Annotated in this window: 56 protein-coding genes and 1 tRNA gene; 27 read left to right on the top strand and 30 right to left on the bottom strand. The window is 68.7% G+C overall.

The window, feature by feature from the left end; all coding sequences use genetic code 11:
- Window positions 1-161: 161 nt before the first annotated feature.
- Window positions 162-641 (bottom strand): hypothetical protein, encoded by a 480-nt coding sequence (locus HOV91_RS15605; protein WP_174186101.1) that lies wholly within the window; start codon window positions 639-641, stop codon window positions 162-164.
- 288 nt (window positions 642-929) lie between these two features.
- Here HOV91_RS15605 and HOV91_RS15600 point away from each other — a divergent pair, with 288 nt between their 5' ends.
- On the top strand, window positions 930-4,397 hold the full coding sequence (locus HOV91_RS15600; protein WP_174186100.1) for an indolepyruvate ferredoxin oxidoreductase family protein: 3,468 nt from the start codon (window positions 930-932) through the stop codon (window positions 4,395-4,397).
- Between the two features lie 54 nt (window positions 4,398-4,451).
- On the opposite strand, the gene HOV91_RS15595 is transcribed toward HOV91_RS15600, so the two are convergent.
- The 3 genes from HOV91_RS15595 to amaB form a co-directional block, all read right to left on the bottom strand.
- The gene (locus tag HOV91_RS15595) at window positions 4,452-5,906 is read right to left on the bottom strand and encodes a subtype B tannase (RefSeq protein WP_312884628.1); all 1,455 of its coding nucleotides are present in this window, start codon (window positions 5,904-5,906) and stop codon (window positions 4,452-4,454) included.
- Window positions 5,907-6,259: 353 nt separating this feature from the next.
- Window positions 6,260-6,333, bottom strand: a tRNA-Met gene (locus tag HOV91_RS15590).
- A gap of 62 nt (window positions 6,334-6,395) precedes the next feature.
- A complete protein-coding gene (gene amaB, locus HOV91_RS15585) occupies window positions 6,396-7,925 on the bottom strand; it encodes an L-piperidine-6-carboxylate dehydrogenase (protein WP_174186099.1) in 1,530 nt (509 codons plus the stop codon).
- A gap of 112 nt (window positions 7,926-8,037) precedes the next feature.
- Here amaB and HOV91_RS15580 point away from each other — a divergent pair, with 112 nt between their 5' ends.
- The 3 genes from HOV91_RS15580 (at window position 8,038) to HOV91_RS15570 (ending at window position 11,239) form a co-directional block, all read left to right on the top strand.
- Entirely contained in the window at window positions 8,038-8,490 is a 453-nt protein-coding gene (locus HOV91_RS15580; RefSeq protein WP_043688065.1) for an Lrp/AsnC family transcriptional regulator, read from the top strand.
- Window positions 8,491-8,554: 64 nt separating this feature from the next.
- Complete coding sequence (lat, locus tag HOV91_RS15575; RefSeq protein ID WP_174186098.1) at window positions 8,555-9,889, top strand: L-lysine 6-transaminase; 1,335 nt, start codon at window positions 8,555-8,557, stop codon at window positions 9,887-9,889.
- A gap of 126 nt (window positions 9,890-10,015) precedes the next feature.
- Window positions 10,016-11,239 (top strand): YVTN family beta-propeller repeat protein, encoded by a 1,224-nt coding sequence (locus HOV91_RS15570; protein WP_312884627.1) that lies wholly within the window; start codon window positions 10,016-10,018, stop codon window positions 11,237-11,239.
- A gap of 58 nt (window positions 11,240-11,297) precedes the next feature.
- Here HOV91_RS15570 and HOV91_RS15565 read toward each other — a convergent pair whose 3' ends face one another.
- Window positions 11,298-11,642 carry a hypothetical protein gene (locus tag HOV91_RS15565; RefSeq protein ID WP_174186096.1) on the bottom strand — a complete coding sequence of 115 codons (345 nt, stop codon included), beginning with the start codon at window positions 11,640-11,642 and terminating at the stop codon, window positions 11,298-11,300.
- Window positions 11,643-11,846: 204 nt separating this feature from the next.
- Here HOV91_RS15565 and HOV91_RS15560 point away from each other — a divergent pair, with 204 nt between their 5' ends.
- On the top strand, window positions 11,847-13,262 hold the full coding sequence (locus HOV91_RS15560; RefSeq protein WP_174186095.1) for a serine/threonine-protein kinase: 1,416 nt from the start codon (window positions 11,847-11,849) through the stop codon (window positions 13,260-13,262).
- 174 nt (window positions 13,263-13,436) lie between these two features.
- A complete protein-coding gene (locus tag HOV91_RS15555; protein ID WP_174186094.1) occupies window positions 13,437-15,527 on the top strand; it encodes a serine/threonine-protein kinase in 2,091 nt (696 codons plus the stop codon).
- A 53-nt stretch (window positions 15,528-15,580) separates the two neighbouring features.
- On the opposite strand, the gene HOV91_RS15550 is transcribed toward HOV91_RS15555, so the two are convergent.
- The 3 genes from HOV91_RS15550 to HOV91_RS15540 form a co-directional block, all read right to left on the bottom strand.
- On the bottom strand, window positions 15,581-16,519 hold the full coding sequence (locus HOV91_RS15550) for a patatin-like phospholipase family protein (protein WP_174186093.1): 939 nt from the start codon (window positions 16,517-16,519) through the stop codon (window positions 15,581-15,583).
- 136 nt (window positions 16,520-16,655) lie between these two features.
- Window positions 16,656-18,461, bottom strand: coding sequence for an acetyl/propionyl/methylcrotonyl-CoA carboxylase subunit alpha (locus HOV91_RS15545; RefSeq protein WP_174186092.1), 1,806 nt, complete (start codon window positions 18,459-18,461; stop codon window positions 16,656-16,658).
- A gap of 199 nt (window positions 18,462-18,660) precedes the next feature.
- Window positions 18,661-19,578, bottom strand: a complete 918-nt coding sequence (locus tag HOV91_RS15540; protein ID WP_174186117.1) for a sulfurtransferase — start codon at window positions 19,576-19,578, stop codon at window positions 18,661-18,663.
- A 169-nt stretch (window positions 19,579-19,747) separates the two neighbouring features.
- On the opposite strand from HOV91_RS15540, the gene HOV91_RS15535 reads away from it, so the two are divergent.
- Window positions 19,748-20,524, top strand: coding sequence for a helix-turn-helix transcriptional regulator (locus tag HOV91_RS15535; protein ID WP_174186091.1), 777 nt, complete (start codon window positions 19,748-19,750; stop codon window positions 20,522-20,524).
- Here HOV91_RS15535 and HOV91_RS15530 read toward each other — a convergent pair.
- The 3 genes from HOV91_RS15530 to HOV91_RS15520 form a co-directional block, all read right to left on the bottom strand.
- Window positions 20,453-21,085, bottom strand: a complete 633-nt coding sequence (locus tag HOV91_RS15530; protein ID WP_174186090.1) for a nucleoside triphosphate pyrophosphatase — start codon at window positions 21,083-21,085, stop codon at window positions 20,453-20,455. The genes HOV91_RS15535 and HOV91_RS15530 overlap by 72 nt on opposite strands.
- Complete coding sequence (locus HOV91_RS15525; RefSeq protein ID WP_438822666.1) at window positions 21,082-21,405, bottom strand: acyl-CoA carboxylase subunit epsilon; 324 nt, start codon at window positions 21,403-21,405, stop codon at window positions 21,082-21,084. Before HOV91_RS15525 ends, HOV91_RS15530 begins: the two co-directional genes overlap by 4 nt.
- A gap of 201 nt (window positions 21,406-21,606) precedes the next feature.
- Window positions 21,607-23,247, bottom strand: a complete 1,641-nt coding sequence (locus tag HOV91_RS15520) for an acyl-CoA carboxylase subunit beta (protein WP_174186088.1) — start codon at window positions 23,245-23,247, stop codon at window positions 21,607-21,609.
- A 203-nt stretch (window positions 23,248-23,450) separates the two neighbouring features.
- On the opposite strand from HOV91_RS15520, the gene HOV91_RS15515 reads away from it, so the two are divergent.
- The gene (locus HOV91_RS15515) at window positions 23,451-23,642 is read left to right on the top strand and encodes a hypothetical protein (protein ID WP_174186087.1); all 192 of its coding nucleotides are present in this window, start codon (window positions 23,451-23,453) and stop codon (window positions 23,640-23,642) included.
- Between the two features lie 28 nt (window positions 23,643-23,670).
- A complete protein-coding gene (locus HOV91_RS15510) occupies window positions 23,671-24,477 on the top strand; it encodes a biotin--[acetyl-CoA-carboxylase] ligase (RefSeq protein ID WP_312884626.1) in 807 nt (268 codons plus the stop codon).
- A gap of 225 nt (window positions 24,478-24,702) precedes the next feature.
- Here HOV91_RS15510 and HOV91_RS15505 read toward each other — a convergent pair whose 3' ends face one another.
- Window positions 24,703-25,656 carry an acyl-ACP desaturase gene (locus HOV91_RS15505; protein ID WP_174186086.1) on the bottom strand — a complete coding sequence of 318 codons (954 nt, stop codon included), beginning with the start codon at window positions 25,654-25,656 and terminating at the stop codon, window positions 24,703-24,705.
- A gap of 158 nt (window positions 25,657-25,814) precedes the next feature.
- Between HOV91_RS15505 and HOV91_RS15500 the strand changes: the two genes are divergently transcribed.
- From HOV91_RS15500 to HOV91_RS15490, 3 genes are read left to right on the top strand one after another with little or no spacing between them, the layout of a single operon-like run.
- Window positions 25,815-26,360: a PH domain-containing protein gene (locus HOV91_RS15500; protein ID WP_174186085.1), complete on the top strand. Its 546-nt coding sequence runs from the start codon at window positions 25,815-25,817 to the stop codon at window positions 26,358-26,360.
- Window positions 26,361-26,377: 17 nt separating this feature from the next.
- Window positions 26,378-27,055: a response regulator transcription factor gene (locus HOV91_RS15495; protein ID WP_043688083.1), complete on the top strand. Its 678-nt coding sequence runs from the start codon at window positions 26,378-26,380 to the stop codon at window positions 27,053-27,055.
- Between the two features lies 1 nt (window position 27,056).
- On the top strand, window positions 27,057-28,361 hold the full coding sequence (locus HOV91_RS15490) for a sensor histidine kinase (RefSeq protein WP_174186084.1): 1,305 nt from the start codon (window positions 27,057-27,059) through the stop codon (window positions 28,359-28,361).
- A gap of 1 nt (window position 28,362) precedes the next feature.
- Here the strand turns inward: HOV91_RS15490 and HOV91_RS15485 are convergent, their stop codons facing one another.
- Complete coding sequence (locus HOV91_RS15485; protein WP_043720582.1) at window positions 28,363-28,902, bottom strand: GtrA family protein; 540 nt, start codon at window positions 28,900-28,902, stop codon at window positions 28,363-28,365.
- 39 nt (window positions 28,903-28,941) lie between these two features.
- Between HOV91_RS15485 and HOV91_RS15480 the strand changes: the two genes are divergently transcribed.
- Together HOV91_RS15480 and purE are read left to right on the top strand one after the other, a co-directional pair.
- A complete protein-coding gene (locus HOV91_RS15480; protein ID WP_438822665.1) occupies window positions 28,942-30,162 on the top strand; it encodes a 5-(carboxyamino)imidazole ribonucleotide synthase in 1,221 nt (406 codons plus the stop codon).
- Window positions 30,155-30,670, top strand: coding sequence for a 5-(carboxyamino)imidazole ribonucleotide mutase (gene purE / locus HOV91_RS15475; protein WP_174186083.1), 516 nt, complete (start codon window positions 30,155-30,157; stop codon window positions 30,668-30,670). The genes HOV91_RS15480 and purE overlap by 8 nt, the downstream gene beginning before the upstream one ends.
- Window positions 30,671-30,682: 12 nt before the next feature.
- Here the strand turns inward: purE and HOV91_RS15470 are convergent, their stop codons facing one another.
- The gene (locus HOV91_RS15470) at window positions 30,683-31,150 is read right to left on the bottom strand and encodes a PIN domain-containing protein (protein WP_312884625.1); all 468 of its coding nucleotides are present in this window, start codon (window positions 31,148-31,150) and stop codon (window positions 30,683-30,685) included.
- Between the two features lie 100 nt (window positions 31,151-31,250).
- Complete coding sequence (locus tag HOV91_RS15465) at window positions 31,251-31,709, bottom strand: helix-turn-helix domain-containing protein (RefSeq protein ID WP_174186082.1); 459 nt, start codon at window positions 31,707-31,709, stop codon at window positions 31,251-31,253.
- Between the two features lie 102 nt (window positions 31,710-31,811).
- On the opposite strand from HOV91_RS15465, the gene HOV91_RS15460 reads away from it, so the two are divergent.
- Together HOV91_RS15460 and HOV91_RS15455 are read left to right on the top strand one after the other, a co-directional pair.
- On the top strand, window positions 31,812-32,498 hold the full coding sequence (locus tag HOV91_RS15460) for a TetR family transcriptional regulator (protein WP_051046260.1): 687 nt from the start codon (window positions 31,812-31,814) through the stop codon (window positions 32,496-32,498).
- Window positions 32,499-32,662: 164 nt separating this feature from the next.
- Complete coding sequence (locus HOV91_RS15455; RefSeq protein ID WP_174186081.1) at window positions 32,663-33,820, top strand: acyl-CoA dehydrogenase; 1,158 nt, start codon at window positions 32,663-32,665, stop codon at window positions 33,818-33,820.
- Window positions 33,821-33,931: 111 nt separating this feature from the next.
- On the opposite strand, the gene HOV91_RS15450 is transcribed toward HOV91_RS15455, so the two are convergent.
- From HOV91_RS15450 to HOV91_RS15430, 5 genes are all read right to left on the bottom strand, one after another.
- Complete coding sequence (locus HOV91_RS15450) at window positions 33,932-34,294, bottom strand: hypothetical protein (protein ID WP_217440455.1); 363 nt, start codon at window positions 34,292-34,294, stop codon at window positions 33,932-33,934.
- 231 nt (window positions 34,295-34,525) lie between these two features.
- Window positions 34,526-35,665: a hypothetical protein gene (locus HOV91_RS15445; RefSeq protein ID WP_174186080.1), complete on the bottom strand. Its 1,140-nt coding sequence runs from the start codon at window positions 35,663-35,665 to the stop codon at window positions 34,526-34,528.
- Between the two features lie 55 nt (window positions 35,666-35,720).
- The gene (locus HOV91_RS15440) at window positions 35,721-36,251 is read right to left on the bottom strand and encodes a hypothetical protein (protein ID WP_174186079.1); all 531 of its coding nucleotides are present in this window, start codon (window positions 36,249-36,251) and stop codon (window positions 35,721-35,723) included.
- Between the two features lie 163 nt (window positions 36,252-36,414).
- On the bottom strand, window positions 36,415-36,636 hold the full coding sequence (locus HOV91_RS15435) for a hypothetical protein (protein ID WP_174186078.1): 222 nt from the start codon (window positions 36,634-36,636) through the stop codon (window positions 36,415-36,417).
- A complete protein-coding gene (locus HOV91_RS15430; protein ID WP_312884624.1) occupies window positions 36,629-37,060 on the bottom strand; it encodes a DNA-directed RNA polymerase subunit beta in 432 nt (143 codons plus the stop codon). The genes HOV91_RS15435 and HOV91_RS15430 overlap by 8 nt, the downstream gene beginning before the upstream one ends.
- A gap of 267 nt (window positions 37,061-37,327) precedes the next feature.
- Here HOV91_RS15430 and HOV91_RS15425 point away from each other — a divergent pair, with 267 nt between their 5' ends.
- Both HOV91_RS15425 and HOV91_RS15420 read left to right on the top strand, forming a co-directional pair.
- Entirely contained in the window at window positions 37,328-38,269 is a 942-nt protein-coding gene (locus HOV91_RS15425; RefSeq protein WP_312884630.1) for a helix-turn-helix domain-containing protein, read from the top strand.
- On the top strand, window positions 38,266-38,463 hold the full coding sequence (locus HOV91_RS15420) for a DUF397 domain-containing protein (protein ID WP_174186076.1): 198 nt from the start codon (window positions 38,266-38,268) through the stop codon (window positions 38,461-38,463). Before HOV91_RS15425 ends, HOV91_RS15420 begins: the two co-directional genes overlap by 4 nt.
- A gap of 103 nt (window positions 38,464-38,566) precedes the next feature.
- On the opposite strand, the gene HOV91_RS15415 is transcribed toward HOV91_RS15420, so the two are convergent.
- Both HOV91_RS15415 and HOV91_RS15410 read right to left on the bottom strand, forming a co-directional pair.
- Window positions 38,567-38,851: a GNAT family N-acetyltransferase gene (locus HOV91_RS15415; RefSeq protein WP_174186075.1), complete on the bottom strand. Its 285-nt coding sequence runs from the start codon at window positions 38,849-38,851 to the stop codon at window positions 38,567-38,569.
- 37 nt (window positions 38,852-38,888) lie between these two features.
- Window positions 38,889-40,247 carry an FAD-binding oxidoreductase gene (locus HOV91_RS15410; protein WP_174186074.1) on the bottom strand — a complete coding sequence of 453 codons (1,359 nt, stop codon included), beginning with the start codon at window positions 40,245-40,247 and terminating at the stop codon, window positions 38,889-38,891.
- A gap of 228 nt (window positions 40,248-40,475) precedes the next feature.
- Here HOV91_RS15410 and HOV91_RS15405 point away from each other — a divergent pair, with 228 nt between their 5' ends.
- A complete protein-coding gene (locus HOV91_RS15405) occupies window positions 40,476-41,000 on the top strand; it encodes a GtrA family protein (protein WP_174186073.1) in 525 nt (174 codons plus the stop codon).
- 117 nt (window positions 41,001-41,117) lie between these two features.
- On the opposite strand, the gene HOV91_RS15400 is transcribed toward HOV91_RS15405, so the two are convergent.
- Genes HOV91_RS15400 through HOV91_RS15390 form a run of 3 tightly spaced genes read right to left on the bottom strand, consistent with a single transcriptional unit; the run spans window position 41,118 to window position 43,069 of the window.
- Window positions 41,118-41,768: a Type 1 glutamine amidotransferase-like domain-containing protein gene (locus tag HOV91_RS15400; RefSeq protein WP_174186072.1), complete on the bottom strand. Its 651-nt coding sequence runs from the start codon at window positions 41,766-41,768 to the stop codon at window positions 41,118-41,120.
- A gap of 6 nt (window positions 41,769-41,774) precedes the next feature.
- Window positions 41,775-42,611: a maleylpyruvate isomerase family mycothiol-dependent enzyme gene (locus tag HOV91_RS15395; protein ID WP_174186071.1), complete on the bottom strand. Its 837-nt coding sequence runs from the start codon at window positions 42,609-42,611 to the stop codon at window positions 41,775-41,777.
- A complete protein-coding gene (locus tag HOV91_RS15390) occupies window positions 42,608-43,069 on the bottom strand; it encodes an HIT family protein (RefSeq protein WP_174186070.1) in 462 nt (153 codons plus the stop codon). Before HOV91_RS15390 ends, HOV91_RS15395 begins: the two co-directional genes overlap by 4 nt.
- A gap of 418 nt (window positions 43,070-43,487) precedes the next feature.
- On the opposite strand from HOV91_RS15390, the gene HOV91_RS15385 reads away from it, so the two are divergent.
- From HOV91_RS15385 to HOV91_RS15365, 5 genes are all read left to right on the top strand, one after another.
- Complete coding sequence (locus HOV91_RS15385; protein ID WP_174186069.1) at window positions 43,488-44,738, top strand: Re/Si-specific NAD(P)(+) transhydrogenase subunit alpha; 1,251 nt, start codon at window positions 43,488-43,490, stop codon at window positions 44,736-44,738.
- Window positions 44,738-45,055 carry an NAD(P) transhydrogenase subunit alpha part 2 gene (locus HOV91_RS15380; protein WP_043720669.1) on the top strand — a complete coding sequence of 106 codons (318 nt, stop codon included), beginning with the start codon at window positions 44,738-44,740 and terminating at the stop codon, window positions 45,053-45,055. Before HOV91_RS15385 ends, HOV91_RS15380 begins: the two co-directional genes overlap by 1 nt.
- A gap of 4 nt (window positions 45,056-45,059) precedes the next feature.
- On the top strand, window positions 45,060-46,478 hold the full coding sequence (locus tag HOV91_RS15375; RefSeq protein WP_174186068.1) for an NAD(P)(+) transhydrogenase (Re/Si-specific) subunit beta: 1,419 nt from the start codon (window positions 45,060-45,062) through the stop codon (window positions 46,476-46,478).
- Between the two features lie 131 nt (window positions 46,479-46,609).
- Complete coding sequence (locus HOV91_RS15370) at window positions 46,610-47,728, top strand: DUF5925 domain-containing protein (protein WP_174186067.1); 1,119 nt, start codon at window positions 46,610-46,612, stop codon at window positions 47,726-47,728.
- Window positions 47,729-47,963: 235 nt separating this feature from the next.
- Entirely contained in the window at window positions 47,964-48,770 is an 807-nt protein-coding gene (locus HOV91_RS15365; protein ID WP_174186066.1) for an LppU/SCO3897 family protein, read from the top strand.
- Window positions 48,771-48,819: 49 nt separating this feature from the next.
- Here the strand turns inward: HOV91_RS15365 and HOV91_RS15360 are convergent, their stop codons facing one another.
- Together HOV91_RS15360 and HOV91_RS15355 are read right to left on the bottom strand one after the other, a co-directional pair.
- Window positions 48,820-50,190, bottom strand: coding sequence for an MFS transporter (locus HOV91_RS15360; protein WP_174186065.1), 1,371 nt, complete (start codon window positions 50,188-50,190; stop codon window positions 48,820-48,822).
- 133 nt (window positions 50,191-50,323) lie between these two features.
- On the bottom strand, window positions 50,324-50,593 hold the full coding sequence (locus HOV91_RS15355; protein WP_174186064.1) for an SDR family oxidoreductase: 270 nt from the start codon (window positions 50,591-50,593) through the stop codon (window positions 50,324-50,326).
- A gap of 67 nt (window positions 50,594-50,660) precedes the next feature.
- Here HOV91_RS15355 and HOV91_RS15350 point away from each other — a divergent pair, with 67 nt between their 5' ends.
- Window positions 50,661-51,614 (top strand): AraC family transcriptional regulator, encoded by a 954-nt coding sequence (locus tag HOV91_RS15350; protein ID WP_174186063.1) that lies wholly within the window; start codon window positions 50,661-50,663, stop codon window positions 51,612-51,614.
- The gene (locus HOV91_RS15345; RefSeq protein ID WP_312884623.1) at window positions 51,611-52,033 is read left to right on the top strand and encodes an acyl-CoA thioesterase; all 423 of its coding nucleotides are present in this window, start codon (window positions 51,611-51,613) and stop codon (window positions 52,031-52,033) included. The genes HOV91_RS15350 and HOV91_RS15345 overlap by 4 nt, the downstream gene beginning before the upstream one ends.
- A gap of 16 nt (window positions 52,034-52,049) precedes the next feature.
- Here HOV91_RS15345 and HOV91_RS15340 read toward each other — a convergent pair whose 3' ends face one another.
- The 3 genes from HOV91_RS15340 to pdhA are packed head-to-tail and all read right to left on the bottom strand — an operon-like array spanning window position 52,050 to window position 55,531.
- Complete coding sequence (locus tag HOV91_RS15340; RefSeq protein WP_174186062.1) at window positions 52,050-53,408, bottom strand: dihydrolipoamide acetyltransferase family protein; 1,359 nt, start codon at window positions 53,406-53,408, stop codon at window positions 52,050-52,052.
- Between the two features lie 30 nt (window positions 53,409-53,438).
- The gene (locus HOV91_RS15335; RefSeq protein WP_174186061.1) at window positions 53,439-54,422 is read right to left on the bottom strand and encodes an alpha-ketoacid dehydrogenase subunit beta; all 984 of its coding nucleotides are present in this window, start codon (window positions 54,420-54,422) and stop codon (window positions 53,439-53,441) included.
- Window positions 54,419-55,531, bottom strand: coding sequence for a pyruvate dehydrogenase (acetyl-transferring) E1 component subunit alpha (pdhA, locus tag HOV91_RS15330; protein WP_174186060.1), 1,113 nt, complete (start codon window positions 55,529-55,531; stop codon window positions 54,419-54,421). Before pdhA ends, HOV91_RS15335 begins: the two co-directional genes overlap by 4 nt.
- 150 nt (window positions 55,532-55,681) lie before the next feature.
- On the opposite strand from pdhA, the gene HOV91_RS15325 reads away from it, so the two are divergent.
- Complete coding sequence (locus HOV91_RS15325; protein WP_174186059.1) at window positions 55,682-56,182, top strand: Lrp/AsnC family transcriptional regulator; 501 nt, start codon at window positions 55,682-55,684, stop codon at window positions 56,180-56,182.
- Window positions 56,183-56,362: the final 180 nt, after the last annotated feature.

Below are 56,362 nucleotides of genomic sequence, written 5' to 3'. Positions count from 1 at the left end.
GCGGCACCATCCGCTGCGAAGATAGCGCCCGACCGGGCTCGACGCCGCATCGGCGCGAGCGAACGGGACAAATCACAAAGCCCTCGGCCCGCCATTCGACAAGATCACTAAAGGTGGCGGCCTGCCCGCCCGCCCACCGGCTCGACCCCGTGTCGAGTAGCTCATGCGAAGCTGAGCACCGTCCGATCCCCCAGCGGGCGTTCCAGGTCGACGACCACCACACCGTACTCGCGTTTCTGCTCGGGGTTCGCGCCCTGGCACGGCGGCATGCCGCGATGTAGCCCGCGGATCAGCCGCACATGTACTCGCTCGGCGGATTCCTCCACCCGCACGGCGAATCCGATGCTCGGGCAGCCGACCGGGCCCGGGATATGGATCGCGAGCTTGTCGGTGCCGTCCTCGACGTCGTACTCCGAGAAGGGCATCGCCGAACTCGGTTCCAGATCCGCGGCATGCGGGATGACGATCATCGTCCCGCCCGCGTATCGCCGGGGACCGGGGTCGGCCCGCGTCCCGGCCGCCGCTCCCGCGGCCTGATCCGGCGTGGAGGGGGCGGCCGTGTCCGCCTGCTGGCCGCACGCGGTCAGTGCCCCGCATGCGATGGCGGCGAGGATCGCCGTGCCCCTCCTGAGCAATGCCATCCTTCCACCTTCACACAGGGGGGCGCGGGGGCGGCGGAGGTATGCCGGTGTGGCACGGATCCGGCCCCGCCGCCTGCCACCCGCCTCGCCGAGGCGCTGATGTGCGCACCGTCACACAGACCTCGCACTGTGCTTAGGTGGTGCCCATAACGAAGCTCGCTGATTGCGCACATTGCTCAATCTATTTGGTCAAGGTTGTGCGTTTGGTTCTTCAGGGACACGATATCGGCAACAAGTGCTCAACAAGGCGAAGCGCCGGATCGGCGCCGAGCGGATGGGTGGATCCGGATGACCGAGCTCGCCGACCGCGATCTGATCGCGGCTCCCTACGACCTGGCCGACCGGTACCGCGTCGGCTCGGGAACCGTCGTCCTCACCGGCGTCCAGGCCATCGCCCGGCAGTTGGTCGAGCAGCACGTGCGCGACCTGCGCTCCGGTCGGCGGGTCGGCACGTTCGTCTCCGGGTATCAGGGCAGTCCGCTCGGCGGCGTCGACAAGATGCTGGCTGGCATGCCGGGCGTGCTCGCCGAGCACGACATCTCGTTCGTCCCGGGGTTGAACGAGGAACTGGCCGCGACCTCGGTGTGGGGCAGCCAGGCGGTGCTGCCCGCGGGCGCCGCGACGCACGACGGCGTCGTCGGTGTCTGGTACGGGCCCGGCCTGGATCGCGCGACCGATGCCCTGCGCCACGCCAACATGTACGGCGCGAATCCGGGCGGGGGCGTTCTGCTGCTGGTCGGCGACGATCCGGCGTCGAAGTCCTCCACCGTGCCCGCGGTGAGCGAGCGCTCGCTGGCGGCGCTGCACATCCCCGTGCTGTTCCCGCGCAACGCCCGCGAGATCATCACCATGGGCCTGCACGGCGTGGCCCTTTCGCGCGCGTCGGGCTGTCTGGTGGCGCTGAAGATCGTGGCCGACGTCGCCGACGGTGCGTGGACCGTCGACGGCTCGGTGGGTGACATCGACATCGCGGTACCCGAAATCGACTGGGAAGGCGCGCCTTTCCGTTACCGGCAGCGTCCGATGGCCGCGCCCGCCGACAGCCTGCTCGCCGAGGCGGATCTCTACGGCCCACGCTGGGAGCTGGTGCGGGCCTACAGCACGCGAAACAGGCTGGACGTGATCGAGGTCGATCCGGCGCGGGCCACCATCGGCATCGCCGCCACCGGAACCACCTTCGACGCGGTCCGCCAAGCGCTGATCGATCTGGGCGCGGACGACGACGCGCTGTACGACGCGGGCATCCGGCTGCTGCGCATCGGGATGCCGTATCCGGTGGCGCCCGAACGGGTCCGGCAGTTCGCCACCGGGCTCACTCGGCTGATCGTCGTCGAGGACAAGACCGCCTTCCTCGAAACCCAGATCCGCGACATCCTGTACGGCGCCGCGGACGCGCCGGAGATCGTCGGCAAGCGCGACGGCGCGGGCCGTCCGCTGTTCGCCAGCGACGGCGAGCTCACCTCCGGGCGTATCGCCGCACCGCTGCGCCGCGTGCTCGACGGCCACCTCGAACTGAAACGGCCTTTGCCGCAACCGCTCTCGCTGTCCGTGCTGCCCGCCAAGCGCGCGGCCTACTTCTGCAGTGGCTGTCCGCACAACCGCTCCACCGCCGTACCGGACGGCTCGCTGGCGGGCGGCGGCATCGGCTGTCACACCCTGGTGACCATGTCCGGCCGCACCGACAGCAAGGTCACCGGGCTGACCCAGATGGGCGGCGAGGGCGCGCAGTGGATCGGCCAGGCCCCGTTCACCGACGTGCCGCACCTGTTCCAGAACATCGGCGACGGAACGTATTTCCACTCCGGCCAGCTCGCCGTGCAGGCGTGTGTCGCGGCGGGGGTGAACATCACGTTCAAACTGCTGCACAACGACGTCGTCGCGATGACGGGAGCGCAGCACGCCGAGGGGGCGCTCACGGTGCCGATGCTCACCCACAAGCTCACCGTCGAGGGTGTCCGCCGGATCATCGTCTGCGCCGACGAGCCGCAGCGCTACCGCAAGCGCGATCTCGCTCCAGGCACCTTGCTGTGGCACCGGGACCGCCTCGACGAAGCGCAGCGCGTGCTGCGCGAGATCCCCGGCGTCACAGTGCTGATCTACGACCAGCACTGCGCGGCCGACGCGCGGCGGCAGCGCAAGCGGGGCACCCTTCCGGTGCGCCGCACTCGGGTGGTCGTCAACGAGGCGGTGTGCGAAGGCTGCGGTGATTGTGGCGTCCAGAGCAACTGCCTGTCGGTGCAGCCGGTGGACACCGAATTCGGGCGCAAGACCAGGATCGACCAGACCTCGTGCAACACCGACTACAGCTGCCTGAACGGCGACTGCCCTTCGTTCGTCACGGTGGAGCTGCCCGACCCGGCGAAGCGGAAGCCGCGCGGGACTCCGCGCGCCCCGCAACTGCCGCACCTGCCCGAACTCGTGCAGGACCCCCCGACGACCACGCAGAACGTCTTCCTGGCCGGCATCGGCGGCACCGGCATCGTCACCGTGAACCAGGTGCTGGCGACCGCCGCGATGCGAGCCGGATACGAGGTGGCGAGCCTGGACCAGATCGGCATGAGTCAGAAGGCCGGACCCGTCGTCTCGCACCTGCGTTTCGCCGTGGACGCGCTGGAGCCCGCCAACCGGCTTGCCCCGGCCTCGGCCGACTGCATCGTGGCCTTCGACCTGCTGGCCGCCGCCGACGGCAAGAACCTGGCCTACGGGCGCGCCGCGAGCACCGTGTCGGTCGCCTCCACCAGCAAGACGCCGACCGGCGCCATGGTCTACGACAAATCGGTCGCCTATCCCGACGAGGCGATGCTGCTGGAGCGGTTGGCGAAGGTCTCGCGGTCGGTGCGGTCCTTCGACGCGCTGGCGGCCGCGCAGGTTCTCTTCGGCAACACCGCCGCCGCGAACTTCCTGCTGGTCGGCGCCGCTTACCAGACCGGCGGCCTGCGGTTGCCGTGCACCGCGATCGAGGAGGCCATCGAGATCAACGGAGTGGCCGTTGCGGCCAACCTCGCGGCCTTCCGGTGGGGGCGGGTGGCGATCGCGCGGCCGGAGGAATTCGCCGCCGCGACTGCCCCGCGTGTGCGCGAACCCGCCGCGACGGCGTTGCCCGGGGATTTGTTCGACGGGCTGGCCGCCACGGGCGAGACCCGACGCCTGGTAGAGCTGCGGGCAGCCGAGCTGATCGGTTTCCACAGCGCGGCGGTGGCCCGCGACTATGTGCGCACGCTGCAACGAATCTGGGATGCGGAGCGGCGAGTCACCGATCGCACGGAGTTCAGCGAGCAGGTGGCGCGCGGCCTGTACAAGTTCACGGCCTACAAGGACGAGTACGAGGTGGCGCGGCGGCTGACCGATCCGGCGTTCCTGGCCGAGGTCGCCGCGCAGGTGCCCGGCGGGGCCAAGTTGACCTACCGGCTGCACCCACCGATCCTGCGCGCCATGGGACGGGACAAGAAGATCGGGATGGGGCCGGGCAGCCACTTCGCCCTCCGCCTGCTGGCCAAGGGTAAGCGGTTGCGCGGAACGAAGTTCGACCCGTTCGGATACACGCACGTGCGGCGGGTGGAACGCGAACTGCTCGCGCACTACCGCGCTATGGTGACGAACCTCGCCGACACGCTGGACCCATCCGGCTACGACCGCGCCGTGCGGGCGGCGGCCCTCGCCGACGTGGTGCGCGGCTACGAGGAGATCAAACTCGCCAATGTCGCGGTCTATGCCGAGCGCTTGCGGGAGCTCGGCATCGAGCCGCCGCGCTGCTAGCGGGCGCCCGTCGGCGGCGCTGCTCGGCGCCGAGAGCCGGGGTGGTCATACGACTCATCCGGCATAACCGGTCACCTTCCCGATCCACGCGATGAAATCCGCGGCGTCTTCGTTGCTGCCGTGGCCCGCGTCCCAGTACATCGCGGCGTCGACGTGGTCGCCGAGATTCTCCAGGCTCGCGGCGAGATTGCCCACGATCGTCAGCGACGTATCGGTGTCCTTGGTGCCGACGCGAATCCACCAGTGCTTCGCTCGGGCGGGATTGCGCTGCCGGAGAAAGAACATCGGGTTCATCATGCTGATCTTCTCGGGCAGGTCGCCGTCGAGTCGCGCACCGGGGTCGCCGGTCGCCCGCCGCTGGCTGAACAAGGTGAAGTGCCTGGCCTTGACGGTTCCCGCGCCGAACTCGTTGTTCTCGCCCGAGGACAGGTCGAAGGCGTCGAAGGCGGGCACGCCCTTCTTCCGCTCCCCGACGTGCGTGAGGAAGTCCGGCCAGGTGAATTCCGCCCGATCACCCGCCCACGTGATCCACGTGTTGTCCGCCAGGTAGCTAGAGCGGTCGGCGTCCGGTAGTGCGTTCAAGTACGCCGTCGCCGCCGGTTCGAGGTAAGTCCGCACCAGGTAGCGGCCGTAATTGTCGGCCGTGAGGGGTCCGAATCCGTTCTTGCCCTGCAATTGCAACGATGCCTGGTAGTCCGTGAACGCCGTGCTCAGCTCCCGCGAGGCCGCCGCGTCGAGTTCGCCGGAGCGCAGTGGATTGGCGCCCCAATTCCACTCGTAAGCCATATCCGCGTGTTCGAGATCGGTGATCGGGCAGTAGGGGGCGGCGGCGAAGACCGTGTCGCCGGCGTCCGCCGCGCCGAGCTCGCTGAGATATCCGTCGTACATCCTGCTGTCACCGGACGCCGCGAGCAGGGCGGACAGCGCGCCGCCCGCACTGACGCCGGTGACCACGATCCGGTCGGTGTTTCCCGGCACCCGGCCCGAGTTGTGCCGCAGGTACCGGACCGCTGCCTTCAGGTCCACGATGGCGGCGGGCGCCACGCCGTAGTAGACGCCGTCGGGGGTGACCAGGTCGCGCCCGCGCGCGCCCGAGTCGACCACGACGTACCCTGCGGCGAGGGCGAGATCCTGGTTCCTCCTCCGGTCGCCGCCGTCGTCCGGTTCGCCGTTGGTCACCGACGAGGCCAGATAGCCGCCGACGGAGTTGCTCAAGAGGATGGGCGCCTTGCTCGCGTCGACGGCGGCGCCGTCGATCTCGACGGGCACGCTGACGTTCAAACTCTGATACGCCTTGTCGACCGGTCTCGCGACATAGACGACGTCCGCGTAGCGGCGGTAGGTCACCTCTTTGTCGCGGTCGAAGGTGACGACGGTCTTCTTCTCCGTGGTGAACGCGTCGGGGTCGAAGACCAGCTCCGCCTTCGCGCTGCCGTTCGGACCGCAGGCGGCGAACATCGGCACGGCGACCGCCGCCGCACATCCCTTGAGCATCGCTCTGCGCTGCACAGCTCTCTCCTTCGCGTTCGTGGCAAACCGCAGGCATCGCGGGGCGACGGCGTCGCCGGAACTCGCATCGGAACGAATCACCTGTCAATAGCGCAGGCGAGAGTGAAGAATATCGACGCGGAGTTGCGCATTCGCGCATCTCCACCACAGCGCGATCCGTACTCGGCCATCCATTGGCTACCGTACCGTCGCATGGCAGGGGGCGGTCGGAGGGCAACTCGTCAGGGAGCACCGAGGAAACTGCCGGTCACCGGATCGGGTGTGGGGGCTTCGAGCGGGCCGATCGTCGCAACGCGGAGACGGCAGAGAAATGGCCCGGGTCGGCGGTGTGAACCGCCGACCCGGGCCTCCAGTAGCGGGGACAGGATTTGAACCTGCGACCTCTGGGTTATGAGCCCAGCGAGCTACCGAGCTGCTCCACCCCGCGTCGTACGGTCAACACTACACAGGGTGGCGCGAACTACCGAATCGCCTGGTGAGGCGGGGTGCTCAGCCGAATTCGATCCCCTGGGCCAGCGGGAGCTCGGTGGAATAGTTGACGGTGTTGGTGGCTCGGCGCATGTAGGCCTTCCAGGAGTCCGAGCCGGATTCGCGTCCGCCGCCCGTCTGCTTCTCGCCACCGAAGGCGCCGCCGATCTCGGCGCCGGAGGTGCCGATATTGACGTTGGCGATGCCGCAGTCGGACCCGTCGGCGGCGAGGAAGCGTTCCGCCTCGCGCTGGTCGGTGGTGAAGATCGCGGACGACAGACCCTGCGGCACTTCGTTGTGCAGGGCGATCGCGCGGTCGAAGTCGTCGTAGGTGAGCACGTAGAGGATCGGCGCGAAGGTCTCCTCCCGCACCACCGCCGTCTGCGCGGGCATGCGCACGATGGCGGGCCGCACGTAGTAGGCGTCGTCGCCGAACCCGTCGACTCGCTCGCCGCCGCAGACCAGTTCGCCGCCGTCGGTCACCGCCTTGTCCAGCGCGGCGCGCATCCCGGTGTAGGCCTTCCCGTCGATCAGCGGGCCGACCAGCACCCCCGCGTCCAGTGGATTGCCCACGGGCAGTTGCCGGTAGGCCCGCTCCAGCCGGGCCAGCAGCGGGCCGACGACGTCGCGATGCGCGATCAGCCGCCGCAGCGTGGTGCACCGCTGCCCGGCCGTGCCCGCCGCGGCGAACACGATGGCCCGCGCCGCGAGGTCCAGGTCGGCGGACGCGGTGACGATCGCGCCGTTGTTGCCACCGAGCTCCAGCAGGCAGCGCCCGAGCCGCTCGGCGACCCGCGGCGCGACCAACCGGCCCATCCGCACCGAGCCGGTCGCGCTGACCAGCGGCACTCGCTCGTCGTCGACCAGCCGCGCCCCGACCTGGCTGCCGCCTTGGATCAATTGGTGCACTTCGGGATCCGCGCCGACCTCGGCCGCCGCGCGCCGCAGCAGCGCGTGACAGGCCAGCGCCGTCAGCGGCGTCGTCTCGGACGGCTTCCACACCACGGTGTCGCCGCAGACCAGCGCGATCGCGGTGTTCCACGCCCAGACCGCGACCGGGAAGTTGAACGCGGAGATGACCCCGACCACGCCGAGCGGATGCCAGGTCTCCATCAGCCGGTGGCCAGGACGCTCCGAGGGCATGGTGTGGCCGTACAGCTGGCGGGACAGGCCGACGGCGAATTCGCAGATGTCGATCATCTCCTGCACTTCACCCGCGGCCTCGGCGGGGATCTTGCCCGCTTCCAGCGTGACCAGCTCGGCCAGATCGCTCTTGTGCGCGGTGAGCAGTTGCCCCAGCCTGCGCACGACCGCGGCGCGGACCGGCGCGGGAACACCGCGCCAGGCACGGAAGGCGATGGCGGCCCGGCCGATCGCGGCGTCGACCTCGTCGAGCGAGCTGGAGCGCAGGGTCGTCAGCTGCCCTCCGGTGATCGGCGTGCGGGCGGGCAGGTCGCCGGGTTCCGGTGGTCCCGCGTCGAATTGGCGGAGCACCGCCTCCGCGCGGGCGGCGAGGCGCTGGGTGGTCCGGTCGTCGAGTACCTCGGTCATGTGTTGTTCCGCCGTACCTTTCGGCCGCGTCGCGGCCCGTTTGTCCCACATCGCGGGAGGGTGGAGGTCAGGTTTCGGACACGAGGCGGGTCGGCTGAGTTAGCCTTCGCTGATGGCGGATACACCGGCAAGACCCGTACTCGATGACATCGATCGCCTGCTGATTCGTGAACTGATGGCCGATGGACGGGCCACTCTGTCGAACCTGGCGGAGAAGGCGAGTCTGTCGGTGTCCGCGGTGCAGTCCCGGGTCCGCCGTTTAGAGGCCCGCGGTGTGATCCGCGGGTACACCGCGCACGTCGATCCCGAAGCGCTCGGCCAACTGCTGTCGGCATTCGTCGCGATCACTCCTCTCGACCCGTCCCAACCCGATGACGCTCCCGCGGTCCTGCAGCACATCCCCGGCATCGAGGCGTGCCACTCGGTGGCCGGCGAGGAGAGCTACGTCCTGCTGGTGCGAGTGGCGTCCCCGCGGCACCTCGAGCAGTTGCTCCAGGAGATCAGAGCCACCGCCAACGTGCGAACCCGGAGCACCATCATCTTGCAGACATTCTATGACAGATAGGGATAGCTCGGAATTAATCCGTTTTGTTGTAGAGGTTCCGTAAATTTTTACGTACCCTCAGGGCGTGACCATCGAACTGGAACGCACCCGCCCGGCGGTCACCCCCGCTGCCCGGGTTCGTGAGATCTTGTCGGCGAGCATCCTGGCCGACGGCTTCGACTTGGTTCTCGACCTCAACCGGTCCCATGGCTGCCGCCTCGTCGACGAACGCGACGGCAGCTCCTACCTCGACATGTTCGGTTTCTTCGCGTCCAACGCGCTGGGCATGAACCATCCCGCCCTCGCCGATGACGCGCAGTTCCGCGCCGAACTCGTCACCGCGGCACTCAACAAGCCCAGCAACTCCGACATCTACACCGTCGAGATGGCCCGCTTCGTCGAGACGTTCGTGCGGGTCCTCGGCGATCCGCGACTGCCGCATCTGTTCTTCATCGACGGCGGCGGCCTCGCGGTGGAGAACGCCCTCAAGATCGCGTTCGACTGGAAGAGCAGGCACAACGAATCCCACGGCCGCGCACCGGAACTCGGCACCAAGGTGCTGCACCTGACCGGAGCGTTCCACGGCCGCACCGGTTACACGATGTCGCTCACCAACACCGATCCGGTGAAGACCGCGCGTTTTCCGAAGTTCGACTGGCCCCGCATCAAGTCGCCCTACCTCACCGACGCCTTCGACGTCGAGGAGGCGGAGGCGTGCGCGCTCGGTCAGGCGCGGCGGGCATTCGAGGAAAGTCCGCACGACATAGCGTGTTTCATCGCCGAGCCGATCCAGGGCGAGGGCGGCGACCGGCACCTGCGGCCGCAGTTCCTGCAAGCCGTGCAGCAGCTGTGCCACGAGAACGACGCGCTGTTCGTGTTGGACGAGGTGCAGACCGGCGTGGGCATGACCGGAAGCACTTGGGCCTACCAGCAACTCGGCCTCGCGCCGGACATCGTCGCCTTCGGCAAGCGGACCCAGGTCTGCGGCGTCATGGCGGGCGGGCGGGTGGACGAGGTGCCCGACAACGTCTTCGCGGTCAGCTCCCGGCTCAACTCGACCTGGGGCGGCAACCTCGCCGACATGGTGCGCAGCCGGCGCATCCTGGAGGTGCTGGAGCGGGACGAGCTGATCGAACGGTCCCGTGCGCTCGGCGCGCACCTGCTCGAGCGGCTGGGCGCGCTCGCCGCCCGGCGCCTCGATGTCAGCGAGCCGCGCGGACGCGGACTGATGTGCGCGATCACGCTGTCGTCGGCCCGGCTGCGGGACGAGGTGCTCACCGCGCTGCGCGAGCGCGAGCACGTACTGATCCTCGGCACCGGCGAGCGGGGCATCCGGTTCCGTCCCCCGCTCACGGTCACCGGCGCGGAACTCGACGAGGCCGTCGACGCGCTGGATCGGGTGCTGACCAGCCTCGAATAGCGCCCGAACCGGATGATCCGGGCAATTCGGCATCCTCGGCGCGGGGTACGCCGAATCCCGGATGAACCTCCTAGGCTTCGCAGCCATGTCCTCTCGTCTACACCACTCTCCGAGCAGGTGCGGCGCGTGAACCGGCAGCGCACCTACCGATGCTGCGCGCCCCACCTCGTCATCCCTCTCGTCGTGCTGTCCGCGGTGGCGGGCTGCGCCGCCAGCGACGCGGGCACGGTGGACACCGAGGGAACCCAGGCCGCCCAGACCAGCGTGGCGGCCCCGACCACCGCTGCGTTTCCGCCGCACATGACCGATCTGTTGCCCGGGATGCCGCCGCCGCTCTCGCCGACCGACGTGTACGCGGCCAACCGCGAGCTCAGCCCCACCGTGGCCGACCACCGCCCGCTGGTCTACGTGCCCAACAGCCAGTCGAACACGGTCTCGGTGATCGATCCGGGCACCTTCCAAGTGATCGACACCTTCCCCGCGGGTGGGTTCGAACCGCAGCACGTCGTGCCGTCCTACGACATGCAGACCCTCTACGTGACCAACGACATGCCGCTGGGCGGCGGCAGCCTGCTGCCGATCGATCCGCGGACCGGCAGGCCGGGCGAACCCTTCCCCGTCCGCGATCCTTACAACATGTATTACACGCCGGACGGCCGGTACGCGCTGGTAGTCGCGGAAGCGGACAAGTCGCTGGACTTCTACGATCCGCACACCTGGCAGAAGGTCCACGCCATCGCGGTCCCCGACTGCGCGGGCGTCGACCACATGGACTTCACCGCCGACGGGCGCTTCGCGCTGGCATCGTGCGAATTCATCGGCCGGATGCTCGTTTTCGACGTGGCCGAGCGCCACATCGTCAAGATGATCGACCTGCCCGGCGGCCGCTCGGGCAAGCCGCAGGATGTCAAGCTGTCGCCGGACGGGCACACCTTCTTCGTCGCCGACATGGCCGCCGACGGCGTCTACCTCTTCGACGCGCACACCTTCGACAACACCGGATTCGTGCCGACCGGCAAAGGAACCCACGGGCTCTACGTCACCCGCGATTCCACCCGGATGCTCATCACCAACCGGCACGAAGGCAGCGTCTCGGTGTGGGACTTCGCGGCGAACGGGCTGGTGCACAAGTGGTTCGTGCCCGGGGGCGGCAGTCCCGACATGGGCAACCTCTCCGCCGACGGGCGCGTCTTCTGGGCGTCCGGGCGCCATCACGGCGAGGTGTACGCCATCGACATCGTCAATTGGCAACTCTTGGCGCGCATCCCCGTCGGCAAAGGACCGCACGGACTCACCATCTGGCCACAACCCGGCCGCTACTCCACCGGGCACACCGGCGTCATGCGCTGACCTCGCGGTTCGCATCGGGCCCCGGTGGGGGCACCCGGGTGCGTTCGGTCGGTGCCGGTCAGGACGGGACCGGACGCAAGCCCAAACCACCTTCCACGAAGCGGCGTACGGACGTCAGGCCGGCGTCCAGCGCGGCTTCGTAGCCCGGGCGCGCCCATCCGTCCACGGCCGCGGTGCCGTCCCTCGCCGGCGTCACCCCGATCTCGGCCACCAGCTCGGCGGTCGTCGGTTCGCAGACCGCCCAGGAGAAGTGCGTCTCCTCCGCCCAGCCCGCGCTGCGCCGGGCCACGTAGTCCGGCTCGGTGATCCCGCCCGTGGCCAGGGCGGGGCGGTCATCGATGCGGTCGTCGGCGCGCAGGGCGCGCAGATACCAGGCGCCCGCGTTGATCTCGATCGGCTCCATCAGCTTTCGTCCGTTCCGTCGCGCCGGTTGCCCCGCCCGGCGAGCGGTACACCCGCGAACACTCCTGCGAATTCCCCGACGCCGAGCGACCTCGCTGCGCCATGATCGGATGGCCGCGACGTCGTTTTTGCGCTCTCCGCGGTACCGAGGCGAATTTCGGGTAGCTCCATCACAAGGAAAAGGCTAGCGGGAGGTTCTATCGAGATGGGCGAGCTATGGTTCGGCCACTACCGCCTCGACCGGTTGCTAGGCAGCGGCGGCATGGGCGAAGTCTGGCTCGCGCACGACACCACCACCGACCGTGCGGTCGCATTGAAGGTCCTGGCCGCCGGGTACGCGGCCGATACGAGATTCCGGCAGCGATTCACCAGGGAGGCTCGGCTCGCAGCCCAGGTGCGCGGGCCACACCTGGTGCCGATCCATTCCTTCGGCGAACTCGGCGGCCGCCTATACCTCGACATGGAGTACATCGAAGGCTCCGATGTGGCCGCGCTGCTGCGGCGCGAGGGAGGGCTCGACCTCGAGCGCGCCATCGACATCGTGGCTCAGACCGCAGGCGCGCTCGATATCGCGCATCGCGCGGGCCTGGTGCACCGCGACGTCAAGCCCTCCAACATCATGGTGACGCCGGACGGCACGGTGTACCTGATCGACTTCGGCACCGCGCAGCGCAGCGACCAGCCCTCGATCACCGCCACCGGCAACGTGGTCGGCACGCTGGCCTACATGGCGCCGGAGCGGTTCGACGGCACGGCGGGACCTCGGTCCGATCAGTACTCGCTGGCCTGCGTGCTGTACGAGTGCCTTACCGGGTGCAGGCCGTTCGAGGGCAGCGATCCGCCCCAGCTGTTACGCGCCCACCTGATGCGGACCCCGCCGCAGGCGTCCGCGCTGAATCCGGCCGTGCCGCCGGAACTGGACGCGGTGATCGCGCGCGGCATGGCCAAAGACCCGGCCCAGCGGTGGTCCAGCGCGGGAGAACTGGCCTCCGCCGGGTACGCGGCCGTGACCGGCCGCGACGCGACGACGGTCGAACTCTCGTCCTCGGTGCCGACCACCGTGTTGCCGCCACCCCGCTGGTCCCCCCGGACCGGTGGCTCACCTCGGGCCGGTAGCGCACCCCGGCCGGGTAGCACGCCCCGGCCGTGGGCGTCCGCCGGTCCGCGCCTCGCGCTGGCGGCTTTCGGGACGCTCGCCGCGGCGGTCGCCGGGACGCTGTGGCTCGGACGGCCCGAGGTGGCCGACGCGGGCCCGGACGCGTCCGCGATTCCGTCTTCGCAGCGGGAAGGCGCGGCGCTGCCGTCGCATGCCCCGGTCACGCCCGCGCCGGTGCCGATTTCGGCGCCCATCCTGGTCCTGCCCGGCGCCGGGCAGCCGTGCGACCCGGCGGTGGACGTGCACCGCGTCACCGTCGACGGCCTCGCGCTGGCCTGTACTGCGTCGGCGGCGGGCCGGGCGAGCTGGCTGCCTGCCGTGGCGGCCCCCACCGGCCTCGGCACGGGCAGCGCCGAAGGCGGCGCGAACGAGTCGTACCAGGGCGCGGACGACAAGCGCGACCGGGGCAAGCCCGGCCATGCGAACCAGGGCAACGGCAGAGACAAGCCCAAGCCGAACAAGTAGGCCGGGCCGCTGCGGGACTGTCGTGGAGCACACAGTGGTGTGCGATGCGGGGCGGGGTTACGCTCCGAGATAGGCCCGCTTTTCGGGATGCGCGCGGTGATCTGCCGATTTCCGATGTCCGCTCCGCGGTGGAGGCCGGGCCGACCAGACGTCGACGGTGACCGGAGGTTCGCGATGGGGGAGGTGCGATTCGGGGGTTACCGGCTGGAGCGGCTGCTCGGCAAGGGTGGCATGGGGCAGGTGTGGCTGGCGTACGACACGGTAGCGGCGCGGTGGGTAGCGCTGAAACTCTTGCCCGCCGACCTGGCGGCCACCGGCGGTTACCGCAAGCGATTCGAGCGCGAGGCCGAGGCGGTGGCGCAATTGCGCGACCCGCACGTGCCCAGGATCCACCGGTTCGGCGAGATCGACGGGCGGCTCTACATCGACATGCAGTTCGTCGCGGGCGACGATCTGGCGGGCAAGCTGGCGGCCGAGGGGCCGATGCCACCGGCGGTCGCGGTCGGCATCATCGGACATGTCGCCATCGCGCTCGACGTGGCGCACCGCGCCGGACTGGTGCACCGCGATGTCAAACCGTCGAACATCGTCGTACACCCCAGCGGTTTCACCTACTTGATCGACTTCGGCATCGCACACGGTCTCGGCCGGACGGCCGTGACCACCACCGGTATGGCGATCGGCACCCTCGCGTACATGGCGCCGGAACGGTTCGGCGGAACGGTGGACGGGCGCGCCGACGTGTACTCCCTGGCCTGCGTGCTCTACGAATGCCTCACCGGCTCTCGGCTCTACGGCGACACCGACCCCGCGCAGCAGATGCACGCGCACCTGATGGCGGCGCCGCCCCGAGCCGGTGCGGTGTGCGCTGCCGTCCCCGCCGCGTTGGACGCCGTTCTCGCTCGCGGACTGGCGAAGGAGCCGAGCCAGAGGTATGCCACCGCAGGGCAGTTCGCGGCCGCCGCGCGCGCCGCGATCGGCGCCCCCGCCGTCGACTCGCGAGCGGTTCCGCCGCCGTTCGGATCGCGCCGTCCGGTGACCAAGCCGGTGACGGGCGTAGCCGCCGCGGCGGTGGCGTCACCTCATGAGCGCAACGCGCATCGTTACGAAAACGGCGCTTCGGCGAAACGTGCTGCGCAAAAGGCTTATTCGCCGCGAGCTGACTCGAAAGCGGCGGAAGGCTGCACGCCGCAGACCGAGGGCGAGGAGGCGCAACCACGGCGAACGCCTGACCCGACCAAAGTGTTGCCGCAGCCAGGGCCGACGCCGACGCTCGTGGCCACCAGGCTGGACTGGTCCGCGGTCACGCCTGGGCCGAATCCTGCACCAGGCGCGCATGTTTCGACTCCGGGTTCGCCGGTGCGAGGGTACGCCGATCCGCGGCTCCCAGTCGGCAATGGTTATCCGCTTGCGGGGCAGCCTTATTCAGCACCTCGGCGGTGGTATCAGAACGGGTCGTATGCGTCCGGAACCGCACGGCCTGGACAGCCGGGTTGGCAGGAGCGGTTGGTCGCTCTACAGGCGCGCGTGCTGCCGCCGAAGCCGGGACCGGTCGTACCGCCGTATCAGCGGCCGGGTGTACCGGCCAGGAAGGTTTTCCCAGCGGTCCAGCGGCCGGGTCGCCCGCCGGTCGCGCGGCGGCGGCCGGGCGTGCCGGTCCCGCGCAGGCGGCCGCGTCGTCGCCGCGGCCTGCTGTCGAAGCTGATCGGGACGCTGGTGGTCGTCTTCCTCGCCCCGTTCGCGTTCGCGGCGGGCTGCGTCGCGTTGATCACGGCGGGCAGCAGAACCGGCGACGCGGGCACGCCCGAGCCGTCGTTGCCGCCTTCGGCGGTGGCCGTGGAGCATCCGGGGCCGCCCGGCGACGACGGGGCGCCCGAGCCGGTGGTGGGCACGCCCGTTCGCGACGGCAAGTTCGAGTTCGTCGTGACGAAGGTCGACACGGGCGTGTCACGAGTGGGACTGCAGACGGCCGCCGGCTCGTTCCTGATCGTCACGCTGGCGGTGCGCAATATCTCCGACGAAACGAAGTGGTTCCTTCCCCTCGGGCAACGCCTGCTGGACTCGCAGAGCACTGCCTTCGACCACAACGCCACCGCCACGATATGGCAGAACACCCAGCAGCGCCTCGGCTACTCGTTCGAGCTGCGCCCCGGGCAATCCGCGACCACCCAGCTCGTCTTCGACCTGCCCGCGGCCGCCACTCCCGGCCACCTCGAACTCCACGACTTCGTGCTGTCCAACGGTGTCCGGGTCCGCCTCGGCTGATCGGTTCCTACTCCCCGCCGGGCACGTAACGCCTGCGAAGCGGAGCACCGCGGTCAGACGGCTGGGATGACGGCGGAGAGCGCGCCGAGGACGGCGCCGCGCCCGATCTGCAGGGCGGCCGCCAGCAGGGTGGTGTCGCGGGCGGCGCTGTCGATGTCGGGCGAGCCGAGCGGCGGGTGGATCTGCAGGACGGACTCGCCCAGCGCGGCGAGCGCCCGGTCCTCGATGTCCTGCTGGCGCGGGCGTTCGAGCCAGGCCCGGTACGCGCCGGGGGCCACCGCGCGCAGATAGCCGCCGCCGACGACCTTGTGCAGGCGCGAAGCGGGCGGCCGCTTCTCGTCCACCCGCCGGGTGCGCAGGACCAAGGCATGGGTGGCGCCCGCACGGACCGCGGTGCGGATCGGCACCGTTTCGGAGAGGCCGCCGTCGAAGTAGGCCGAGTCGCCCAGTGCGACCGGCGGACCGGCCAGGATGGGCAGGCCCGCCGACGCGCGCAACGCACGCATGAGCGTTCGCTTGTCGGTGATGTACGGCCCGAGGTCGACCGGCTGCCCGGTGCGGATATCGGTGGCGATCGGGTGGAATGTCGTGGAGTTCGCCAGGATCGCCGCGAAATCCATCGGTTCGATGCCGTCGTACACCTGGTGCACGAGATACCGCAGATCGAACGCCGGACGTCCGCGCAGGAGGCGGGCCGGGTCGACGGCGCGTCGCATGATCACCGGATCGGTCCAGGAGCGCATGCCCCCGATCGCGCGACCACACAGCAGCCAGGCACCGTTGATCGCGCCCGCAGACGTGCCGTACACCGCGTCGAACACCCCGGCGAGTCCGAGTTCCTCCAGCGCGGACACCATGCCGCTGGAGTACACGCCCCGGCTGCCGCCGCCCTCCACCACCAGCGCCAAGCGGTGACCGTCGGTGCGGCTGGATGCGGCACGGCGCGCGCGGATCAGCTCCGCGACGGGGGAGACGCTTGTCGAGCTGGTCACCGGATCACGATACGACACCCCGGTGTGCGAATCGGGTCCGGCAGAGGCAGCACACGTGACCGGGGAAGGGCCACCGCGTGAACAAATCGGAGCGGGCGCGGACTCCGTCGTCCTGCGCCCGCTCCGTGTCGGTCTATTACTTGATCTCGGCGAGAACCGTGCCCTGGGTGATCGCCGCACCCGCCTCGACGGACAGGCCGGTGACCACGCCCGCCTTGTGGGCGTTGACCGGGTTCTCCATCTTCATGGCCTCGAGCACCACGATCAGATCGCCCGCCTCGACCGACTGGCCCTCTTCGACGGCGACCTTGACCACGGTGCCCTGCATGGGAGCGGTGACCGCGTCACCGGAGGCCGCGCCGCCGCCCGCGCCGCCACGCTTGCGCGGCTTGGGCTTCTTGCGGATCACACCGGCGCCGTTACCGGCCGCGCCCGCCGCGCCCGCGCCGACGGTGAAGTTGCCCGGCAGCGACACCTCGACCCGGCGTCCGCCGACCTCGACGACGACCTTCTGCCGCGGCTGATCCTCGTCCTCGTCGGCCGGGGCGCCCGCGCCGGTGAACGGCTCGACGGTGTTGACCCACTCGGTTTCGATCCACTTGGTGTAGACGTCGAACTTCTCGCCGTCACCGATGAACGCCGGGTCCTCGACGATCGCCCGATGGAACGGGATGACCGTGGCCAGGCCGTCGACCTCGAACTCGGCCAGCGCGCGCCGCGCCCGCTCCAGCGCCTGCGTGCGGTTCTCGCCGGTGACGATCAGCTTGGCCAGCATCGAGTCGAACTGGCCGCCGATCACGCTGCCCTCCACCACGCCGGAGTCCACGCGCACACCGGGGCCCGAGGGCTCCCGGTACACGGTGACCGGGCCGGGGGCGGGCAGGAAGCCACGCCCGGCGTCCTCGCCGTTGATGCGGAACTCGAAGGCGTGCCCGCGCGGCGTCGGGTCCTCGGTGATCTCCAGCTTCTCGCCGTTGGCGATGCGGAACTGCTGGCGCACCAGGTCGATGCCCGCGGTCTCCTCGGTGACCGGGTGCTCGACCTGCAGGCGGGTGTTCACCTCGAGGAAGGAGACCGTCTCGCCCTGCACCAGGTACTCGACGGTGCCCGCACCGTAGTAGCCGGCTTCCTTGCAGATGGCCTTGGCCGAAGCGTGGATCTTCGCGCGGACCTCGTCGGACAGGAACGGCGCGGGGGCCTCCTCGACGAGCTTCTGGAAGCGCCGCTGCAACGAGCAGTCGCGGGTGCCCGCGACGATGACGTTGCCGTGCTTGTCGGCGATGACCTGCGCCTCGACGTGGCGGGCCTTGTCCAGGTACTGCTCGACGAAGCACTCGCCGCGGCCGAACGCGGCGGTCGCCTCGCGCACCGCCGAGTCGTACAGCTCCGGGATCTCCTCGATGGAGTGCGCGACCTTCATGCCGCGGCCACCGCCACCGAAGGCCGCCTTGATGGCGACCGGCACGCCGTACTTCTCGGCGAACTTCACGACCTCGTCGGCGTTCTTGACCGGGTCCTTGGTGCCCGCGGCCATCGGCGCCTTCGCGCGCTCGGCGATGTGCCGTGCGGTGACCTTGTCACCCAGGTCGCGGATGGACTGCGGCGAGGGGCCGATCCAGATCAGCCCCGCGTCGATGACGGCCTGGGCGAAGTCGGCGTTCTCGGAGAGGAAGCCGTAACCGGGGTGGATGGCGTCGGCGCCGGACTTGGCGGCGGCGTCGAGGATCTTGTCGAACACGAGGTACGACTCGGCCGAGGTCTGTCCGCCGAGGGCGAAGGCCTCGTCGGCGAGCTTGACGAACGGGGCATCGGCGTCCGGCTCGGCGTACACCGCGACGCTGCCGATACCGGCGTCCTTGGCCGCCCGGATCACGCGCACGGCGATCTCGCCTCGGTTAGCTACGAGTACCTTCGTGATCCGCGCGCTGGCATGGCTGGGCACTGAGCCTCCTGTGTGCATTCTTTTTGGTCGCTTCGCCGGGGGATGGGTCGCTGCGCAGGCTCCGCTCCCTTAATCGACAAACTTACGTCTCGGGCGAGTGTAGGCAGTCTGCCAACAGACGCCGAACTCGGCTAGCCCTACTGAACAGTAGGTCGCGGATCACAACGTACGCGGCCTGTGTTCGGGACCGCACCCTGCCCTACCTGCTCCGGGTGCGACGCGTACCACCGCGCGGGGGTACGTCGCCGGGTTCTTCCCCCTTGGCGATCGGCATGCGCACGGAGTTGCCCCACTCGGTCCAGGAACCGTCGTAGTTGCGTACGCCCGGGCGCCCGAGCAGGTAGGTCAGCGCGAACCAGCTGTGGCTGGATCGCACGCCGACCCGACTGTAGACCATTACTTCCTCCGGACCGGTCGAATCGCCGTAGACCTCGCCGAGTTCGGCGCGTGAGCGGAATCGCCCGTCGGCGGCGAGCGCCTCGGTCCACGGGATATTGGACGCGCTGGGGATATGGCCGCCGCGCAATGCCGCGTCCTCGGGCGCGCCGGGCTGCGTGGTGCGCGCGCCGGAGTACTCCTCGGCCGAGCGCACATCGATCACCGGTTTGCCCAGGTGGGCGAGCACGTCCTCGCGGAAGGCACGGTAGGTACTGTCGTCGCGGCGCACGGCCGGGTAATCGCTGCGCACCGGGTAGTCGGGTTCGAAGGTCGTGTCGCGCGCCTCGGAGATCCAGGCCGCGCGCCCGCCGTCGAGCAGCCGCACGTCCTCGTGCCCGAACAGGGTGAACACCCACGCCGTGTGGGCCGCCTGCGTGTTGCCCCGGTCCCCGTAGATCACGACTGTGTCGTCACGTTCTATCCCTTTGGCGCGCATCAGTTCGGTGAAGCGGGTTCCGTCGATATAGTCGCGCGTGACCGGATCGTTCAGATCGCTTCGCCAATCCAGTTTGGTGGCGCCCGGAACGTGCCCGATGTCGTAGAGCAGCGTGTCCTCGTTGGCCTCGATGATCTTGAGTCCCCGCGCGCCTATGTTTGCCGACAGCCACTCCGTGGTTACTAGTCGGTGAGGATGTGCGTAGGAACCGAGTGAGGGATGAGGGTCCGGGGCGACGGGCACGGTGTCTGGGTCCTTCACGCATGGGTTGACGGTGGTGGCAGCGATTCGGGGTCTCACAGCGATGGTAGGTGTGAGGCGACAGTGACTCTCGTTTCAGATCACAAATCGGATGAGGGCCGAATAAAGGGCACCTACATCCGATAAAGTCTCCCGGGAGGAGGGGTGAGCTATGTCCGATTCTTGGCCGCGGCGGCGACTGCTTGCGATCCTACGTGGCGCCAGCGAGCCTCTCGACGCCCAGGAACTGGCCAGAATCACCGGACAGCACGTCACCACGGTCCGGTTCCACCTCGATGTGCTCACCAGGGAATCCCTTGTCCGGCAGTTCCAGCAGCCGCCGCGCGGCCGTGGGCGACCGCGCATCGGGTACAGCGCGGTGCAGCGATCGGTCGGCTACCAGGATCTGGCGCAGGTGCTCGCCGATCAGCTCGGCCCCGATCCCCGGCGCAGATCCGAGGCCGCGGTGGCGGCGGGCCGGGCGTGGGGCTCCAGACTCGACGTCGGCGACCATCGGGTGGAGTCGCTGGAGGACGCCAAGGACCTGACCATCACGCTGATGTCGGAACTGGGCTTCGCGCCCGAGCGTGACCCGTCCGCGGAGGCCGAGGGGAAGGTGCTGATCCGGCTGACGGCGTGTCCGCTGCGCGAACTCGCGCGCACGCACTCCGAGGTCGTGTGCGGCGTGCACCTGGGTCTGATCGAGGAAGTGCTCGACCGGGGCGGCGCGCGCGGCGCGATCGACGTGCGGATGCATCCGTTCGTCGAGCCGGAGTTGTGCGTGGCCCGGCTGGAACTCATCGCCGCGGGGCGCGCGGAGACCGCGGAGGCGGCGACGATGCCGACGGGCGGTGACGCCGAGGCGTTGACCGCGCCGTCAGGCCGTGTGGCCCCACAGCTGCGTAACGCCGATCCCAACATCGCCAAGCAGTCGGCGCAGCAGTGGTAGCCCGATGCCGATGACGCTGGAAGGGTCGCCATCGATGCGATCGACGAACCAGCCGCCCAGCCCGTCGAGGGTGAACGCGCCCGCCACCTGGAGCGGCTCACCGGTCGCGATGTAGGCGTCCAGCTCGTCCGGTTCCGGTTTGGCGAAATGCACGGTGGTGCTGCTGCAATCGACCGCCTCGGCGGTGATCTGGCCGTCTCGCATCCGCAGCACACAGTGACCCGTGACCAGATCGGCGCTGCGCCCGGCCATGTCGCCCCATCGAGCGCGGGCGACCTCCGGTGTGTGCGGCTTGCCCTGCAACTCGCCGTCGACGAGCAGCATCGAATCGCAGCCCACCACAACGCAATCGGCGGCCAGTTCGGGGATGTCGGCGGCCACGGCGGCCGCTTTGGCGCGCGCGAGTTCCACCACCACCGTCTGTGGTGGCGTGCCCTCCGGAAGGGCGGCGGCGACCGCGTCCTCGTCCACGGCGGAGATCCGGACGATCGGGTCGATGCCCGCCGAGCGGAGAACCTCCCGGCGGGCCGGGGACGCGGAAGCCAGGATCAGGCGGGTCACCCGCGCAGATGGGACAGCTGTGGGAAGGCGTACGGGGAGAACGGCGAAGCGCCGCGGTGCATCAGCGTGGGACGGCCCCACATGTCGGGCGGGCCCGCGGGGCCGGTCGGTGCGCTGCTGTTCGCGACTGCGGACAGCACACACACCAGCGCGGCGAGCTCCTCGTCGGTGGGTGAGCCCTTCACGACACGGAAGAACGGCTCAGCGGTGGCCTCGGCGGGTAGCGCGGCCGCGTTCGAGGCGGACGCACCGACCTCGTCCGCGATCGGGTCGACTGTGAGATCCAGTTCGACGGCGCTCAACACATCTTCTTCTGCCACGGTCGTCACAGTGCCAGGTCCTCTCTTCGCCTCGATCAGGTGAACTGATCAGGCTGTTCCCGTTTTCCGACAAGCTATGGATGAAGCGATCATCCTCGGATTCACTTGTTGCGTCTTTGCAACAAGGCGGTACACGCCAGGGTAAGTGGTACCGAGTCTGATGCCACCCTTCGTGCGCGGCCTATCGAGGGTATCGCTAGATCACAGCGGGATGTTGCCGTGTTTCTTCGGCGGAAGGGTCACCATCTTGCGCTCGAGCAGTCGCAGCGCGGACACGATCTGGCCGCGGGTGTGCGACGGCGGGATCACCGCGTCCACGTAGCCCCGCTCGGCGGCGACGTACGGGTTCACGAGCGTGTCCTCGTACTCGTTCTGGAGCTCGAGCCGCAGCGCATCGACGTCTTGACCGTCTTTTGCGGCCTGCTGCAACTGCTTGCGGTAGACGAACCCGACCGCGCCGGAGGCGCCCATGACGGCGATCTGAGCGGTGGGCCAAGCGAGGTTCACATCGGCGCCCATGTGCTTGGAACCCATGACGTCGTAGGCGCCGCCGTAGGCCTTGCGGGTGATGATCGTGATTTTGCCCACAGTGGCCTCACCGTAGGCGTAGAGCAGCTTCGCGCCGCGCCGGATGATGCCGTTGTACTCCTGCCCGGTGCCGGGCAGGAACCCGGGCACGTCGACCAGGGTGATGATCGGGATGTTGAACGCGTCACAGGTGCGCACGAAGCGCGCGGCCTTCTCCGAAGCGTCGATGTCCAGGCAGCCCGCGAACTGGGTGGGCTGGTTGGCCACGATGCCGACGCTGCGGCCGTCGATCCGGCCGAAGCCGACGATGACGTTCATCGCGCGCTCGGCCTGCACCTCGAGGAACTCGTCGTCGTCGAGCAGGCGACGGATCACCTCGTGCATGTCGTAGGGCTGGTTCGGCGAGTCCGGGATGATCGAGTCCAGCTCGAGATCTTCCTCGGTGAGCGAGTCCTCGATGGCGCCGGGGATCGGGTCGGTGGCCGGGAAACGGGGCGCCTCGGCGCGGTTGTTGCTCGGCAGGTAGGACAGCAGGTCCTTGACGTAGTCGAGCGCGTCCTGCTCGCCGGAGGCGACGTAGTGCGCGACACCGGACTTGGTCATGTGCGTGTGCGCGCCGCCCAGGTCCTCCATGGTGACGTCCTCGCCGGTGACCGTCTTGATGACGTCCGGGCCGGTGACGAACATCTGGCTGGTGCCGTCGACCATCACGACGAAGTCGGTCAGCGCGGGGGAGTACACGTGGCCACCGGCGGCCGGGCCCATGATCAGCGAGATCTGCGGGATCACGCCGGAGGCCTGGATGTTGCGGTGGAAGATCTCGCCGTAGAGGCCGAGCGAGACCACGCCCTCCTGGATGCGCGCGCCCGCGCCCTCGTTGATGCCGATCAGCGGGCGGCCGGTCTTCAGGGCCAGGTCCATCACCTTGACGATCTTCTCGCCGTAGACCTCGCCGAGGCTGCCGCCGAAGACGGTGACGTCCTGGCTGAAGATGCAGACGTCGCGGCCGTCGATGGTGCCGTAACCGGTCACCACGCCGTCGCCGAGCGGACGGTTGTTCTCCAGGCCGAAGTTCACGCTGCGGTGGCGGGCCAGTGCGTCGAGCTCGACGAAGGAACCCTCGTCCAGCAGGGCCAGGATGCGCTCGCGCGCGGTCATCTTGCCCTTGGCGTGCACCTTGTCGACTGCGGCCTCACCCATCGGGTGCTTGGCCTCTTCCAGCCGATTCCGCAGGTCAGCCAGCTTCCCGGCGGTGGTGTGGATATCGGGGGAGCCCGCCGGACCTGACGCGGGCTGCTGCTGGACACTCGTCATGGCTCCGGAGTGTAACCAGTACCAGGGCGTCCTTCTAACCCAGACAGGGCTACCGGCGAGTAGAAAACCGCAGCTAGATCAAATTTCTCAGGCAAACTTCCTGGTCGGTAGCAGGGTTGGGAAGGCGGAAAATGAGTATCGTCGGCGGGTCGGGTCCGGATAGCCTGGGGGCGACGGATTCCGGCTCAGGGGAGGAGCGCGTCATGTGGGAATGGGGTAGAGCGTTCACCGAATACGCCGCCGCCGCGGCGTGGACGCGGACCACCGAGACGGCGCCGAAGTACGGCGAACCGGAGTACACGGCCCAGGCCGCCGAGGGCGAGCCGGAAGAGGGCGAGCGCGCGGGCATCGCGGCACGCGACCCGATGGTCAACGAGTACGACCTCGTCGGGTAGCGCCGTGGCCTGCGAGTAGCCTGCCGGTGTGCACAGGCCACCGTTGGATGCAGAGCAGTTGCGGCGCAGCGCCGTCGAGTCCCCGGAACTGGCGTTCTTCTCGCGAATCGACGTAGTCGAGTCGACCGGGTCCACCAACGCGGATCTGATCGCGCGGGCAGCCGATCCCGCGGCCGACCGCGTCGTTCTGCTGGCCGAGACCCAGGTCCAGGGCCGCGGCAGGCACGCGCGGCCCTGGGTCAGCCCGCCCCGTGCGCAGCTGGCGATGTCGCTGCTGGTGCGGTTGCCCGGTATCGGCCCCGCCTCGCTCGCCTGGCTGGCGCTGCTGACCGGCGTCGCCGTGGTGGACGCGCTGCGCACCACGGCGGGCGTGGCCGCGGAACTCAAGTGGCCCAACGACGTGCTGATCGACGGACGCAAGGTCGCGGGCATCCTGGCCGAGGTCGCGGCAGGCGCGGGCGGCGGCGCGCCCGCCGTGGTGATCGGCCTCGGGCTCAACGTGAGTCTCACCGAGGAGGAACTGCCGGTGCCGCACGCCACCTCGCTGACCCTCGCCGGCGCGCGGCAGACCGATCGCACGGTGCTCGTGCGGTCGCTGCTGACCGAGTTCGCCCGTCGCTTCACCGCCTGGCGCGACGCGGACTGGGCGATCGACGAGCTGTCCGCCGCCTACCGCGAGCGGTGCGCCACGATCGGCACCGAGGTTCGCGCCGAGCTGCCCGGCGGCCGGGAGCTGACCGGCGTCGCCGCGGGCGTCGACGGCTACGGCCGCCTGCTCATCGGTGACGAAGCGGTATCCGCGGGCGACGTCACGCACCTGCGCGCCCAGTACTGAGCGCTCGGACCCGCGCCGGGCGCTCACCGAATCGCGGGTCGGCCCGGTGAGCGCGCGGATCGGGGTCGGTTGGGTCAGCGCGCGGATCGTGGGTGGGTTCGGAGAGCGCGCGGCGCGACTGTCGGTGTCAGCGTGTCGCCCGCCGTAGGCAACGTGTCGACTCCTGATCAGCGTGTCGCCCGCCGTGGACACGTGTCGCCCGTCGGCCGGGCAGCGCGGTGTGTCTCAGACGTAGTGGCCGATGCCGCGCGCGGCATCGCGGGCGAGCGAGCGATCGCGCTGTTCCTCGAACTTGATCACGTCCTTGGACAGTTTCTCCACGAACTCGCCCAGTTCCTCGCGCGCCTGCTCGCCGCGCGGCCCGAGATCGGTGCGGCCGAAGACATTCCACTGCTTGAGGACGGGCTGGACGACCTCCTCCAGATGCTGGCGCAGGTCGTAGATGCCGTGCTTGGCCATCAGTACGCCGTAGCGGCGGAAATTGGGCATCCCGGCACCGGGCATCAGGAAGTTCATGACGATCTTGGTGATCGCGGGCAGCGCCTGGTCCGGCGTCAGGTCCAGCGCAGCGCCGCACAGGTTGCGGTAGAAGACCATGTGCAAGTTCTCGTCGGCGGCGATGCGCTGCAGCATGCGATCGGCGACGGCGTCGTTGCACGCCTTGCCGGTATTCCGGTGCGACACACGGGTGGCCAGTTCCTGGAAGGTGACGTAGGCGACGCTCGCCAGGAATCCGCCCCAGCCCTCCGGCGACTGGACGCCGTTGCTCATGTGGATCATCCTGGCCTCTTCCAGGGCGACCGGATCGACGGCGCGGGTAACCACGAGATAGTCCCGCATGACGATGCCGTGGCGGTTCTCCTCCGCGGTCCAGCGGTCCACCCAGACGCCCCACGGGCCGTCCTCGGAGAAACTCTGCGCGATCTCCCGGTGGTAGGAGGGCAGGTTGTCCTCGGTGAGCAGATTGGTGATCATGGCCACCCGGGCGACCTCGCTGAGCTTCGATTGCTCCGGCGCCCAGTCCACGCCGCCCAGGGCGGCGAAATTGCGGCCCTGGGTCCACGGAACGTAATCGTGGGGATTCCAGTCCTTCGCCATGGAAAGGTGCCGATTCACATTCTCTTCGGCGACCGGTTCGAGTTCGGTCAGGATTTGCAGCGAGGTCAGGTCCTTGGTCACGCGTTCCTCCACGGTCGTAATCGACGATGATGGTGAGCCGGGCGTTGCGCGATACAGACAGCCACTGCGCGGAATCGTCACACGCAGGCTGCCGATTGTGCAGCATGACGCGCTGCGGTGTCAGCCGTTCCGGCAACATCACGCGGTAGGGTTTCGGCATGGGTTACCCGGAGGATGTGCTGGCGCCCGACGAACAGTTGCTGCTGCATCGCCATCCGCATTGGAAAATGCTTTTCTGGCCGATCGTGACGCTCATCGTCGCCACGGCGCTGGCCGGTTTCGCAGGGGGGCTCGCCTCGCAGAAGGCCACGGGCACCACACGCTCGGTGCTGCTCGGCACGGTGCTCGTGCTGTACCTGGCGATTCTGCTGTGGCGTTGTCTCGCACCGGTTGTCAGCTGGAAGTCGACGCATTTCATCGTCACCGACCGGCGGGTGCTGGTGCGCCAAGGCGTGATCACCCACAGCGGCATCGACATCCCGATGAGCCGGATCTCCAGCGTGCAGTTCCGGCACGGGCTGTTCGACCGGTTGCTCGGCACCGGCACGCTGGTCATCGAGTCGTCCTCCTCGGAGCCGCTGGAGTACGACGACATCCCGGCCGTCCAGCAGGTGCACGCGCTGCTGTACCACCAGGTGTTCGAGGTGGAGCGGCACCGGGACGGCCGGGACGAGCGCTGGGACGACCGTCGCAGCTACCGGTGAGCCCGTAACCTGGGCGTATGACCGCTGTACTGCTGGCAGAGGACGACGAGGCCATCGCCGCCCCGCTGTCGCGCGCGCTCGGCCGCGAGGGTTACTCGGTGACCGTCGAGAGTTTCGGTCCCGCCGTACTGCAGCGGGCTCTGGAAGGTGGCCATGACCTGCTCATTCTCGATCTCGGACTGCCCGGCATGGACGGGTTGGAGGTCTGCCGTCAGGTGCGCGCCCGCGGCGCGGATCTGGCCGTGCTGATGCTCACCGCCCGCACCGACGAGGTGGATTTCGTGGTGGGGCTGGACGCGGGCGCCGACGACTACGTCGGCAAGCCGTTCCGGCTCGCCGAGCTGCTGGCCCGGGTGCGAGCCTTGTTGCGGCGCAGCGGAATCGGCGACGACACGGTGGAGGTGGGCGGTATCCGCCTGGAACCCGCCGCGCGCCGGGTGCTGGTCAACGGCGTCGAGATCGGTTTGGCCAACAAGGAATACGAGCTGCTCAAGGTGCTGATCGATCGGGCGGGCCAGGTGGTGGCGCGCGAGACGATCCTGCGCGAGGTCTGGGGCGACGCGGAGCTGCGCGGCTCCAAGACCTTGGACATGCACATGTCCTGGCTGCGCCGCAAGATCGGCGACGAGGGGCCCATGGCGGAACGGCGCATCGTCACCGTCCGCGGTGTCGGATTCCGGCTGAACACCGACTGACGTGCGCCGCCGGATCCTGCGTTCGATGCTCACCGTGCTGACCCTCACCACGGTGGTGCTCGGGGTGCCGCTGATCTACACGGCGTGGTTGTGGGTGGAGGACATCACACGCAACGACCTGCAGAACCGGCTGGACCGGATCGCCGCGGAGATCATCGCGCAGGAACGCGACGGCATGGTGTCCGGCGAGCTGGACATCCGTTCGGTGGCGCCGCTGGTGCCCGAGAACGGCAGGCTCACCATCGTCTATCCGTCGCCGACGGACAACGCCTCGCGCCGCGACATCGGGGTGGCCGAGGTAACCGACCCGCTGGTGGAGTCGCTCTCGATGCGCACGTCCGGGTCGCTGCGCCTGGAGGTGCCCTCCGCGCCGATGCACGCCATGCAGCGCCAGGCGGTCGCGGTGGTCGCGCTGGCGGTGCTCGCCTCGCTCGGCGCGGCGGTCTCGGTCGCGGTGGTCACCGCGCGGCGGGTGGCCGATCCGCTGCGCGACGTGGCGGCGCGGGCGGCGCGGCTGGCGATGGGTGACTTCCGGCCCGACCCGCGCAGGCACGGCATCGCGGAACTGGATCGCGTCTCCGACGTGCTCGACTCCGCGACCGTGGAGATCGCCGGACGACTACAGCGCGAACACGCTCTGGTGGCGGACGTCTCGCACCAGTTGCGCAGCAGGCTGACCGCGGTGCGGCTGCGCCTGGACGAGTTGTCCGCGCACGCCGACCCGGAGGTGGTGCACGAGGCCGAGGAGGCGATGGCCCAGGTCGACCGGCTCACCGACGCGATCGACGACCTGGTTCGCGCCTCCCGCGACGAAGACGCGGCCGATCGCGATCCGGTGCCGGTGATGGCGGAGTTGCGCGGCGTGGTGGCCGAATGGACCCACCCGTTCACCGAGGCGGGCCGGACGCTGACCCTCACCGGCGACGAGTCGCTGCGCGCCCCGATCACGGGTTCGCGGTTGCGCGAGGCGGTGGCGGTGCTGGTGGACAACGCCCTCATGCACGGAGGCGGCACCTGCACGGTGTCGGTGCGCACGGTGCGGCCGGGGGCGGACCGGGAGCCGCTGGTGTGCGTGGAGGTCGCCGACGAGGGCCACGGGGTGCGCGACGAACTGGCCCCGCACATCTTCGATCGGGGCTTCTCCGCGGGCGGCTCCACCGGTGTGGGGCTGGCGCTGGCGCGGGCGCTGGTCGAAGCGGACGGCGGGCGGCTGGAATTGCAGCGGCGCAGGCCCGCGCTGTTCGCGGTGTTCCTTGGGTCCTCGAAGGTCCGGCCGGCCAACTCGGTGGCGCCCGAGCCGCGCTGACTCAGCTGCGGCCGAGTTCCTCTTCCACGAGATCCACGAATTCGGCTTCGAGCTCGCTCATTTCGTCGGGGAAGACCCAGCGGCGCATCGCCCAGAAACGGAACGCCATCTGCAGCAGATTGCCGATGACGAAGGCGCTGATGAAGTCGGCGATGTTCTCGACCGTGAAGCTCACGTTGGGCTGGCGCAGGTCGAAGACGTAGCTGGAAATCCACAGCGGCGTGAACGCCAGCACCACGCCGACGCCGCTGACGCCGAAGAACAGCAGCGCCTCGTGATGGCGTTCCCGCCCGCCGCGATTCTTGAACGACCATTCCCGGTTCAGGATGTAGGAGGCGATAACCGCGATGACGCCGGAGATGATCTTGGCCGTCACCGGTTTCTCCGCGAGCACCGTCCACTTCAGCGCGTAGAAGATGCCGCTGTCGATCACGAACGTGGTCGCGCCGACGATCGCGAACTTGATCAATTCCCGATGCCGGTACGCGATATCTTGCAGCGGCTTGGGGAGGACGCTGACCACGTCGTCGACGAATGACACAAGACCGGAGTGTACCGGTACCGATCATTCGCGCCGGACATGACAATATTGTCCGACGTGAGCGCACGTTCCTTCGATCCATCGGCCATGCCCACCGTCACCATGATCGGTGGCGGACAGTTGGCGCGCATGACCCACCAGGCGGCGATCGCGCTTGGCCAGCGGTTGCGCGTGCTCGCCGAGAACCCCGAGGACCCCGCCGCCCAGGTGAGTCCGGAGGTGGTGCTCGGCAGTCACACCGATCTGGCCGCCCTGCGCAAAGCGGCGGTCGGTTCGCACGCGCTGACCTTCGACCACGAGCATGTGCCGACCGAGCACTTGGAGGCGCTGGTCGCCGAGGGTGTGAACGTGCAGCCGCCGCCGCACGCGCTGGTCTACGCGCAGGACAAACTGGCCATGCGCACCAAGCTGAGCGCACTCGAGCTGCCCGTGCCCGCCTTCACGGCGGTGACCTCGGTCGAGGACGCGGTGCGGTTCGGCGAGGAGCACGGCTGGCGGATCGTGCTCAAGGCGGTGCGCGGCGGCTACGACGGGCGTGGCGTCTGGATGCCCGAGTCCGCGGCGGAGGCCGAGTCGCTGGTCACCGACCAGCTCGCGCACGGCGTCCAGCTGCTCGCGGAGGCGAAGATCGACCTGAAACGCGAGCTCTCGGCCATGGTGGCGCGTTCACCGTTCGGGCAGGCGGCGACCTGGCCGGTGGTGGAGACCGTGCAGCGCAAGGGGCAGTGCGCGGTGGTGATCGCGCCCGCGCCCGACCTGCCGGAAGACACCGCGGCCGAGGCGGAGACCATGGCGTTGAACCTCGCCGGGGCACTCGGTGTGGTCGGCGTCATGGCGGTGGAGCTGTTCGAGACCGCGGAGGGGAGGCTGCTGGTGAACGAGCTGGCGATGCGCCCGCACAACTCGGGGCACTGGGGGATGGACGGCGCTCGCACCGGGCAGTTCGAGCAGCATCTGCGTGCCGTGCTCGACTATCCGCTCGGCGATACCGCGCCGCTGGCGCCGGTCACCGTGATGGCGAACATTCTCGGCGCGCCGCAGGCCCCGGCGATGTCGATGGACGAGCGGCTGCATCACCTGTTCGCCCGGATTCCCGAGGCGAAGGTGCATCTGTACGGCAAGGGAGAGCGTCCCGACCGCAAGATCGGGCACGTCAACATCCTCGGCGACGACGTGGCCGAGGTACGGGAGAAGGCCGAGCGGGCGGCGCACTGGATGTCGCACGCGGTATGGACCGATGGATGGGATCCGCATGAGTGAAGCAGGGGCACCGACCCCGGCGGTCGGCCTGATCATGGGCAGCGACTCCGACTGGCCGACCATGGAGGCCGCCGCGGAAGCGTTGGCCGAGTTCGGAATTCGCTTCGAGGTGGGCGTCGTCTCGGCGCACCGCACCCCGCAGCGCATGCTCGACTACGCGCGGGACGCGGCCGGTCGCGGGTTGCAGGTCATCATCGCCGGTGCGGGTGGCGCGGCCCACCTCCCCGGCATGGTCGCCTCCGCCACTCCGCTGCCGGTGATCGGCGTGCCGGTCCCGCTGAAGTACCTCGACGGCATGGACTCCCTGCTGTCCATCGTCCAGATGCCCGCGGGCGTGCCCGTCGCCACCGTCTCCATCGGCGGCGCCCGCAACGCCGGCCTGCTCGCCGCCCGCATCCTCGCCGCCCACGACCCAGCCCTGCGCACCCGCATGGAACAGTTCCAGGCCGGACTCGAACAGATGGTGCTGGAAAAGGACGACGCCCTACGCACCAAGCTCTTGGGCTGAGTAGCGTCTGGCTCAGCGGTCGCGACTGCCGGAACGCAAGCTCGCGACCGCTTCCACCAACCCCGCGTTCTCCAGGGCGTCCAGCACGTCCTCAATGGTTTCGGGTGGGTTGCTACGCGAATCGGCGATTTGCTGAATGCACGCCCAGACCACTCGGTCGTCCAGATCGATTTGGTCGAGCAGGAAATCGTCAGGGCTTCTCGCCTCGATGTGCCAGGGTTCCAAAGCATCGGTGGGGAAGTCCGTCAGATTCGAGGTCACGATGATTTGCGCCCCAACAGCGATGGCCGCCGCCAGAACGTGCCGATCGTCCGGATCCGGCAGCTTCAACCCTTCGATCAAGGGTTCGTATCCGTAGATCAAGCAGTCCGGGACGGCATCGTTCATCAACGTGCGCAGCCGTGCCAACCGGTCTGTCGGGATGTCCGGTCGCTTCGCGGACAAGTTGTTCAGTGCCTCGTCCAGGATTCGTCGGTCCACCGTGCCTGCACCGCGCCTGATCGCGCGAGACGGATCAGTAGGTCTCGAATCGTATTGCCATACAGCACATTTGCGTCATAAACGACAACAAAAGTCATTGTCAGATTCCGAGGTCCTGACCGAGTTTCGCCAGCTCGTCCATCGCAGCTCTGCTCTTGGCCTCGGCTCGCTGCTGGTACCGCTTCAAATCGTCGTACCGGATTCGGCGGTGCCGGCCGACCAGGCGGAACGGGATCTCACCGGCTTCCAGCAGCGTTACCACGTAAGGTCGCGACACGTTCAACATGTCTGCTGCCTGCTGTGTGGTGAGTTCGGCGTGCGAGGGCACCACGGTGACACCGCGGCCCTCTGCGGCTTGCGCCAGGATGAATGCCAGCATGCTGACGGCCTCACGCGGCAGAATCAGTGCATCGTCACCCGCGTGCTCGGGGGACACCCGAATCGTCTGTTCTGCCGGGTGTCGCATCAGGTAGTCCTTGATCCGACGCATCGCACGCGCTGCCACCTCGGCATCGATTGCTCCGGGCTCTGCCCGCTTGGCGTCTCGGATGTTGGGCATTTGATCCACCTCCTAGCCGCAGTATACGAATTATTCGAAATAATCGAAACCGCCCCGGCGTGGGGAACTCGCTCTCGCGGGGGCTGACTACGGTGTGAGGTCGTGACTACAGGGGATATCGCTCGGACGCGGGGAGGCGACGACACCGCGCATTTTCGGCTCACGGTGGTGGATCAGGCGTTGCGGTTGTTCGCCGAGAAGGGGTACGAGGCGACGACTGTCGACGAGATCGCGGAGGCGGCCGGGATCTCCCGGCGGACGTTCTTCCGGCAGTTCCGGTCGAAAGAGGACGTGATCTTCGCCGATCACGAGTCGCAGCTCGCGCAGGCGGCGGAGTTCCTCTCCGCGTCGCGGGAGGACCCGTGGGAGGCGGTGTGCGCGGCTGTGGTGCTGGTGTTCGAGCGATTCACGCAGTGGCGGGAGATCGCGGCGCGGCGGTATCAGGTGGTGCGCCGGGTGCCCGCGCTGCGGGAGCGGGAGATCGTCACGGTGTTCCGCTACGAACGGCTGTTCACCGACTACCTGCGCGAGCGACTGCCCGAGGTCCCCGATCTGGCGCGGGTGCAGTTCACCGCCGCCGTGACGGCCACGCACAACTATCTGCTGCGCCGGATGGTGCGCGGCGAATCGGACGCGGGCGCCGCGGACCTGCGGGTGGAGCTGTCCGCGATTCCGCGCGGCGCCGGGCGCGCCGCGAACGCCGACGAACTGGTCGTCGCGGTGTTCCCGCGCGACGCTCCGCCCAGGCAGATCGCGGATTTGCTGGTCCGCAAGCTCGGTACCCTGTGAGCTGGATCTGAGTGCGACCGATCTGACACTGAGTGCCACATCATCTCCCCATGTGATCGCCGTTCATGTGGGTATACTCGACCTGGATATGGCACTCAGTGCCGCTGCGCTGACTTCGCTCGGCGGAAATCAGCGATCACCACCGACGACCAGGAGTGAGCCCGATGGCGGGAAACCCCGATTTCGACCTGTTCAAGCTCGAGGACTTCCACGATGAGCTGCGCGCCGCGATCCGCGCTCTCGCGGAGAAGGAGATCGCCCCGCACGCCAAGGACGTCGACGGCAACTCCCGCTTCCCGGAGGAGGCGCTGACCGCCCTCAACGCCTCCGGGTTCAACGCCGTGCACGTGCCCGAGGCCTACGGCGGCCAGGGCGCCGACTCGGTGGCCACCTGCATCGTGATCGAAGAGGTCGCCCGGGTCTGCGGCTCGTCGTCGCTGATCCCCGCCGTCAACAAGCTCGGCACCATGGGCCTGATCCTGAACGGCTCCGAGGAGCTGAAGCAGAAGGTGCTGCCGGACATCGTCAACGGCGAGATGGCCTCCTACGCGCTGTCCGAGCGCGAGGCGGGCTCCGACGCGGCCAGCATGCGCACCCGGGCCAAGCAGGAGGGTGACGACTGGATCATCAACGGCTCCAAGTGCTGGATCACCAACGGCGGCAAGTCCTCCTGGTACACCGTGATGGCGGTGACCGACGCGGAGAAGGGCGCCAACGGCATCTCCGCCTTCCTGGTGCACAAGGACGACGAAGGCTTCGTCGTCGGCCCGCTGGAGCACAAGCTCGGCATCAAGGGCTCGCCCACCGCCGAGTTGTACTTCGAGAACTGCCGTGTGCCGGGCGACCGCATCGTCGGCGAGCCGGGCACCGGCTTCAAGACCGCGCTGCAGACCCTCGACCACACCCGCCCCACCATCGGCGCGCAGGCCGTCGGCCTGGCCCAGGGCGCGCTGGACGCGGCCATCGCCTACACCAAGGATCGCAAGCAGTTCGGCAAGTCGATCGCCGACTTCCAGAACACCCAGTTCATGCTCGCCGACATGGCGATGAAGGTCGAGGCCGCCCGCCTCATGGTCTACACCTCGGCCGCCCGCGCCGAGCGCGGCGAGCAGAACCTCGGCTTCATCTCCGCCGCCGCCAAGTGCTTCGCCTCCGACGTCGCCATGGAAGTCACCACCAACGCCGTCCAGCTGTTCGGCGGCGCGGGCTACACCACCGACTTCCCGGTGGAGCGCATGATGCGCGACGCGAAGATCACCCAGATCTACGAGGGCACCAACCAGATCCAGCGTCTGGTGATGTCGCGCGCGCTGCTGAAGTGATGTTTCGGTAGATCACAATGTTCGGGCGGTCCTGGACCGCATCTCGGGCTTCTTCAGGCCGTCGGGGTGCGTGGGGCCGCCCGAACCCTTTGTGGATCTCCGTAGCTACGCCTAGCCGCGGTAGATCTCGACGTAAGCGTTGGTGGCTATTGCGAACACACCGGGACCCATTCCCGTGCAGCCCGTGGTGATGCGCTGACCGTTCGGCGTGAAGGGGTAACTGAGTGCCTGGTAGGGGCCGATACCGTAGAGCGGGAACGGACCGCTGGCGTAGAGGCCGACGCAGTCGACATGCAGGATGTAGTTACTTCCTCCGTCGGGTTGGCAAGTCGCCGACGCACCGAACAGATCCCGCTGGACGACGCAATCCTGCGGCGCCGCTTGGGCGGTGCCGGAACCGACGATCGCGACGAAGGCCAGACCCGAAACCCCAGCGGCCGCGACGCGTGCGGCGGCGATAATCGTCTTCTTCATGAAGGCTCCTCCTGTTTCAGGGTGATCTTCGGCCGAGACCGGCTGAATGTTACTGCTGGTAGGTGTAATTCGTTTTGCCCCCGAGGTCGGACCTGTTGCTGCGAACCCGTTGAGCGGGGGCGTATCCCGTCGACTCATCCGGCCCGCCGAGATTCCATCGGCGGACACCCGCCCGCTACTTCGCAACGGGTGCGCTCGCGCGACTCGACGAGGCGAATCGAACGCGGGGGATCATCGGTCGCGGAGGACTCCGCGTGTGCGGTCCTGTCCCTGTGCGGTCCCGCCACGTTCAACGCTCGGGGCGTGTTTGGGCTCCCGCACAGCGGCTTGTGGGTGAGTCGCCTGCCCCAACCACACGAGTTTCTCCACCTCCGATAGACGCCCCTTCTCGTCCAGTTCCCTGAACACCGCGTTCCGGGCTTCGTCGAGCGCCTTGGCAGCGGCCTCGCGTTCTTTCTCGGCCGCGGCGCGTGCGTCGGCTACTGCACGCTCGCCGCCGGCAGCGTCGGCTTGTCGGACCATCTGGTCCCCGGTGTCGGCGACTTCCTGTTGCGGTGACCGATTGAGCATCGGGAATTCCCGCGCCACCCGTTCGGCCGTCTCTCGTTCGACTCGTGCGCGCTCGGTTTCCGGCATGTGGCGGGCTTGCCTGAACCGCTCGGCTCCCGCTCGGGCCTGCCGGTCGCGTTCGACTTGCCGTGGTGCGTCCGCCCGGCCACGCGCAGCGGCTTCCCGGAACTGCCGCATCTTACGGAAATCTTCGGCGCGATCGCGTGCCTGCTTCGCCAGTTCCGCGGCTTTCTCCCGCTGCTCCCGCTGCTGCGCCTTTTGCTGCCGCGCCTGCTCACCGACACCGGGCAACTCGAGCTGTTGAACCAGCTCCAAGCTTTTACCCAAGTCGATGGCCTGCACGGCCATTTCCTGCGATACCTCAATGTGCTGGAATCGACCCTTGAAATCCTGCTCCATCTGCCGAAGCAAAGCACGGATTTCCTCGGGGATATGCTTACCCTGGACCGTTACCCACGCGCCGGAACGATATTTGTCCGTCGCGAGTAGATGCCGATCTATTGCGAGTTGCTTGCGCGTCTCTTTTGTGTCATCGACGCGGCCGGACTTGTATTCGGTGAATGCACGTTCGCCACGCTCGGTGTACACCCGAGCCTGGTCGATACGGCGGTTTCCTTCGGTAGTGTATTCTCTGTGCTCGCGAACCCATCCGTTTTCGCGGGTCTCGCCGCGCATCTGCGCCATACCCCGGTGAAATCGCTCCCCTTTCTGCGAGTTGTCCCGGCCGCGCTGTTTGCTCTGTGCCTCCTGTCGGCGGAATTTCTCGCGGTCTTCCTCTCGGCGTCTGGCATCGTCGGGCATCGGTCAGCCACCCCCCGTGGAGCAAGTCAGATGAAAGTCAGCGAGTTACGGGTGATCACGGACGAGGATGCGTCTTCCAGTCAGCCCAGTCCAGGCCCATGCTGTGAGCTTCCATCGTCACGTCCGAGCAGCCTTCCTCTATCGCCCACTGCACGAGATAAAGCGCGCTGAAAACGTCATCGGTGTAGTCGAAACGCAGACTAGGACCGATCACGTCGTATATCGGCGCACTGGAAGCGGGGGCATCGAACCATTGCGCCCCGGCCTGCCGCACGAAATATTCACCAAGGAAACGGGCGTACTGGTCGACGGTATCGAAATTCTCGGGTGAGAGAATCGTGAGCTTGTCCAGAAAGACGGCGTCGGCCGCTTCCTCGATACGGGACAGAAACGGACGCTCCCACCAAGGGCACGGTGATGATTCCGGGTGCACATCTGGAAGCGTCTCTGTGAGGAATATCCGGATTTGCGATTCCATACGTTCCGGCGCTATCCACGCGGCCCATTCCTGCCGCTGCCGCACCAACTTTTCGTCTACACGGATCTCTACACCGAGATCCATGGTCATCTGCTCGTCATCCTCCACGGCTACCTCTTTCTTGGCATCATACGAACAGGTCAGTCTCGCGTCTGCGCGTGTCTCCGGGCAAGCGACGGGCTGAGGGGCGGGGTGTCGCATCAGCGTTCGATACACAGCGTTCGTACGGCAGCCTTCCCGATCACCGCCGAACCCTCTCGACAGGTCGACATCAAGGTTCCAAGTACAGGCGTTCGCACGGCAATCGCGGGTAGCCGTCGGTGTCGTCTGCGGATACCTGCACGGCGTCGTGCCAGTGGTGGGCGCGCCATTCCTGGACGAAAAGGCATGCGGCCGTGATGCAGGCGACGAAGTCGAGGCGGGCTCCGTGCCAGAACACCGACAGGTGGACGTCCGGCTCGAATGGGAGGGGGGATGTCGCGCGGTCAGGCATACGCCGCCCATCGCCGACGGCGCGCGACCTTTTCGGCCACGCAGCTACGGATCGCCGTGACAATCAGACAACCGGAGGGACGAAAAGCCGTGTTGGGTCGCGTTATCCACGCGCGGAACCGGGTTCCTCGATCGGCGGGGCTCGGCAACGCGATCGTCCCGCCGTACCGGATGATGGACACGTTCAAACGAAACATCTCGGCGAACAGCGGTACGTCGTCCGGCAGATCCGGCCGGATGATGAAGGTCCACCGTTTCGATCGTGGATGCGACAGGATCGGTCCCAGTTCGTGGCCGTGGTGCTGCATCCACGCCTTCACGTGTTGTCCCAGCACGGCGGGCATGGTTACTGCCCAGACCATCCCGGTGCGGACGACGATGCGTCCGATCTGGGGAGGGTCCACGGTCGCGGGGAGGCCGCACACCTGGCGGTAGTAGTGGCAGCGAGACAACGGTGTGTCCCCAAATGCTATGTGGCGCATCGAGACCTCTGCTTCATCGGAGGGGTTCAGGTGCGCCCGGTCCGCGACCGACCCTGATCGATACCGGGACGAAAGGGAGCGAACAACGTTGTGAGGGACGCGTTTCCGCGTGCCCTCTCGGGCGCACCTTCAGCGAATCACTGGACGTGCTCGATGAACTACGTGAAGATGAGATCTCATCAGCTCCACCAGCACGTTTTTCATCCTGCAATGAGAATTGGCCCGGAGATGAGAAGCCAGGGCCGCCCGAGTGGACAGGAAGCCGGCATGGCCGAAAGTGGTGGCTCGACCCTCCCTCGTCGTCAGCTCGGCAGGCACCTGCGGAACGGACGCGAAGCGGCGGGATTGACGTTGGCCGATGTGGGGGAACGGATGCAGTGGAGCGTCAGCACCGTTCAGCGCATGGAGGTCGGCAAGACCGAGCGTATCCGCACCGTCGATATCGAGGCGCTGTGCAAGATCTACGACTTCACCGAGGAGTACACGACCGCACTCGTCGGCCTCGCGAAGCAGGCCAGTGTGAAGTCGTGGTGGCATGAGTTCGGCGATCTGATCCCCGAGAACTTCGATGTGTTCGTGGATCTGGAAGCCACTGCGCGGGCGTTGACGTGGTACGAGCCGGAACTTGTTCCTGGGATCTTTCAGACCCCCGCATACGCGAGTGGGCTGATTCGCGCTGGCTACCCCGACGAGACTCCGCTGGAGCACGAGCGCCGGGTACACCTCCGACGCAAGCGTCAAGCGCTGATCACTCGCAAGACGAAACCGGTAACCGTGGACGCCATCCTTCGAGAGTCGGTGCTGCGCGGGCTCGTCGGAGACGACCGCGTCATGTCCGCGCAGCTCCGACATCTAGTGGACCTCATGGGTTTGCCCAACGTCACGATCCGAGTGCTCCCGTTCTCAGTTGGATTCCCCATGGGTGTGGCCGTCGGGCCGTTCGTGATTTTGAAGTCCGGGGGCGACGGCAAGCGACAGCCGAAGGAGCCTACAGTTGTCTACGTCGAAAGCTTCACGGGCGATTTGTACCTCGAGAAGCTCGGCGCTGTGCGCCGGTACGTCGATGCCTACCAGAAGTTCGAGCGCGCGGCGCTGGACCCGGACCAGAGTAAGAAGCTGATCCGGCAGATAGCAAGGGAGTACGCACCGTGAACATCGAGCGCTGCGAGGCGAGATGGTTCAAGAGCAGCCACAGTGGGGCTGACAAAGCGTGTGTCGAGGTCGCCTTCCTCGAGGGAGGTCAGGTCGGGGTTCGGGATTCCAAGAACCCGACCGGCGCGGCGCTGGTGTTCGCCTCCGGTGAGTGGGACGCCTTCATCACTGGCATTGCCGACGATCGTCCCTGAACCCATCCGACACCTCGACTACACGGGGCGTCCGCGAGTGGCACATGGTTGTGGCAACCGCGAGTAGACCTCTCGGTGACGGGCCTACTCGCGGACGCGTCGCTCAGGAGACCAGGTCTGCGTATTCCCGGTGTTCGGCGATGTACTTCTCCACGTACCAGCAGGTGGGGATGACGGAGAAGCCGGACTTGCGGGAGTCGTCGAGGGCGTATTCGACGACTTGGGCGGCTACTCCCCGGCCACGGAATTCGGGGAAGGTCATGGTGTGGTGGAAGTCGCGGACCTTGAGGTCTTCGCGTTCGGCGTAGTCGGCGTACCCGGCGAGGGTGTCGTCGATGTAGATCTCGAAACGGGTGTCGGCGACGTTGTGCTCGAGCCTGGTCGTCATGGTCGGGTAGAACTCCTTGTCGGTACGGAATGTTCCTTCACAGGATCGCGCCGGGGTTGAGGATGCCGTCCGGGTCGAGCGCGTCCTTGACGCGCCGGGTCAGGGCCATCACGTCGGGGCCGAGCTGATCGGGCAGCCACGCCTTCTTCAGTCGTCCGACGCCGTGCTCGCCGGTGATGGTGCCGCCGAGGGCGATGGCCAGATCCATGATCTCGCCGAAGGCGCGGTGCGCCCGCGCGGTGAGATCAGCATTCGACGGGTCGTGCACGATCAGCGGGTGGGTGTTGCCGTCGCCCGCGTGCGCGATCACCGAGACCGTCACCGCGTTGCGCTCGGCGATCTCGGCGATGCCGGACACCAGGTCGCCGAGCCGGGGCAGCGGCACGCCGACGTCCTCGAGCAGCAGCGGCCCGAGTTTCTCCACGGCGGGAATCGCGAAACGCCGTGCGGCCGCGAAAGCCTCGCCCTCGTCCGGGTCGTCGGTGTGGAAAACCTCTGTCGCACCCGCTTTCTCGCAGGCCGTCGCCATGATCTCGGCCTCGCGCCTGGCGAATTCGCCGGGCGCGTCGGAACGCGCGACCAGCAGCGCGGCCGCCTTGCGGTCCAGACCCATGCGCAACTCGTCCTCCACGGCGTTGATCGCCACCGAGTCCATGAACTCGAGCATCGAGGGCCGCAGCTCACCGGTGATCGTCAGGATCGCCTCGGTGGCGGCGGTGAGCGTGGCGAAGCTCGCGACGACCGTGCTCTGCGGCGGTTGCGCGGGCAGCAGGCGCAAGGTGAGCTCCGTGATCACGCCCAGCGTGCCCTCGCTGCCGACGAACAGTTTGGTCAGCGACAACCCGGCCGAGTCCTTCAAGCGCGGACCGCCGAGCCGCACGACGGTGCCGTCGGCGAGTACCACTTGCATTCCGAGCACGTAATCGGTGGTCACGCCGTACTTGACGCAGCAGAGCCCGCCCGCGTTGGTCGCGGCGTTGCCGCCGATCGAGCAGATCTCGAACGACGACGGGTCGGGCGGGTACCACAGGCCGTGCTCCGCGACCGCGCGCTTGACCTCGGCATTCAGCAGGCCGGGCTGCACCACCGCGGTCCGGGTCACCGGGTCTACGGAGATCTCACGCATCCGCTCGGTGCTCAGCACGATCGCTCCGTCGACGGCGGTCGCGCCGCCGGACAGTCCGGAACCGGCTCCGCGCGGGATCACCGGGACGCGGTGCGCGGTGGCCCACCGCAGCGTCGCGGCCACGTCGTCGGTGCGGGCGGCGCGCACCACGGCCAGGGCGGTGCCCGCGTCGGGGTCGCGCGCCCAGTCCTGCCGGTAGCCCGCGAGCAGATCGGGGTCGGTGAGCACGGTGCCGTCGGGGAGAGCCGCGATCAGGTCATGCAGGTCCACAACCTTCACGCTAGCGTCCGGCGCCCGAGATTTGCCGATCGGCCGCCCCGTGCGCGTGTGTGACAAGGAACCGGAAGTTGCCGAGGCGCTGCCGGACGCGGACGACGTGGCGCCGCCTCGCGGCCTGGTCCGGTCCGGACCACACCGCAGGCGGCCCGGAGCAGCTGAGCCACCGGGTGGTCGCCGCCCGCTCATCTGGCGGACACCTGCCGCTGGCACGCTGATCGCGTGCACGAGCTGTCCGAGACCGCCGACACGATTGCCGATCGGTTCACCCGTTGGTGCGAGGCCGTCGTCGGCCGCTTGCCGTTCGGGCTGAATCGTCTTGTGCCCGCCACCTTCCTGGGCTTCGCGCTGATCAACAGCGGCACCTTCGCCGTCGACCTGGCGCTGCTCACCGTCTTGCACGGCCTGTTCGATCTGCCGATCTGGTTGGCGGTGACCGTGGCGTACGTGTGCGCGTTCGGGCTCAGTTTCGTGCTCAACCGCACGTTCAACTTCCATTCGCACGCGCCGGTCGGCAGGCAGGCGGCGATCTACGTCGTGGTGGTCGCGGTCAACTACTTCGCGTTCATCCTCGGCGTCGGCGGCGGACTGGCCGCGCTCGGCCTGCAATACCACGTTTCCCGGCTGCTGGCGGGCGCGTGCGAGGCCGTCTATATGTACAGCGCGATGCGCTGGGTGGTCTTCCGGCGCTCGGTCGAGCCGAAACCGCGACTGGTACGCGACGGGAACCGCGTCGCTGGGGCGTGAGCGCCGCTCGCCCGGGTCACAGGCGGACAAAGCACGCGCGCTGGTCTCCCGTAGTGACCGAGGCGGCGCGGAGATCCGGAGGGAGCAGCCGGTGCGACTTCGAGCAGCTGCCGACGCTCACGTCACAGTATTGATCAGCGCCTCGGTGCGCGTGCCGTCGACGACGATCGCGTCGTCATCGGTCAGCGCCCAGTGCGCGACGCCTTCGGCGCGGTAACGGGCCGCGAGCCGGGTGCAGTGACCATCGGGGTCGGTGGCCGAATCGACGTGCGGCACGATGCGGCGGTCGACCAATCCCAGTCCATCCCATCGCGGTTCGATGCCACAGGCCGGTTCGACCTCGGCCGGGTCGTCGGCCGACTCCAGGCCGTGCAGGTCGGGGGTCAGAACGCAGGCCCCGGCGCTGTATCCGGCGTAGACCAGCGCGTCGGCGGCGAGCAACCGGGAAAGGACCCGGTCCGCGCCGCTGCGGGCGAACTGGGCGCGCAGCACGAATGTGTTGCCGCCGCGCACCCACAGCAACGGGAACTCGGCCAGCTTTCGTTCCAGCTCGGTTTCGCGCCCGACGTACTCGCGCAGGTCGAGCACCTCCGGCCGGTAGCCGAGCTTGCGCAGCGGCGCCATATCGCTGGTCACCGCGCCCGCCCACGCCTGCGGCCAGGCGTCGCAGGCATTCGGTATCAGCGCGACCCGGCCGGGCGGCCCCGCGAGTGCGACGAGCCGGTCGTAGTGCGCCCCGAAGCGGTAGCTGGACAGGAACAGCCGCATGGCGGGTCAGATGGTGAACGCCAGGTGGCGCACCAAGCGCTGCCCGAGTTCGCCGTCGCCGTGGATGGTGATCTCGTCCAAGTGCTCCTCGGCGGTCGTCCGGCCGCCACCGAGCCGCACGAAAAGCCGCGAGTCCATGCCGATCTCGACAGTGGACGGCTCGTCGAACGCGTCCACGTAGCGCGCCCGGCCCGCCACCTGGATGTGCAAGGTCCTGGCCAGCGGACCGCTCAGCGCGAAGGTGATCCGCGCACCGTCCGGCGCGTCGCCCTTCTTGACCACCACGCGCGGGATGCTGCCCGCGAACTCCTCGAACGCCAGCTTGCCGCGCGGCCCGCCCTCCTCGACCGTGACGCCGAGCGCGTCGGCGATGTCGAGTTCGTGCATCCAGCAGTCGAACAACCGCACCCGCATGAACCTGCCGTAGGTCACCTGGCCGATCGGCGAGACGGTCTCCTTCTCCCACTCGGCCTCGCCCATCGCCGTGAGCGCCGCACGCCTGCGTTCCACGACGTCGCGAAAGAGCTCGAGCAGCCGGGCGCCGGGCAGCGGACGCAGCCGGTCCACCCAGATCTCGTTGAGCACCGCGGTCTCGTTGCGCACGTAGGGCAGCGTGCGCACGTCGGTCTTGGCCCTGGTGGGGTCGTGCGCGGGCGGGCGCTCGCCCAGCAGCCAGGACTCGGTGCCGATCATGTGGGCGACCAGGTCGAACACGGTCCAGCCCGGCAGCGACGACGGAGTGCGCCAGCGGTCCTCGTCCAGGGGAGCGACCAGTGCGTCGATCGCCTCCCATTGGCGCGACAGCAGGCCGATCAGCGCGGTCCGGTCCAATGTCTCGGTCATCCGTCGCTTTCCTTTTCCGGGCCTGCGCCCTCGTTGTCCAATGCCGCGAGGCCGTCCCGGATGGCCGCGGCGGTGCCGACCGGGTCGTGCGGACGTCGCAACAGGAACCCCTTGGCGAACCGCAGCATGTCGCCGTGCCTGCGCGGGATCACGTGCAGGTGGACGTGCGCGACGGTCTGGAAGGCCGCGGTGCCGTCGTTGAGCACCAGGTTGGCGCCGTCGGCGGCCAGGCTGCTGCGCCGGATGGCCAGGGCGAGCCGATGTCCAGCGCGGAAGATCTGCGCGCCGAGGTCGGCGTCGAGATCCTCCAGTTCGGCGGCGTGCCGTTTCGGTATGACCAGGGTGTGCCCGCGGGCAATCGGCCGGATGTCGAGGAACGCGCAGAGCGCGTCGTCCTCGTAGACCTTCGCCGCCGGTGCCTCGCCCGCCACAATGCGGCAGAAGACGCAGTCGTTCACACGCTGGACCATACGGCGTACGAGCCGAGGGGAACACCCCGGAGCGCCGATCCGCATGACGCCCGTCACGCAGGCGCGGCCGGCCGATCCCACGACCAGGTGCCGAACCTCGAGGTTGGTAACGAACTTCTCCGTACGGTCTTGCCGTGTTCACATGCGGAGACGACGATCACAGATCGACAAGAAAAACGGGCAGACCGGGCAAACCGCGGTTCGGCGGCGGACGAGCTCGTTCCGAGATGACCGGAAGCCATCCGGCGGATCGGCGCGAATCGTCCGGCGTGTGTGACTGGCATCTCAGCTAGGCTCACCGCGGGCCAGGTACAGTTGCGAGGATTTGGGCGAACTTACTCAACAGTAACATCGCCCGATCGTCTACCCGTTGCCTGAAGCTCGGTAAGAGAAGGAAGTCTGACAAGTGGAGACAACGCAGAGCGTAGGCGATCCATCGCCACGCGGCGCGCGTGTCGGTGTCGTTCGCGAATCGAACGCGGGCGAGCGACGTGTCGCATTGGTGCCGAAGATCATTCCCAGCCTGTTGAAGCAGGGCGTGGAGGTCGTCGTCGAGGCCGGCGCCGGGCAGGGCGCGCTGATTCCGGATGAAGCCTATGTGGAGGCGGGCGCGTCGATCGGTGATCCGTGGTCGGCGGATGTGGTCGTGAAGGTGGCCCCGCCCAGTGACGCCGAGGTCGCGAAACTGTCGTCGGGGCAGACGCTGATCGGTTTCCTGGCGCCGCGCAACGCCGAGAATCAGATCGGTGCGTTGAAGTCGGCGGGGGTGCAAGCGTTCGCGGTGGAGGCGATCCCGCGGATCTCGCGCGCGCAGGTGATGGACGCGTTGTCCTCGCAGGCGAACGTGGCGGGGTACAAGGCCGTGTTGCTGGCCGCCTCCGAATCCACCCGCTTCTTCCCGATGCTCACCACCGCCGCTGGCACGGTGAAGCCCGCGACCGTGCTGGTGCTGGGTGTGGGTGTCGCCGGGTTGCAGGCTTTGGCGACCGCCAAGCGTCTCGGTGGCCGGACCACCGGTTACGACGTGCGGCCCGAAGTGGCCGACCAGGTGCGGTCGGTCGGTGCGCAATGGCTGGACTTGGGGATCGATGCCGCTGGTGAGGGCGGCTACGCTCGCGAGCTCACCGACGAGGAAAAGGCCACCCAGCAGCAGGCTTTGGAGGACGCGATCAAGGGTTTCGACGTGGTGATCACGACCGCGTTGGTGCCGGGGCGTCCCGCGCCGCGTTTGGTGACGGCTGCGGCGGTGGAGGGTATGAAGCCCGGCAGCGTGATCGTGGATCTGGCCGGTGAGACCGGCGGCAACTGCGAGCTGACCGAGCCCGGCCAGGTCGTGGTGAAGCACGAGGTGACCATCGCCTCGCCGTTGAACCTGCCCGCCACCATGCCCGAGCACGCCTCGGAACTGTACGCCAAGAACATCGCGGCGCTGCTGGAACTGATGCTGGTCGACGGCAAGCTCGCGCCCGATTTCAGCGACCAGGTGCTCGCGGATTCCTGCGTCACCCGCGATGCCGCCGAGGCAGCCGAGTCGACCGCATCGGCCGAGGCGACCGAATCCGCTGCGGGAACCGAGTCGGCTGCGGAGACCGAGTCGGCTGAGGCGGCTGAGTCCGCTGAGGTCAAGGACGCGACCGAGGCGAAGGTGGAGAGCTGATGTATACCGAACTTCTGGCGAATATCGCGATCCTGGTGCTGTCCGGGTTCGTGGGTTTCGCGGTGATCTCCAAGGTCCCCAACACGCTGCACACGCCGTTGATGTCGGGCACCAACGCCATTCACGGCATCGTCGTGCTGGGTGCGCTGGTCACCCTCGGCAAAATGGAAGACCCGTCGATCGGGATCCAGATCATCCTGTTCGTGGCGCTGGTGTTCGGAACCTTGAACGTGGTCGGCGGTTTCGTGGTCACCGACCGCATGCTGGGCATGTTCAAGGGCAAGAAGCCGGTCGCGGCCGAGAAGGCGGGGAAGTAGACCCATGGACAACCTCGTCAATATCCTCTACATCATCGCGTTCGCGATGTTCATCTACGGTCTGATGGGCCTGACCGGGCCCAAGACCGCGGTGCGCGGCAACTGGATCGCCGCGATCGGTATGGGCCTGGCGGTGGTCGCGACGTTGATCGCGGTGCGCGACACCGGCAACTGGATTCTGATCGTGGCCGGGCTCGTGCTCGGTGTCGTGCTCGGCGTGCCGCCGGCGCGGTACACGAAGATGACCGCGATGCCGCAGTTGGTGGCCGCGTTCAACGGTGTCGGTGGTGGCACGGTCGCGTTGATCGCGTGGGCGGAGTTCCTCGACACCACCGGTTTCTCGGCGTTCAAGCACGGTGAGGAACCGACCGTGCACATCATCGTGGGGTCGTTGTTCGCCGCGATCATCGGGTCGATCTCCTTCTGGGGCTCGCTGATCGCGTTCGGCAAGTTGCAGGAGATCCTGCCCGGCCGCCCGATCGGGGTCGGGAAATTGCAGCAACCGTTGAATCTGCTGCTGCTGGTCGTCGCGGTCGCCGCCGCGGTGGTGATCGGCATCGGCGCCGCTGACGGTGGCGCGCCGTGGTGGTGGATGGTGCTGTTGCTGCTGGCGGCCGGTGTGCTCGGGTTGATGGTCGTCCTGCCGATCGGCGGCGCGGACATGCCCGTGGTCATCTCGCTGCTCAACGCGCTGACCGGCTTGTCGGCCGCGGCCGCGGGTCTGGCGTTGAACAACACCGCGATGATCGTGGCGGGCATGATCGTCGGCGCGTCCGGCACCATCCTGACCAACCTGATGGCCAAGGCGATGAACCGGTCCATCCCGGCCATCGTCGCGGGTGGTTTCGGTGGCGGCGGCACCGCGCCGGGCGCTTCCGGAGGCGAGGCGAAGCAGGCCAAGGCCACTTCCGCCGCGGACGCCGCGATCCAGATGGCGTATGCCAACCAGGTGATCGTGGTGCCGGGCTACGGCATGGCCGTCGCCCAAGCGCAGCACGCGGTCAAGGAGATGGCCTCGCTGCTGGAGGCCAAGGGCGTGGAGGTCAAATACGCCATCCACCCGGTCGCCGGTCGTATGCCCGGCCACATGAACGTCCTTCTGGCCGAGGCCGAGGTGTCCTACGACGCGCTCAAGGAAATGGACGACATCAACGGCGAATTCAACCGCACCGACGTCGCCCTGGTGATCGGCGCCAACGACGTCACCAACCCCGCCGCCCGTGAGGACTCATCCAGCCCGATCTACGGCATGCCCGTGCTGAACGTCGACCAGGCCAAGAGCGTCATCGTGCTCAAGCGCTCGATGAACTCCGGCTTCGCAGGCATCGACAACCCGCTGTTCTACGCCGACCACACCTCCATGCTGTTCGGCGACGCCAAGAAATCCGTGGGAGCGGTCACCGAGGAACTGAAGGCCCTGTAGCCGAGAGGTTTCGCGCGAAGCGCCCCGCCACCGAGACCATGGGTGGCGGGGCGCTCTCGTAATTCGATGGACACGGCGGCCCGCGTCCCCGGATCATTCTCGGAGTGTCCGCACGTCATGAGCCTCTTCGGTTGATCGGTTCCGGCGAGCCCTCGGCCGATCCCGCCGAGCGGCTGCCGTGGACCGTCACTGTCGATTCCTCCTACTCGATCCGCGACGCGATCGATGCCCTCGCGCTCGGCCCGTTCCTGCGCGGCGATCACCCGTGCGCGCGCACCGCCCATCTGGAGCGGGTGCGCCCGGACGCGCCGCTGCGCCCCGAACGCGGCCGCGTGGTGCGCACGGTGCGCGACAACGACAGCGGGGTGACGCTGGTGGTCGGTCCCGGCTGGTCGCTGCGGTCGGTGCGCTGGTCGGGCGGTTCGGCGATGGTCGAGGTCACCGCCGTCACCGACAAGCTCGCGGACGAACTGCTCGCCGAGGCGATCCGCGACGCGGCAGCGCCGCCGGAGGTGGGCGAGACCGTGGAGATGGGCTTCTGGCACATGCACAACCACGGCCCGCAGCGGCGCGCGCGCTCGATCTCGGCGCCGGAGTGGCCCGCGATCCGGGGCAACTACGCGGGCGGGGTCGCCGCCGCGATGGATCGCCTGATGTCGCTCACCGCCGACGACGTCCGAGGGCGGCTGGTGCTGCTGCACGGTCCTCCCGGCACCGGGAAGACCACCGCGCTGCGCGCGCTGGCGCGGGCCTGGGGCGCCTGGTGCCAGTTCGACTGCGTGCTCGATCCCGAGGTGATGTTCGACAAGCCCGGCTATCTGATGGAAGTGGCCGCGGGTGTCGAGAACGCCGACGAGGACGCGCCCCGCTGGCGGATGCTGGTCCTGGAAGACTGCGACGAGCTCATTCGCGGAGAAGCGAAAGAGACGGCTGGGCAGGGACTGTCGCGGTTGCTGAACCTGACCGACGGCATGCTCGGCCAGGGCCGGGACGTGCTCGTCGCCATCACCACCAACGAGGACCTGTCCCGGCTGCATCCGGCCGTCACCCGGCCGGGCCGGTGCCTGGCGCGGATCGAGATCGGGCGGCTGTCTCCCGAGGAGGCGGCGGCCTGGTCGGCGCGGGAGCAGGGCGCGACCACCGCGTTCCCGGATGGAGCCACGTTGGCCGAGCTCGTCGCGGCGCGCGACGGCGAGGCGCGCATCGATGCCGCCGCACCGGAAGCGGTGAATCCGGGACTGTATCTGTAGGCCGGAAACGGCGCGGTCTGCGCCGCGCCGTCGAAAGCGCGAGATCGGTCCGCGGCGGGACGGGCAGGCGGAAGCGCTCGCTCCGAAGCCGTTGCGCGGGTTGATCGATGCGACGGGAGCCGAGCGGGAACCAGCCGTATCTCGCACGGCGGCGCCCACGGCGATCGGCTAGATTCCATGGGTTCGCCCGTCGCCCTGTGCGCACGGAACCACGCGAGACCCGGGGAGGGGATCCATGACCACACCACCGAACAATCCGTATCCAGGTCAGCCCGGCGGCCAGCCGGGCTATCCGCAGCAGCCGCCCGCCGGTGCGCCGCAGGGTTTCTCCGGCCAGCCGGGCTATCCGCAGCAGCCGCCTGCCGGTGCGCCGCAGGGCTTCCCCGGTCAGCCGGGCTATCCGGGGCAGTCGCAGGGATACCCCCAGCCCGGGTACCCCGGCCAGCCGCAGCCGGGCTACCCGCCGCAGGGCGGCTTCCCGCAGCAGCCGGGCTACCCGGGCGGCGGTTTCCCGCCGCCCCAGCACAATCGGAGCGGCGGTAGCGGAATCGGCAAGATCCTGGCCGTGCTCGGTGTCGTCGTGGTGATCGGCCTGCTGGTGGTCGGCGCCCGTACCGTGTTCCGCTCGGACGGCGAGAAGATCGAGATCGGTCAGTGCGCGAAGTTGTCGGGCACCACCGTCAAGGCGGAATTCGCCACCAAGGAATGCTCCGACCCGGAGGCCAACTACGTGGTGGCGCAACGGCTGGACGGCGCCAACTCGGACTGTCCCACCAAGGATTACGCCAGCTACTACCAGACCGGCAGCAACGACTACACGCTGTGCCTGCGGTTGAACGTCAAGGAGGGCGACTGCATCGACGGCGGCTTCCTCGGCGCCAGCACCAAGGTGGCCTGTGGGTCCTCGGCGGACTTCAAGATCGGCCGGATCGTGCGCGGCACCGCGGACAAATCCGCGTGTGGTGCGAAGGCGACCGAGAACGACACGATCGTCTACCCCAAGCCCGACCCGATCACACTGTGCCTGGTGTCGCCCAAGTAACCGGTCACCAGCCCGGAGTGAGGCGGGGTATCGGTGCGCGGTCGACCGGTCAGCGCGCCTGCGCACGCGGCGCGGCCACGACGCTCGCGTACCGGCAACACAGCAGCGCGGCGATCATCGGCACGACCATGGCCGTGGTCAGTGAGACCACGGCGGTGAGCCAGCCGATCACCGTGGGGCCCGCGAGCAGGCCGAGGTAGCCGATGCTGAACACCCGGGACATGTCGGTCGCGGCCGTCGCGGAACCCAGATTGCCCGCCGCGCTGAAGATCTGCGGAATGCCGCCGGCGAGTCCGAGCCCGGTCATGGCCCAGCCGAGCAGGGTCAGCGGGATCCACGGCGAGGCGACGATCACCGCAAGGCCGAGCGCGGCGATCAGCGAGCCGTAGCGCACCACCGCGACACCGCCGAACGCGTGTCCGACCCGGTCGGTGGCGAAACGCCCGATCGTCATCGTGGTGGAGAAGGCGCCGAAGGCCAGCGCCGCGGTCGCGGCATCGGCGCCCAGGTGTTCGCGCAGCTGCAAGGTGCTCCAGTCCGCCGCCACGCCCTCGGCCAGCAGCAGCGCGAAGGCGATCGCGGCCAGTGCGAACACTTTTCGGTGATGATCGCGGACGCCGAGGCGAATCGTGGCGAACCCGCGCGTCGCCCGGTTCCGGTCGGGCGGTTGCGCGGTGGCCGCCGAGTCGTACTCCAGCGGCGTGATTTCGCGCCAGGGAAGAGCGGTCTCGGTGCGGGGCCGGGCTGTCTCGTGCCGGGGCGTGTCATGGCCGAACGGCGTGACATCCACCTCGGTCGCGTGCTCGTAGGCGACTCCGTGGGACGCCGTCGCCGCCTCAGGTGTCGCTTCGCGCAGCAATCGCGGCACCAGCGTGAGAGTCAGCGCGACACAGCCGACCGCGGCGGCGACCAGGGTCACCCGCACGTCCCAGCCCGCCCGGAGCGTGGCGGCTCCGAGCAGTGCACCGAGCAGGCCGCCGCCGGAGAACAGCGCGTGGAACGCGGCCATGATCGGACGCCGGTAAGCCCGCTCCACGAGCACCGCCTGCGTGTTCATCGAAACGTCGAGTGCTCCGTTGCCGAAACCGAAGCAAGCCAGGGCGAGCGCCAAGGTCCACGGTCCGGTGGCCAGACCGGGGCCGACCACCGCGATCGACCCGAGGCACGCCGAGGCGCCGACCAGCGTCCTGCTGCCGAACCGATCGGCGAGCGGACCGGCCAGCCGCATCCCGACGATGCCCGCACCCGCCATCAGCAGGATGAACATCCCCAGTGTCGATTTCGAGACCCCCGTGCGGTCGGTGATGACGGGGATGTGCACCACCCACATGGCGAGCAGGAAGCCGTTCGTGGCGAACACCGCGAACACGGCCGCGCGCGCGACCCGGAGCGGACGATCGACCGTCGGGCGCATCACCATGTCGACGGTACCGACAAACCAGCGGGACCGGCCAGCCTCGCCCGCGGAATCGGTCCAGGGCGCCGTCGACCTGGTCGTGCGACCGTGCGGGACGCTCGACTCTGCGCGTCTCGTCCGCGAGCGAGCCTGTTCCCTATTTCAACGTCTCACGGCGCCGGGACATTCCAGAGGCCGGTGACCGCCGTCGTTCCGGCTGGAACGCGAGGTAAGCGGTGCGCACGCCGGTCAGCGCGCCGGGCCAGGTGGCGCGGTCGGCCCAGTCGAACGGGACGGTCGCGGTGCTGGAGCCCACCCGGACCGGGTGCCCGGCCGTCCGGAGCCGGTGTACGACGTGGCGGCCGGTCTTGCCGGTGCCCCCGGTCGCGAGGATGAGGTGCTGGTGTGTGTCATGGATTGAGCACATCCGGCCGGGCCGAGACGGAACATGGTTCAGGGGCTCATGGTCATGCGTGATCGTCTACATTGGAAGGGTGGATGCGCTCGCCAGTCTGCTCGAAGGTCCACGCGCCCGCGGCGCGTTCCTGATGTGTTCGCTGCTGGATCCGCCGTGGTCGCTGCGCATCCAGGACGAGGCTCCGCTGACCGTGCTGTCGATGATCCGCGGCGGCGCGTGGATCCGCGCCGACCAGGGCGCGCCGCGGCAGCTGGGCGCGGGCGACGTCGCGATCTTCCGCGGTCCCGCGCCGTACACGGTCGCCGACGACCCGGCGACCGAACCGCAGATCATCATCCACCCCGGTCAGGTCACGAAGACGCCGCAGGGCGAAATCCTCTGTGAGACATTGAGTCTGGGGGTCCGGCAGTGGGGGACCGACCCGGATGGAGCCACCCTGATGGTCACCGGGACCTACGAGTCCGCGGGCGCGGCCAGTCAGCGCCTGCTGCGCGCCCTTCCTCCGGTGCTCGTCTTGCAGCGCGGCGACTTCGACAGCCGGGTGCTCGACATCCTGGTCGACGAGGTGACCAAGGACGAGCCCGCGCAGAGCGCGGTGCTGGACCGGCTGCTGGATCTGGTGCTGATCGCGGCGCTGCGCGCCTGGTTCGCCCGCGAGGACGCGCCCGCCTGGTATCACGCGTACGGCGACCCGCTGGTGGGCAAGGCGCTGCGCCTGCTGCAGCACAATCCGGCGCACGGATGGACGGTCGCGGGTCTGGCCGAGGCGGTGGGGGTGTCGCGGGCAGCGCTGGCGCGCCGGTTCACCGACCTGGTCGGCGAGCCGCCGATGGCGTTCCTCACCGAATGGCGGCTGGCGTTGGCCGCCGACCTGCTCCAGGAGTCCGACGCCACCATCGAGGCCGTCGCCCGCCAGGTCGGCTACGGCAGCGCCTTCGCGCTCAGCACGGCGTTCAAACGGCACTTCGGCGTCTCCCCGCGCGATCACCGGCAGGGCAGCGCCGCCACTGAGCTATCGTCGGCCGGGTGACGCAGCAGTATCCGGTGCTCTGGCCGGTGCCGACCCGGTGGGCCGACAACGACCACTACGGGCACGTGAACAACGTGACCTACTACTCGTACTTCGACACCGCGGTCAACGCGTGGTTGATGCATGCCACCGGGACCGACATCCGCGACCTGCCCGCGCTCGGGGTGGTGGCGCAAACCTCTTGCCAGTATCTCGGTTCGCTCAGCTTCCCGGACCAATTGCAGGTCGGCTTGCGCGTCTCCCGGCTCGGCCGCTCCAGCATCACCTACGACCTGGCCATCTTCCGCGACGCCGACGGCGCGCTCGAGCTGGCCGCCACCGGTGTCTTCGTGCACGTCTACGTGGACGCCGAGACCCGCAAGCCGGTGCAGATCCCGGAGGTCATCCGCGCCGCTGCGGCGGGGCTCGTCACGGACTGACCCGCGGGGCGGGAGTTCATACCCGGCTGAGCAGCGTGAGCGGGTCTTCCAGGAAGCCCGCGGTGGTGGCCAGGAAGCGGGCCGCGAGCTCGCCGTCGATCATGCGATGGTCGAAGCTGACGCCGAGCGTGGTCACCCACCGCACCGCGATCTCGTCCCGGACGACCCACGGCCGCTTGCCGATCGCGCCGAGGCACAGGATCGCGGCCTCGCCCGGGTTGACCAGCGGCACTCCGGCGTCCACGCCGAACACTCCGACGTTGGTGAGGGTGAACGTCCCGCCCCGCAGGTCGGCGGGGGTGGCGCTGCCCGCGCGGGCGGTTTCGGCCAGCCAGCCGATCTCGCGGGTGAGATCGCGCAGGCTCAGGGTCTGCGCCTCTTTGATGTTCGGTACCAGCAGACCGCGGTCGGTGGCCACCGCGATGCCGAGATTCACGTAGTGCTTGGTGACGATCTCCTGCGCGGCTTCGTCCCAGCACACGTTCATGCCGGGGAAGTCGGCGAGTGCGGCCAGCGCCGCCTTCGCGACCAGCGGCAGCGGCGTCAAGGTCAGTCCCGCGAAGGGTTTCGTTCCGCGCAGGTGATCGAGGAGCTCCATCGAGGCGGTGGCGTCCACCGTGACGAACGTGGCCGCCTGCGGGATGGTGCGTGCGCTGTGCAGCATGGCCGCCGCGGTGCGCTTGCGGATGCCGCTGATCGGAGTGCGTTCCTCGCGCGCGGCGGGACGGACCACGCCGGGGTCGGTGACGGCGGGCGCGGCGGCCGGGACGGCGGGACGCGGTGGCGAGACCGGCACCGCGCCACGCACGTCGTCGACGGTGACCGCGCCACCCGGCCCCGAGCCCGCGACGAACCACAGGTCGATGCCGAGTTCGCGGGCGAGTCTGCGTGCGGCGGGCGTCGCCGCCGGGCGCGTCGCACCGAGCGCCGGAGCCGGTGGTCGCGGCTCGTGGGGCTCGATCTCCGCCCCGCCCGGCTGGGCGTCGCTAGGTGATCGCGTCGCGGTCGGGCGTTGCCGCCGAGGCGCCGCTTCCTCCTCCGGGCCGTAGCCCACCAACACCGAATTGCGGCTCGGCTGGTCGTCTTCGGCTCCGGCGGCTGGCTGCACGTCGTCTTCGGCGGCCGGCTGCACGCGGATGAGCGGCGCCCCCACCGCGACCGTGTCACCCGGCCGCGCGAGCAATTCGACCACGCGGCCCGCGAACGGCGACGGCAACGACACCACAGCCTTGGCGGTCTCCACGTCGGCGATGGTCTGGTTCAGCTCCACCGTGTCGCCGACGGCCACCGCCCAGGACACCAGTTCGGCGTCGGTCAGACCTTCCCCGAGGTCGGGGAGCCGGAACTCCAGCACGGACGCCGAACGGTCTTCCACGCGAGCACCTCTCACTACGGCGAACCCGCCTCACGCGGCGAGGGAACGGTCGACCGCGTCGAGAATGCGGTCGGGATCGGGCAAATGGTGCTTCTCGAGCTTAGCCGGGGGGTAGGGGATGTCGAATCCGCCGACGCGCAGCACGGGCGCCTCCAGGTGATAGAAGCAGCGCTCGGTGATCCGCGCGGCGATCTCGGCGCCGAGCCCGGCGAACACCGGCGCCTCGTGCGTGACGATCAGCCGCCCGGTCTTCGTCACCGACTCCGCGATGGTGTCGAAGTCGATCGGCGAAAGGCTGCGCAGATCGATCACCTCGAGCGCGTGCCCCTCCCGCGCGGCGAGCCGCGCGGCCGTCAGCGCGGTCGCCACGGTCCCGCCGTAGGCGACGACGGTCGCGTCCGACCCGGTGACGCATACTCGCGCGCGGTCCAGCGGCAGCCCGCCGTCCCGGTCGAGCGCGGCGAAGTCGACGTCGGCCTTGTCCCAGTACCTGCGCTTGGGTTCGAAGAAGATCACCGGGTCGTTCAGCGCGATCGCCCGGCGGATCATCGAGTACGCGTCCGCCGGATTGCTCGGCGTCACGACCCGCAGGCCCGCGGTGTGCGCGAAATAGGCTTCGGGCGACTCGGAGTGGTGCTCCACCGAACCGATGCCGCCGCCGAACGGGATGCGAATCGTCAAGGGCGCATTGACCTTTCCCTGGGTGCGGTAATTGATCTTCGCGACGTGCGAGACGATCTGGTCGAAGGCGGGGTAGACGAAGCCGTCGAACTGGATCTCGCACACCGGCCGGTAACCGCGCAGGGCCATGCCGAAAGCCGTTCCCACGATGCCGGATTCGGCCAACGGCGTATCGATCACGCGGTTGTCGCCGAAGTCCTTCTGCAAAGTGTCGGTCACCCGGAACACCCCGCCGAGGCGGCCGATGTCCTCACCCATCAGCAAGACCTTCGGATCGTCCTCCAGCGCGCGGCGCAAGCCGGTGTTGAGCGCGCCGGCGAAGGTGGTGATCATCGCGGGACTCCTTCTCCTCGTGCGGGGGACCCGCCGGGATCGCCGGCCAGGTACTCCGCGTACGCCCTCCGCTGTTCGGTGATCAGCGGGTGCGGGGTGGTGTAGACGTGGTCGAACAGCTCGGCCGGTGCGGGATCGGGCATGTCGACGGTCGCGTCGCGAAGCGCTCGCGCGACCGCGTGCGCCCGCTCGGCGACGCGGCTTTCGAAGGCGTCGTCCCAGTGGCCCTCGCGCTCGAGCAGCCTGCGGATCCGGTCGATCGGATCGCGCCGCGCCCACTGCTCGGTCTCGGCGGCCGAACGGTAGCGGGTGGGGTCGTCGGCCGTGGTGTGCGGGCCCATCCGGTAGGTGAGCGCCTCGATGAACGACGGGCCGCCGCCGGAGCGCGCCCGCGCCACCGCCTGCCTGGTCACGGCGAGCACGGCGAGGACGTCGTTGCCGTCGACCTGCCCGCCCGGCATGCCGTAGCCGTACGCGCGGCGCGCGATCGGCGTCGCGCTCTGCACCCGCACGGGTTCGCTGATCGCCCAGTGGTTGTTCTGGCAGAAGAACACCACGGGCGCGCTCCAACTGGCGGCGAACCCGAGCGCCTCGGCCAGATCGCCCTGGCTGCTCGCGCCGTCGCCGAAGTAGACGATGGTGGCTATGTCGGCGCCGTCCAAGTGCGCCGCGAAGGCGTAGCCGGTGGCGTGCAGGCCCTGGGAACCGACCACGATGTTGGGATTGGTCATGTTCACCGCGTGCGGGTCCCAGCAATGGTGCGCGGCGCCGCGCCACAGGCGGGTGAGATCGCTGGGCGGGACACCACGGCAGTAGGCGACAGCCGTCTCGCGATAGCCGCAGAACACGTAATCGTCGGGACGCAGCGCGTGCGCGGAGCCGACCTGCGCGGCCTCCTGCCCGAGCAGCGGCGCCCACAGGCCGAGCTGGCCTTGCCGCTGCAACGCGGTGGCCTCGGTGTCGATCCGGCGCGTGACCACCATGTCCTCGTACAGTGCCCGCAGCCGCTGCGGCCCGACGTCGGCGACCAGCGCGGCGTGCTCGGGATCGAGGACGCGGCGACCGTCCGGCTGCACCAGCTGCACCGGGTACTCGGACTTTGCCGACATGGGTGATCGCCTCCTCACCAGGTCGCGGCGGCACAGTGAAATGTGTCCTAACTCACAGCATCCCCTCGAATGCGAACTGCGCAAGTGGTCGACCGGCGGATGGGCAGAATGCTCAATTCCGACCCGCCGCGTGATGTCATACTGCGTGGTATGACCAGAGAAACCGCCGGCGTGAACCTGGATGCCACCGACGCCAGGCTGCTACTGGAACTGGTCGCCAATCCCCGGGCGACGGGTGTCGAGCTGGCTGCCCGGCTCGGTCTGTCCCGCAACACCGTGCAGGCCCGGCTGTCCCGCTGGGAGGCGGGCGGCGTGCTCGGCAGCTTCGAGCGGCGCGTGGAGCCGCGCGCGCTCGGCTATCCGCTCGCGGCGTTCGTCGCGGTGGTCGTCGACCAGCACCGGCTGGACTCGGTGGTGGACGAGCTCGCCGAGGTGCCCGAGGTGACCGAGGTGTGCGGCATGACCGGACTCACCGACCTCACCGTGCGCGTGGTCGCGCAGGACGCCGACGACCTGTATCGCATCGCCGGGCAGATCCTCAAGATCCCGGGTGTGGAGCGGACCAATATGGCGCTGGTGATGCGCGAGCTGGTCGGGCCGCGCACCGCTCCGCTGCTGGATCGGCTGGCGAATGCGAGCCGAATGCCTTGATCCTGTGCTGCCCGGCCGCGCCGCGCCCCGTGGTCGCCCGCTGGTTATGGTGGCGCACCGGGACAGCGTTTCGCCCGCCGAGCGGTTCCGTCGGCAGGGCGGGATTCCCGGCGGCGGGCCGCTGACCTCCCGCTAGGGTGCGGGGATGGAGATTTCGGGCAAAGTTGCCATAGTCACGGG

Origin of the sequence: Nocardia barduliensis (assembly GCF_013315795.1) — a bacterium.
GTDB classification, from domain to species: domain Bacteria; phylum Actinomycetota; class Actinomycetes; order Mycobacteriales; family Mycobacteriaceae; genus Nocardia; species Nocardia barduliensis.
The sequence above is the reverse complement of the archived record's forward strand: the minus strand, read 5'-3'. Positions and strand labels throughout refer to the sequence as shown.

Coding starts and splice junctions, on each gene's coding strand:
- HOV91_RS15375 (WP_174186068.1), top strand. CDS start 45,060: ATGGACAACCTCGTCAATATCCTCTACATCATCGCGTTCGCGATGTTC.
- HOV91_RS15400 (WP_174186072.1), bottom strand. CDS start 41,768: ATGCGGCTGTTCCTGTCCAGCTACCGCTTCGGGGCGCACTACGACCGG.
- HOV91_RS15425 (WP_312884630.1), top strand. CDS start 37,328: ATGAGAATTGGCCCGGAGATGAGAAGCCAGGGCCGCCCGAGTGGACAG.
- HOV91_RS15560 (WP_174186095.1), top strand. CDS start 11,847: ATGGGCGAGCTATGGTTCGGCCACTACCGCCTCGACCGGTTGCTAGGC.
- HOV91_RS15415 (WP_174186075.1), bottom strand. CDS start 38,851: ATGACGACCAGGCTCGAGCACAACGTCGCCGACACCCGTTTCGAGATC.
- HOV91_RS15395 (WP_174186071.1), bottom strand. CDS start 42,611: ATGACCGAGACATTGGACCGGACCGCGCTGATCGGCCTGCTGTCGCGC.
- purE (WP_174186083.1), top strand. CDS start 30,155: ATGAGTGAAGCAGGGGCACCGACCCCGGCGGTCGGCCTGATCATGGGC.
- HOV91_RS15600 (WP_174186100.1), top strand. CDS start 930: ATGACCGAGCTCGCCGACCGCGATCTGATCGCGGCTCCCTACGACCTG.
- HOV91_RS15565 (WP_174186096.1), bottom strand. CDS start 11,642: ATGGAGCCGATCGAGATCAACGCGGGCGCCTGGTATCTGCGCGCCCTG.
- HOV91_RS15580 (WP_043688065.1), top strand. CDS start 8,038: ATGGCGGATACACCGGCAAGACCCGTACTCGATGACATCGATCGCCTG.
- HOV91_RS15500 (WP_174186085.1), top strand. CDS start 25,815: ATGGGTTACCCGGAGGATGTGCTGGCGCCCGACGAACAGTTGCTGCTG.
- HOV91_RS15325 (WP_174186059.1), top strand. CDS start 55,682: ATGACCAGAGAAACCGCCGGCGTGAACCTGGATGCCACCGACGCCAGG.
- amaB (WP_174186099.1), bottom strand. CDS start 7,925: ATGACCGAGGTACTCGACGACCGGACCACCCAGCGCCTCGCCGCCCGC.
- HOV91_RS15450 (WP_217440455.1), bottom strand. CDS start 34,294: ATGAAGAAGACGATTATCGCCGCCGCACGCGTCGCGGCCGCTGGGGTT.
- pdhA (WP_174186060.1), bottom strand. CDS start 55,531: ATGTCGGCAAAGTCCGAGTACCCGGTGCAGCTGGTGCAGCCGGACGGT.
- HOV91_RS15360 (WP_174186065.1), bottom strand. CDS start 50,190: ATGGTGATGCGCCCGACGGTCGATCGTCCGCTCCGGGTCGCGCGCGCG.
- HOV91_RS15465 (WP_174186082.1), bottom strand. CDS start 31,709: ATGCCCAACATCCGAGACGCCAAGCGGGCAGAGCCCGGAGCAATCGAT.
- HOV91_RS15365 (WP_174186066.1), top strand. CDS start 47,964: ATGACCACACCACCGAACAATCCGTATCCAGGTCAGCCCGGCGGCCAG.
- HOV91_RS15480 (WP_438822665.1), top strand. CDS start 28,942: ATGACAATATTGTCCGACGTGAGCGCACGTTCCTTCGATCCATCGGCC.
- HOV91_RS15455 (WP_174186081.1), top strand. CDS start 32,663: ATGGCGGGAAACCCCGATTTCGACCTGTTCAAGCTCGAGGACTTCCAC.
- HOV91_RS15555 (WP_174186094.1), top strand. CDS start 13,437: ATGGGGGAGGTGCGATTCGGGGGTTACCGGCTGGAGCGGCTGCTCGGC.
- HOV91_RS15335 (WP_174186061.1), bottom strand. CDS start 54,422: ATGATCACCACCTTCGCCGGCGCGCTCAACACCGGCTTGCGCCGCGCG.
- HOV91_RS15380 (WP_043720669.1), top strand. CDS start 44,738: ATGTATACCGAACTTCTGGCGAATATCGCGATCCTGGTGCTGTCCGGG.
- HOV91_RS15355 (WP_174186064.1), bottom strand. CDS start 50,593: ATGTGCTCAATCCATGACACACACCAGCACCTCATCCTCGCGACCGGG.
- HOV91_RS15605 (WP_174186101.1), bottom strand. CDS start 641: ATGGCATTGCTCAGGAGGGGCACGGCGATCCTCGCCGCCATCGCATGC.
- HOV91_RS15520 (WP_174186088.1), bottom strand. CDS start 23,247: ATGACGAGTGTCCAGCAGCAGCCCGCGTCAGGTCCGGCGGGCTCCCCC.
- HOV91_RS15515 (WP_174186087.1), top strand. CDS start 23,451: ATGTGGGAATGGGGTAGAGCGTTCACCGAATACGCCGCCGCCGCGGCG.
- HOV91_RS15495 (WP_043688083.1), top strand. CDS start 26,378: ATGACCGCTGTACTGCTGGCAGAGGACGACGAGGCCATCGCCGCCCCG.
- HOV91_RS15445 (WP_174186080.1), bottom strand. CDS start 35,665: ATGCCCGACGATGCCAGACGCCGAGAGGAAGACCGCGAGAAATTCCGC.
- HOV91_RS15435 (WP_174186078.1), bottom strand. CDS start 36,636: ATGCCTGACCGCGCGACATCCCCCCTCCCATTCGAGCCGGACGTCCAC.
- HOV91_RS15535 (WP_174186091.1), top strand. CDS start 19,748: ATGTCCGATTCTTGGCCGCGGCGGCGACTGCTTGCGATCCTACGTGGC.